The following is a 57,074-nucleotide window of genomic DNA, read 5'->3' on the forward strand; positions in this document are numbered from 1 at the left end:
CGGCCAGGACGTCGCGTGCATCATCGTCGAGCCGGTGGCCGGCAACATGAACTGCGTGCCGCCGGCGCCGGGTTTCCTCGAAGGCCTGCGCAGCCTGTGTGACAAGCACGGCGTGGTGCTGATTTTCGACGAAGTGATGACCGGTTTCCGTGTGGCCCTCGGCGGCGCCCAGGCTTACTACGGCGTGACTCCGGATCTGACCACTTTCGGCAAGATCATCGGCGGCGGCATGCCGGTCGGCTGTTTCGGCGGCAAGCGTTCGATCATGGAGCGCATCGCACCGCTGGGCCCGGTCTATCAGGCAGGCACCCTGTCGGGCAACCCGCTGGCGATGGCCGCCGGCCTGACTACCCTGCGCCTGATCAGCCGTCCGGATTTCCACGCCGAGTTGACCGACTACACCACTCGCCTGCTCGACGGCCTGCAGCAGCGCGCTGACGCGGCGGGAATTCCGTTCGTGACCACCCAGGCCGGCGGCATGTTCGGTCTGTACTTCAGCGGCGCTGACGACATTGTTACTTTCGAAGACGTGATGGCCAGCGATGCGGCGCTGTTCGGTCGTTTCTTCCACCTGATGCTCGAAGGTGGCGTGTACCTGGCACCGAGCGCGTTCGAAGCCGGTTTCACCTCGATCGCCCACGGCGAAGCCGAACTGAAACTGACCCTCGACGCCGCCGAGCGCGCGTTCGCCAAATTGAAGTAATGGCTTGATCGCTGACGTTGGCCATTGCCAGCGTCAGCTTTCACCTACATTCCAGCGTTTTCTCCGACGCTTCTGCCAAAAATCTCCCGCAAACCGGGTGATATATTCCCCACACAGCAGAAAATCGAGTAAAGACTTTGTAAGGTGGCCCCTGCTTATTTCATAATGCGCGCTTATTGGATCCCTCGACGGGTCCGCGCGCCCTTCAGAGGTAAGTCGATTCCCATGAACCGCACCGGCCGCACCCTTGCCTTGGGCTGCCTGTTGCTCCTTCAGCCGCTGCTCGCACATGCACAAGCAGGCGGCAACTCGTTGTTGATCCCGGCGATGGGTCGCTGCACCCTCAATACTCAGCCGCAAGATGTCACGCAGGCCCTCGCCGCCTGCCAAAAGGCAGCGGATGAAGGGGATGCGCAAGCGCAATACGAGTTGGGTGAGTTCTACTACGACGGCAAGAATGCGCCGCGCGACCTCAATCAAGCCCTGAGCTATTTCGAGAAGGCCTCGCTGCAAGGCCACGCCCAGGCGCAATTCAAGCTCGGCACCATGTTCTTCCACGGCGAGGGCGTGCAGGCCAACAACATTCAGGCCTACATCGTGCTGAAGATGGCCGCGGTCAACGGCGCCGAAGACGCGCTCGACACCGCCGACGAAGTCTCCGAAAAGATGTCCCGCGAAGACCTGGAAACCGCAACCCAGGTGCTCGGGCAAATTTTCCGTAAATACCTGATGGAACTGCAGAGCGCCGACGGGCGTACGCCGTTCTCGCCCCTGCCGTAGCTCCTGTCGTAGGTCCTTTTCCCGCCCCGCTTACTTCTCGGGCATCGGTACCGGGAACGGCATCACATTGCCAACACCGCCACGGGCTTCGCTGATTTTCGGCGTGCCGAGGCGTTCCACTTCGTCGATGCGCACGATCGAATGCATCGGCACAAAGCTGCGCACCACGCCTTCGAACTGTGCCTTGAGCTTCTCTTCGCTCGGGTCGACGACCACCTGGGTGCGCTCGCCAAAGACGAACTCTTCCACTTCCAGAAAGCCCCACAGATCACTTTGATAGATCTGCTTGGCGTACATTTCGAACACCTGGCCCTGGTTGAGGAAAATCACCTTGTAGATTGGAGCTTCGCGTTTGGTCATGGCGGGCGGACAACACATCGGGGTAAAAATGAGGGCGCGAACTATAGCATAGCCACTGGACGCGCAACGGTAGGAACCTGGGGACATGTTCCCTATAATGCGCGGTTCTTTGAACCACGTGACGACCCTATTCCATGGCCAAGAAGCTTTACATCGAAACCCACGGTTGCCAGATGAACGAGTACGACAGCTCGCGCATGGTCGATCTGCTGGGCGAACACCAGGCCCTGGAAGTCACCGCGCGGGCAGAAGACGCCGACGTGATCCTGCTCAACACCTGTTCGATCCGCGAACGCGCCCAGGACCGGGTGTATTCCCAGCTCGGCCGCTGGCGCGAACTGAAACTGGCCAACCCGGACATGGTGATCGCCGTCGGCGGTTGCGTGGCCAGCCAGGAAGGCGCGGCGATCCGTGATCGCGCCCCGTACGTTGACGTGGTGTTCGGTCCGCAGACCCTGCACCGCCTGCCGGAAATGATCGACGCCGCGCGCATCAGCAAGCTGCCGCAAGTGGACGTCTCGTTCCCGGAAATCGAAAAGTTCGACCACCTGCCGGAGCCGCGCATCGACGGCCCGAGCGCCTACGTGTCGGTGATGGAAGGCTGCAGCAAGTACTGCACGTTCTGCGTGGTGCCTTATACCCGTGGCGAAGAGGTCAGCCGGCCGTTCGACGACGTGATTGCCGAGATCATCCACCTGGCCGAGAACGGCGTGCGTGAAGTGACCCTGCTGGGGCAAAACGTAAACGGCTATCGCGGGCTGACCCACGACGGTCGCCTGGCGGATCTGGCCGAACTGATCCGCGTCGTCGCGGCGGTCGACGGCATCGACCGCATCCGCTACACCACGTCGCATCCGCTGGAATTCTCCGACAGCCTGATCCAGGCCCACGCCGAAGTGCCGGAACTGGTCAAGCATCTGCACTTGCCGGTGCAGTCGGGTTCGGACCGGATCCTGGCGGCGATGAAGCGCAACCACACGGCGCTGGAGTACAAATCCAAGCTGCGCAAACTGCGCGCTGCCGTACCGGGCATCTGCATCAGCTCGGACTTCATCGTCGGCTTCCCGGGCGAAACCGAGAAAGATTTCGAACAGACCATGAAGCTGATTGCCGATGTCGGTTTCGACTTTTCCTACTCGTTCGTCTACAGCCAGCGCCCGGGCACTCCGGCGGCCGATCTGGCCGACGACACCCCGGAAGAACTGAAGAAAGAACGTCTGAACGCCTTGCAGCACCGATTGAACCAGCAAGGGTTCGAGATCAGCCGACAAATGGTCGGTTCGGTCCAGCGGATTCTGGTGACCGACTATTCGAAGAAAGACCCGGGCGAGCTGCAAGGGCGCACCGAAAATAATCGTATCGTCAACTTCCGCTGCGATAATCCGACCCTGATCGGCCAGTTCGCCGACGTGCACATCGATGCGGCACAACCGCACTCGCTGCGCGGCTCGCTGATCCAGTAACACCGCAAGGAGACCGCGCCAGAGGGCTGAATCGGTGCCAGGCTTTTTAAGAGCTTTCGCACCCACGCCACTGGCGTTATCCTTGATTTCATCCCAATTGCCCCAGGGCGGCTAAATACGACCTTGAACGCACCCATAGAACCTCATCGTTTCATCCTCGAGCCTTTTGAGGCTCGCCGCTTCGCCAATCTGTGCGGGCAGTTCGACGAACACCTGCGCCTGATCGAACAGCGCCTGGCCATCGAGATCCGCAACCGCGGCAATCAGTTCGAGCTGATCGGCGAACCCAAGCACACCACTTCCGCGGAAAACCTGATTCGCCGCCTGTACCGGGAAACCAAGGGTTCAGAGCTGTCGCCGGATACGGTTCACCTGTTCCTCCAGGAATCGGCCGTCGAGCAACTGGACAACCACGCCCCCGCTGAAGCCTCCGTCGCCCTGCGCACCAAGAAAGGCATGATTCGCCCACGCGGCTTGAATCAGTTGCGCTACGTGAAGGAAATCCTCGGCAACGACATCAACTTCGGCATCGGCCCGGCCGGTACCGGCAAGACCTATCTGGCCGTGGCCTGCGCCGTGGATGCGCTGGAACGCGAGCAGATCCGCCGCATCCTGCTGGTGCGTCCGGCGGTCGAAGCGGGCGAGAAACTCGGCTTCCTGCCCGGCGACCTCTCGCAAAAGATCGACCCGTACCTGCGCCCGCTCTACGACGCACTCTATGAAATGCTCGGCTTCGAATACGTGGCCAAGCTGATCGAACGTCAGGTAATCGAAGTCGCACCGCTGGCCTACATGCGCGGTCGTACGCTGAACAACAGTTTCATCATTCTCGACGAAAGCCAGAACACCACCGTCGAGCAGATGAAGATGTTCCTGACCCGGATCGGTTTCGGCTCCACAGCCGTGATCACCGGCGACATCACGCAGGTCGACCTGCCGCGTGGCACCAAATCCGGACTTCATCATGTCATCGAAGTCCTGAAGGATGTGCCGGGTATCAGCTTCACTCACTTCCAGCCTAAAGACGTGGTGCGCCACCCGCTGGTGCAACGCATCGTCGAAGCCTACGAGCGCTTCGAAACGCGTTTGGCCGATGAAGCGCCAAAGGACACTCGCCACGATGCTTGAGCTTGACCTGCAAATCGCGACCGAAGCGTCTGCGCCGACCGAAGCCGAGTTCCGCCAATGGTGCGAACTGGCCCTGCGCCAGCGCACCGCCGATTCGGAAATGACCATTCGTCTGGTCGACGAGGACGAAGGCCGCGAACTGAATCACACCTGGCGCCACAAGGATTACGCGACCAACGTCCTGTCCTTTCCCGCCGAAGTGCCCGACGAGTTTCTCGACATCCCGCTGCTGGGCGATCTGGTGATCTGCGTGGCCGTGGTTGAGCGCGAAGCGGCCGAACAGGGCAAGGAACTGAAGGCCCACTGGGCACATCTGGTCATTCACGGCTGCTTGCATCTACTTGGTTACGACCATATAGATGACGAGGAAGCCGAGGAAATGGAAGCACTGGAACGCGACTTGCTTGCCGAATTGGGTTATCCCGATCCGTACTCGGACGACGAAACCGAAACATCCCCTATCGTTACAACAAAGGATTCAGAGTAATCGCTATGAGCGAAGATCGATCGAGCAACGGGCAGAAGTCCTGGCTGGGTAAACTGACCCAGGCTTTTGCCCACGAGCCGAAGAACCGCCAGGAGCTGCTGGAGCTGCTGCGCGATGCACATCAGAACAAACTGCTGGACAGCGAAGCGCTGGCCATCGTCGAAGGCGCCATCCAGGTGGCTGACCTGCAGGTTCGCGACATCATGGTGCCGCGCTCGCAGATGATCAGCATCAAGGCGACCCAGACACCCCGCGAATTTCTCCCTGCCGTGGTCGACTCGGCCCACTCGCGCTACCCGGTCATCGGCGAAAGCCATGACGACGTGATGGGCGTGCTGCTGGCCAAGGATCTGCTGCCGCTGATCCTCAAGGAGAACGGCGACAGCTTCAACATCAAGGACCTGCTGCGCCCGGCCACCTTCGTGCCGGAGTCCAAGCGTCTGAACGTGTTGCTGCGCGAGTTCCGCGCCAACCACAACCACATGGCCATCGTCATCGACGAATACGGCGGCGTGGCGGGTCTGGTGACCATCGAAGACGTGCTCGAGCAAATCGTCGGCGACATCGAAGACGAGCACGACGTCGAAGAAGACAGCTACATCAAGCCGCTGCCCAGCGGTGATTTCCTGATCAAGGCCCTGACGCCGATCGAAAACTTCAACGAGTTCTTCGACAGCGAATTCTCCGACGACGAGTTCGACACCGTCGGCGGGCTAGTGATGAGCGCGTTCGGGCACTTGCCAAAACGCAACGAAATCACTGAAATCGGCGCCTATCGTTTCCGCATCCTGAACGCCGACAGCCGTCGGATTCATCTGCTGCGACTCACGCCAATCGCCCGGTAAATTTAAGGACTGAAATGCGCTGGACAACCCGCCCCGGCTGGCCCGGTAACCTGCTGGCCGTGGCGGCCGGTGCAATCACCACCTTCGCGCTGGCACCGTTCGATCTCTGGCCGCTGGCCCTGCTGGCGGTCGGCCTGTTCTATGCCGGCCTGCGCGAGCTGAGCCCGCGCCAGGCCCTGGGTCGCGGCTGGTGCTTCGGTTTCGGCCTGTTCGGCGCCGGCACCAGCTGGATCTATTACAGCATCCACCATTTCGGCGGCGCTTCGGTGCTGCTGGCCGGGTTCCTGATGCTGATTTTCACCGCGGCCATTGCCTGGTTCTTCGCCCTGCCCGCGTGGCTGTGGGCGCGCTGGCTGCGCCGCAACGAAGCGCCACTGGCCGATGCCCTGGCCTTCGCGGCATTGTGGGTTGGCCAGGAAGCGTTTCGCGGCTGGTTCCTCACCGGTTTCCCGTGGCTGTATTCCGGTTACAGCCAGCTCGATGGCCCGCTGGCCGGGCTCGCGCCGGTGGGCGGCATGTGGCTGGTGTCGTTCGTCCTGGCGCTGACCGCCGCGCTGATCTACAACACACCACGCCTGTTGCAGACTGGCCGTAAAGGTTTTATCGCTGCCGGGCTGGTGTTGCTGGTTGGCCCATGGGCAGCAGGCATTGCCTTGAAAGGCCACGCCTGGACCAGCCCGTCCGGCGCACCGCTGACCGTTGCCGCCATTCAAGGCAACGTCGAGCAAAGCATGAAATGGGACCCGGCGCAGCTCAACGCGCAACTGGCGTTGTACCGTGACCTGAGTTTCCGCTCCAAGCCAGTGGACCTTTTGATCTGGCCGGAAACCGCCGTCCCGGTGCTCAAGGAGTCCGCCGAGGGCTACCTGAACATGATGGGCACCTTCGCCGCCGAGCGTAAATCGGCGCTGATCACGGGTGTGCCGATCCGCCAGACGGTGCGTCACGAAAAACGCTTCTTCAACGGCATCACAGTGGTCGGCGAAGGCGACGGCACGTATCTGAAACAGAAACTGGTGCCATTCGGCGAATACGTACCGTTGCAGGATCTGCTGCGCGGGCTGATCGCGTTCTTCGATCTGCCGATGTCCGACTTCGCCCGCGGTCCTGCGGATCAGCCGCTGTTGCAGGCCAAGGGTTATCAGATTGCGCCGTTCATCTGCTACGAAGTGGTGTACCCGGAGTTCGCAGCAAGTCTGGCCGCACACAGCGATCTGCTGCTGACCATCAGCAACGACACCTGGTTCGGCACCTCCATCGGCCCGCTGCAACACCTGCAGATGGCACAGATGCGCGCTCTTGAAGCCGGGCGCTGGATGATCCGCGCCACCAACAATGGCGTGACCGGCCTGATCAACCCGTTCGGGCAGATCACCGAACGCATTCCGCAGTTCGAACAAGGCGTGCTGTACGGCGAAGTGGTGCCGATGCACAACCTGACGCCGTATCTGCAGTGGCGCTCGTGGCCGCTGATCATCCTGTGCGTGGTGCTGTTTGGCTGGGCGCTGATGACCAACCGGATGTCCAAGACCCTCTGACCATTGAAGGGCTTCCGCGCCTTGCGCGGAAGCCCTCAGTCTCCGCTGTCGCCTGCTCGGTAGAACAACGAATAGCCGATCTGCCCCACCGCCTCGTTCAGCAACTGTCCGCTCTGCCAGATCGACTTGAACTCCGGCATCCAGCCGCCGAACGGCCGGGCATTGTCGGTGCCCAGGAAACCGACCGGTGCCGGCACCACTTCGAATCCAGCCTGTTGATAACTCCACACCGCCCTCGGCATGTGCCAGGCCTGGGTCACCAGCACGATGCGTTTGACGCCTTCCGGCAGCAGCATCTTGGCGCTGAAGGCAGCGTTTTCCCACGTGGTGCGGCTCTCCCCTTCCTGCCAGCGCACCGTCACACCGAAATCATCGCGCAACGAATCGGCCATCAACTTGGCTTCGGTCGGCGGCGTACCGTAATGCAGGCCACCGCTGGTCAGAATCGGCAACCCAGAGGCCTTGGCCAGACGCGCCGCATAACGCTGTCGCTCAAGCCCGACGCCCGTCGGTTGATCCTCACCCCAGGCCAGATCTCCGCGCTCGCGACCCGAGCCCAGCACCACAATCGCATCAGCGCGTTGCGCAAGGCTTGTCCATGAATCCCGGGCCAGCGGCGGCTCGCGCTCCAGGGCCTTGGCGCCCCATTGCACGACCACCGGCAGGCTCATCAGCAGGAAGCCGCCAAAACCCAGAACGAAGCACAGCCCGGCCAGTCGCGGCCGCGAACGTCGCAACCACCAGGCGACGAGCAACAGCAGCAAGAGAAGGCCGGGCGGCAACAGAAGTTGTTTAATGAAATAACGAAAAGGCATCGGGCATCTCCAGAGATGCCCGAAGCCTAAGTGGGTTGATACGACGCGACAACCAGTAGGGTCGGATCCCGTTGAAAAAGATCCGCTTTTTGACCTGCCATGCGTTTACTTGGCCTGCAGAGTGCGCACTTTTACGGTCTCTCTGCCCGGTGCCTTGTCCTTGAGCCAGATGACCTTGGCCGATTGGGCTGCATCGAGTTGCTTCACTGCCTGTGACAGGTATCCGTGGGTTTCACGCTCACTGCGATCCAGATAAGCCTTGACCAGATTGAACTCGGCGGGGCTCAAGCCACGCAATTCCAGCTCCAGGGGGCGCTCGTCGCGCAGCCGTCCAGCGGTTTTTGCCGCGTCCAGGGCCATTCCCAGACGATCGATCAACCGCTCGTACAACTCGGGTTTGGTTATGTTTCTTTGCTGTGACTCCACCATCCCTCACCTCATTGAAGATAAGACTCACTCCCCAGTTAGAGCTTAGCTTCGCTGCATAAACCGGCTGCACGCCGCGACCAACGGCCCTCGCCGCGATTTCAACGGGTCAAACGGCTGCAATCAGGGTTTCCCTAGGCCAAGCGCGGTCATGTATGCTACGGCGCTTCCTGTAACTCCACTTCCAGCCCGTCCGGCCCGCTCCGGATGTCGCATTGAAGAGGATTAGGCCACCCCTATCCAGTACAAAAGTAGCCATGCACGAACAATATCAGCCCCGTGAAATCGAAGCCGCCGCCCAGTCGTTCTGGGACGAGCAAAAGTCCTTTGAAGTCAGTGAACAGCCAGGCAAGGAGACTTACTACTGCCTGTCGATGTTCCCTTACCCCAGCGGCAAGCTACACATGGGGCACGTGCGCAACTACACCATCGGCGACGTGATCTCCCGCTACCAGCGCATGCTCGGCAAGAACGTCCTGCAACCGATGGGTTGGGACGCCTTCGGCATGCCGGCGGAAAACGCCGCGATGAAGAACAACGTGGCCCCGGCCAAGTGGACCTACGAAAACATCGCCTACATGAAATCCCAGCTGCGCAGCCTGGGCCTCGCGGTGGACTGGTCCCGCGAAGTCACCACCTGCAAGCCGGATTACTACCGCTGGGAGCAGTGGCTGTTCACCCGTCTGTTCGAAAAAGGCGTGATCTACCGCAAGAACGGTACCGTGAACTGGGACCCGATCGACCAGACCGTTCTGGCCAACGAACAGGTGATCGACGGTCGCGGCTGGCGCTCCGGCGCGCTGATCGAAAAGCGCGAAATCCCGATGTACTACTTCAAGATCACCGCCTACGCGGATGAGCTGCTGGAGAGTCTCGACGAACTGACCGGCTGGCCGGAACAGGTCAAGACCATGCAGCGCAACTGGATCGGCAAGTCCCGCGGGATGGAAGTGCAGTTCCCGTACAACGTCGATTCGATCGGCGAAAGCGGCACCCTGAAGGTCTTCACCACCCGTCCGGACACCCTGATGGGTGCAACCTATGTTGCGGTGGCCGCCGAACACCACCTGGCCGCTCTCGCCGCCAAGAACAACCCTGAGCTGCAAGCGTTCATCGCCGAATGCAAGGGCGGCAGCGTCGCCGAAGCCGACGTTGCCACTCAAGAGAAGAAAGGCCTGCCGACCGGCCTGTTCGTCGAGCACCCGCTGACCGGCGAAAAACTGCCGGTGTGGGTCGCCAACTACGTGTTGATGCACTACGGCGACGGCGCAGTGATGGCTGTGCCGGCTCACGACGAGCGCGATTTCGAGTTCGCCCACAAATACAACCTGCCAGTCAAATCCGTGGTTCGCACCAGTTCCGGTGAAACCAACCCGGCTCCGTGGCAGGACGCCTACGGCGAGCACGGCACGCTGATCAATTCCGGCGAGTTCGACGGCCTGGACTTCGCAGGCGCGTTCGACGCCATGGAAGTCGCCCTGATCAAGAAAGAGCTGGGCGCCTCGCGCACCCAGTTCCGCCTGCGCGACTGGGGCATCAGCCGTCAGCGCTACTGGGGCTGCCCGATCCCGATCATCCACTGCGATGCCTGCGGTGACGTGCCGGTGCCGGAAGACCAATTGCCGGTCGTACTGCCGGAAGACGTGGTGCCGGACGGCGCCGGTTCGCCGCTGGCGCGCATGCCCGAGTTCTACGAGTGCACCTGCCCGAAATGCGGCCAGCCTGCCAAGCGTGAAACCGACACCATGGACACCTTCGTCGAGTCGTCCTGGTACTACGCCCGTTACGCCTCGCCGCACTTCGAAGGCGGCCTGGTGGAAAAATCCGCAGCCGACCACTGGTTGCCGGTGGATCAATACATCGGCGGTATCGAACACGCCATTCTTCACCTGCTCTACGCGCGCTTCTTCCACAAGCTGATGCGCGACGAAGGCCTGGTGAGCTCCAACGAGCCGTTCAAGAACCTGCTGACCCAGGGCATGGTGGTCGCCGAGACCTACTATCGTCGTGAAGCCAACGGTGCCTACACCTGGTTCAACCCGGCGGACGTGGAACTCGAGCGCGACAACAAGGCCAAGGTCATCAGTGCCAAACTGAAATCCGACGGCCTGCCGGTGGAAATCGGCGGCACCGAGAAGATGGCCAAGTCGAAGAACAACGGCGTCGACCCGCAATCGATGATCGATCAGTTCGGCGCCGACACCTGCCGTCTGTTCATGATGTTCGCTTCGCCACCTGACATGAGTGCTGAGTGGTCCGACTCCGGCGTGGAAGGCTCGCATCGCTTCCTCAAGCGCGTCTGGCGTCTGGCTCAGGCCCACGTGACTCAGGGCCTGCCGGGCAAACTGGACATCGCCGGCCTGAATGACGAGCAGAAAGTCGTTCGTCGTGCGATCCACCAGGCGATCAAGCAGGCCAGCCATGACGTCGGCCAGAACCACAAATTCAACACCGCCATCGCCCAGGTGATGACGCTGATGAACGTGCTGGAAAAAGCCGCCCAGGCCACCGAGCAGGACCGTGCGCTGATCCACGAAGGCCTGGAAGCCGTGACCCTGCTGCTGGCCCCGATCACGCCGCACATCAGCCATGAACTGTGGAATCGCCTGGGACATGCTGATCCGGTGATCGACGCCGGCTGGCCGGTGCTGGACGAAAGCGCGCTGGTGCAGGACAGCCTGACCCTGGTCATCCAGGTCAACGGCAAACTGCGCGGCCAGATCGAAATGCCGGCTGCCGCGACCCGTGAAGAAGTCGAAGCCGCCGCCCGTGCCAACGAAAACGTGCTGCGCTTCGTCGATGGCCTGACTATTCGCAAAGTGATCGTAGTGCCCGGGAAACTGGTCAATATCGTCGCCGGCTAATTGGATCGGACGCCGGGTCTGCCTGGCGTCCAGTAAAACCTTTCGGGCCGCAGGGTCGGCCCACATGGTTTCAAGGGGAGCAACACAATGATCAAACGCAATCTGCTGGTGATGGGCCTCGCTGTCCTGTTGAGCGCCTGCGGTTTCCAGCTGCGCGGCACCGGCACCACCGAACTGACGATCAAGGAGCTCGATCTGAGCGCCCGTAACGCCTACGGCGAAACCGTGACGCAACTGCGTCAGGTGCTGGAGGCCAGCGGCGTCAAGATTGTCTCCGGCGCACCGTACAAGCTGTACCTGGCCGATGAGCAGGAAAACCAGCGCATCCTCAGCTACGCCGGTGCCGGTCGTACTGGCGAGTATCAAGTGACCACCGTGCTCAACTACGATATTCGTGGCGAAAAAGACCTGCTGCTCAAAAGCGACAAGCTTGAAGTGCAGAAAGTGTTCATTCACGACGGTAACAACCTTGTCGGCTCCGACCAGGAAGCCAACGATGCTCGCCGTGAAACCCGCCGCGAACTGGTCCAGCGCATGATGCTGCGCCTGCAGCAACTGACGCCGGCCCAACTGGATGCGCTGCAGCAGACCGCCAACGCCCGGGCCAAGGCTGAAGCCGATGCCCTGGAAGCGGCGCAGAAGGCTGAAGCGGAAACTCCGCGTCAGTCGCCGCTCGAACTGCCGCAGCAGTAAGACGTCCGGGGCGCTCAGGCGCCCCGTTCGCCCTCTCTTATGAAGCTCGCTCCCGCCCAACTTGGCAAACACCTGCAAGGCGCCCTTGCGCCGGTCTACATCATCAGCGGCGATGACCCGCTGCTGTGCCAGGAAGCTGCCGACGCCATTCGTTCCGCTGCCCGTCAGCAAGGTTTCGACGAACGTCAGGTCTTCGCTGCCGACGCCAATTTCGATTGGGGTACGCTGCTGCTGGCCGGCGCCAGCATGTCGCTGTTCGCTGAAAAGCGCCTGCTGGAACTGCGCCTGCCGTCCGGCAAGCCCGGTGACAAGGGTGCTACCGCGCTGATCGAATACTGCTCACGCCCCGCCGAAGACACGGTGTTGCTGATCAGCCTGCCCAAGCTGGACGGCAGCGCGCAGAAGACCAAATGGGGCAAGGCGCTGGTCGAAGGTCAGCAAACCCAGTTCGTGCAGATCTGGCCGGTGGATGCCAATCAGTTGCCGAGCTGGATTCGTCAGCGACTGTCTCAGGCCGGCCTTTCGGCCAGTCAGGACGCGGTGGAACTGATTGCCGCGCGGGTCGAAGGCAACCTGCTTGCCGCCGCGCAGGAGATCGAGAAGCTCAAGCTGATGGCCGAAGGCGGACAGATCACTGTCGAAACCGTGCAGGCGGCCGTGGCCGACAGTGCGCGCTTTGACGTGTTCGGCCTGACCGACGCAGTCCTCAACGGCGAACCGGCTCACGCGCTGCGCATGCTCGAAGGCCTGCGCGGTGAGGGCGTCGAGCCGCCGGTGATCCTCTGGGCCCTGGCTCGGGAACTGCGTCTGCTGGCCAATATCTCGCTGCAGTACAGCCAGGGGACGCCGCTGGACAAGTGTTTCAGTCAGGCGAAACCGCCGGTCTGGGACAAGCGCAAACCGCTGATGAGCAAGGCCCTGCAACGCTACTCGGCGCAACGCTGGGCGCAATTGTTGCTCGAAGCCCAGCGCATCGATGCGCAGATCAAGGGCCAGGCAGCCGGTTCCCCGTGGATGAGCCTAAGCCGTCTGGCGCTGTTGATGGCCGGTCAGCGTCTGACGTTACCTGCCGAATGAAATCCGGGATCGCACACTGCGATCCCGTTTTTTTTGCGCAGACCATTTCCTACAGAACATCCCGCCTTCAGTCCTATAGACAGACCCCTGACATCGGCAGATCATTTGCCGCGCAAAACCCACTCACTCGAGAGAACCCTCATGAGCAAAAAGCCATCGAAACATGGCCACAACAAGGCCAAATCCATCGTCGCCCAACCCCTGTTCCGCAGCCGCCAGGAACGACCCACCAAGGGTAAAGGCAGCTACCGCCGCGAAGCCTTCCAGTCTGACAGCTGGGAGGCTTCTTACTTTCTGGCCGCTTGAAGCGCAGCACCCCTTCCTCATGTTAAGGTCTGCACCTGATTCGTATCCCCTGGACCTGTGCATGCCCCTCAGTCTTTCCCGTCGTTGGCCCGTTCGCCAACTGATCGCTGCCACAAGTTTCATACTGCTTGTCGCCTGCGCGGAGAAACCCACCGCCGCCGACGCGCAACCGCTTCAGACTGCTCCCGTTGCCACGGCCCCTGCGGTCATCCCGCCGGTAGTGCCGTCCGGTGACGACCTCGATCTGCAACCGACCCAGACTTTCGCCGAGTGGCAGGCAGGTTTCCGCAAGGACGCCCTGGCCGCCGGTATCCGCCCCGACGTGTTCGACCGCGCCTTTGCCAACGTGAGCTTCGATGCCAGCGTGATCCGCGCCGACCGTAGCCAGCCCGAGTTTGCCCGCCCGGTGTGGGAGTACCTGGACGGCGCCCTGTCGCCGCTGCGAGTACGTAAAGGCCAGGCCCTGATCAACCAGTACGCCGATATCCTGCAACGCATCGAGCAACGTTATGGCGTCGATCGCCAGGCGCTGGTATCGGTGTGGGGGATGGAGAGCAATTTCGGTCAGTTCCAGGGCACCAAATCGGTGATCAACTCTCTGGCAACCCTGGCCTATGAAGGTCGCCGCCCGGCCTTTGCTCACGCGCAACTGATCGCGGCGCTGCAGATCCTGCAACAGGGCGACATCACGCCGGAGAAAATGCTCGGTTCCTGGGCCGGCGCCATGGGCCAGACCCAGTTCATCCCGACCACCTACAACACCCACGCCGTGGATTTCGACGGTGACGGTCGCCGTGACATCTGGGGCAGCCCGGCTGACGCCTTGGCCTCGACTGCGCATTACCTGCAAAGCTCCGGCTGGCAGCGTGGTCAGCCATGGGGCTTCGAGGTGCAGCTGCCGAGCGGTTTCAATTACACCCTGGCGGATGGCGCGATTCGCAAGAGTGTCGCCGAATGGCGACAACTGGGTGTGATCCTGCCCAACGGTGGCCAGGCACCGGCTGGCTCCGAGCAATTGTCGGCTGCCCTGCTGTTGCCGGCCGGCTATCGTGGCCCGGCGTTCCTGATCCTCGACAACTTCCGGGCGATCCTCAAGTACAACAACTCGTCGTCCTATGCCCTGGCGGTAAGCCTGTTGTCCGAGCGCTTCAACGGCGCAGGCCTGATCAACGGCACCTGGCCGAAGGATGATCTACCGCTGAGCCGTACCGAGCGTATCGAGTTGCAAAACCTGCTGACCGCGCGCAACTACGACGCGGGCACCGCAGACGGCATCATCGGTGCCAATACGCGCAAGGCGATCCGCAGTGCGCAGCAGTCCTTTGGCTGGCCGGCGGATGGCTATCCGACGCACAAGCTGCTGGAAAGCTTGCGTAGCCAGTAAAAACAAAACCGCCGCCTCTTCAGGCGGCGGTTTTTTGTGGCTCGTTTAACGAATTACCACATCCTGCTCCAGCATCAATTCCTTCTTCCCCGCATCCAGCCGCACCAGCGCGCCCAGCGGCAAGGTCAGGTTCGGATCGCAATGCCCACTGCGCCAGCCCGACAGCACCGGGATCCGCAGCGGCTCGAAGGTCTGCTTGAGCAGGCGATTCAGCGCATCGACATCCACTCCCGCGATATCCCCGACCAACACGCCACGCAATCGGGCCAGCTTGCCGGCAAGACGCATCTGGGTCAGCAATCGGTCGATCCGATACAGCGGCTCGTTGACGTCCTCGATGAGCAGGATCACCCCTTCGACGTCGATTTCGTAGGGCGTACCCAGGGTTGCGGCGATCATCGCCAGATTGCCGCCCAGCAAACGCCCGTGAGCGATGCCGGGCTCAACCGTGGTCAATGGATAAGCCACCGGATGACTCATCACACTGCCGGCCTTCAATTGACCGCGCAACATGGCGAAGAACGACGTCACCGTCGGCGGCTCCTTGTCCCCCAGCAGGTCGGCGTTCAACAGTGGCCCGTGAAAGGTCACGAACCCGGCGTATCGACTGATGGCCAGATGAAGCGCGGTGATGTCGCTGTAACCGACAAAGGGCTTGGCATGGCGCGCCAGCAGATCGTAGTCGATTTGATCCAGCAGGCGCGGCGTGCCGTAACCGCCACGCAGACAGATGATTGCGTCAACCTCGGGATCAGTGAACGCCGCGTGCAGATCATTGAGCCGCACCTTGTCGCTGCCGGCCAGATAACCATCCTTCTCGTAGACGCCAGGAAACACCCGCAAACCGTAACCCCGGGCGCGCATCCACTGGATGGCCTTTTCGGTATCCAGCGCGCCGGGACCGGCGGGCGCAATAACGCCTATCAGCCCTTCCGACGGCAGCGCCGGCACAGGCTTGTGCGGAAAAAGGGTGTGGGTCGGTCGAACGGTCATCCATGGATCTCCCTGTGTAAAGTCATGCACACACAGTAGTCAGGAACGGCGACAAACAGAAGAGGCTCGGCTGCGCCGCTGATTGCAGGAAAAGTCGATAACGAGCGTAGGCCGGACAAAAAAATGCCCGCCGGGCGATAAAACCCGGCGGGCATTTTTTCATTCAGCGCTGAATCAGGAACCGAGCAGCTCGGCCTTGACCAGTTTCGCCTGCTCGTCGGCGTGGTACGACGAACGCACCAACGGGCCGGACGCGACGTTCTTGAAGCCCATCTTGTAACCTTCCTCGGCGAACCAGGCGAAGGTGTCCGGGTGCACGAAACGCTGCACCGGCAAGTGGCTGCGGGACGGTTGCAGGTACTGGCCCAGGGTCAGCATGTCGATGTCGTGTTCGCGCATACGCTTCATGACTTCGATGACTTCGTCGTCGGTCTCGCCCAGACCCAGCATCAGGCCGGATTTGGTCGGAATGTGCGGCATCATCTGCTTGAAACGCTGCAGCAGGGTCAGCGACCACTGGTAGTCCGAACCCGGACGCGCAGCCTTGTACAGGCGCGGTACGGTTTCCAGGTTGTGGTTGAACACATCCGGTGGCTCGGCCGCGGTGATTTCCAGGGCGATGTCCATGCGGCCACGGTAGTCCGGGACCAAGGTCTCGAGCTGCACGTTCGGCGACAGTTTGCGGATTTCACGAATGCAGTCGGCAAAGTGCTGGGCACCGCCGTCGCGCAGATCGTCGCGGTCCACCGAAGTGATCACCACGTACTTGAGTTTCAGGTCGGCGATGGCGATGGCCAGGCTTTCCGGCTCGTTGACGTCCAGTGGTTTCGGACGACCGTGGCCGACGTCGCAGAACGGGCAGCGACGGGTGCAGATGTCACCCATGATCATGAAGGTCGCGGTGCCGCCGGAGAAGCACTCGCCCAGGTTCGGGCAGGAGGCCTCTTCGCAGACGCTGTGCAGCTTGTGTTTGCGCAGCAGGCTCTTGATGCGCTCGACTTCCGGCGAAACCGGGATGCGCACGCGGATCCAGTCGGGTTTCTTCGGCAGTTCGGTGGTCGGAATGATCTTTACCGGGATGCGTGCAACCTTCTCGGCGCCGCGCAGCTTGACGCCGGCTTCAACCTTGGGACGCGGGGCCGGGCGCTCGGTCACGTCGAGCGTCGGGATCATGGTTTGCACTGCATCAGTAGTCATATCAGTCGATTCCGCCCGTCAGGGTCGTCTGCTCAGCATAGTCGAGGTGTTTGACGAGCTGCGCGCGCAGCCGGGCACTTACCTCGGCAAATTCAATCGATCCTGCGTGATCGCTCAGCTGGGTCATCGCCAGCCCGGCATAGCCGCAGGGATTAATCCGTCGAAACGGTTCCAGGTTCATATCCACGTTCAGGGCCAGGCCATGAAAGGAACAACCGTGGCGAATCCGCAAACCCAGAGAAGCGATTTTCGCTCCGTCGACATAGACGCCGGGAGCATCCGGCTTGGCCACGGCGGTCACACCATAGCTGGCCAGCAGTTCGATCAGGCAGCGCTCCATGCGCGTGACCAGGTCGCGTACGCCAAAACCCAGTTTGCGTACATCCAGCAACAGGTACGCCACCAGTTGGCCGGGGCCATGGTAAGTCACCTGCCCGCCGCGGTCGACCTGAACCACCGGGATATCTCCCGGCAGCAACAGATGTTCGGCCTTGCCGGCCTGACCCTGAGTGAACACCGGCGGGTGTTCGACGAGCCAGATTTCGTCGGCGGCATCACTGCCGCGTTCGTTGGTAAAGCGTTGCATGGCATGCCAGACCGGCTCGTAAGCCATCTGGCCAAGTTCGCGAAAGCCCAGCGTGCCCGGCATCACAACACCATGTGTACGAAGCCGGTCGCCCGCAGTTCGCTGTTGATGTTGTACAGCTGATCCTGGTCGGTCGCGACGATGTGCAACTGGATGGTGGTGTACTTGCCGTTGCTGCTTTGACGTTCGTCGACACGCTCATCGTTGATCTTTGCGTGTTTCTTGACGATGTCGATGATCTTGTCTTTGTTGCCGACGCCCGTATCGCTGATCACCTTAACCGGATAATCAACCTGCGGAAATTCGATCTTTGGCGCCTTTACTTCGGTATCGGTCATGGCGTAACGGCCTCGTAAGCGTAAGCCCGGTAACGAACAAGGCCCCGCTCCGGAGGGGAACGGGGCCATGCAGGTCAACTCGAATCAGTTGAACAAGCCGTAGAAGAATAGACGGATGCTATCCCACATGCGGCGGAAGATACCACCCTCCTCGACAGCGTCCAGGGCGATCAGGTCGGCGCTGTGCACCACCTTGTCGTCCAGTTTCACTTCGACTTTACCGATCACGTCGCCCTTGGCGATTGGCGCGGTCAGTTGCGGGTTCATGGTCATGCTGGCAGCGAGCTTCTTCAGCTGGCCTTTCGGCAGGGTCATGGTCAGGTCTTCAGCCAGACCGGCCTTGACCTGGCTGGTGGTGCCTTTCCACACCGGGGCCTGGGCCAGTTCGGTGCCCTTCTGATAGAAGGTCTGGGTTTCGAAGAAGCGGAAACCGTAGGTCAGCAGCTTCTGGGTCTCGGCGGCGCGAGCCACTTCGCTGTTGGTGCCGAACACTACGGCGATCAGGCGCATGCCGTCACGTACGGCCGAGGACACCATGCAGTAGCCGGCTTCGTCGGTGTGACCGGTTTTCAGACCGTCGACGGTCTTGTCGCGCCACAGCAGCAGGTTGCGGTTAGGCTGCTTGATGCCGTTCCAGAAGAACTCTTTCTGCGAGTAGATCGCGTAGTGAGCCGGGTCTTCGTGGATGATCGCGCGCGCCAGGATCGCCATGTCGTGAGCCGACGAGTAATGCTCAGGGTTTGGCAGGCCAGTCGGGTTCATGAAGTGGGTATTGGTCATGCCCAGATCGGCGACAGTCTTGTTCATCAGGTCGGCGAAAGCGTCTTCGCTGCCGGCGATGTGCTCGGCCACCGCGACGCTGGCGTCGTTGCCGGACTGGATGATGATGCCGTGCAGCAGGTCGCTGACGGTCACCTGCGAGCCGACCTTGATGAACATCCGCGAACCGCCGGTGCGCCAGGCGTTTTCGCTGACGGTCACCGGATCGTTTTCACCGATCTGGCCACGACGGATTTCCAGCGTTGCAATGTACGCGGTCATCAGTTTGGTCAGGCTGGCCGGTGGCAGACGCTGGTCACCGTTGTTCTCCACCAGCACGTTGCCGCTGCTGGCGTCCATGAGCACGTAGGCTTTTGCGGCCAGTTGAGGTGGCGACGGCATCATCTCGGCCGCGAAGGCGGCTGGCGAGAGGAGCAGCGGGACTAGCAGACACAGGCGTTTGGCAAAGGTGGTGATGTTCATCCGTCTCTCGAAATCGCTAATGGAAACTGCCCTTGCGGGCAAAATTAATCAGATGACTTTCTAACGAGTCATCGCGTGTTCAGTTGCTCACTCCAGTCACCCTTTGCCGGGCTTTTGTTCTTCGACGAGCCAACAACCTGATTCACCCCCCAATCGCTGGTGAACCGTCAATCAAGTGCTACGTATTACTTACTCGGTGACCACACTTGGCGAACCAAGGTTGGCCAGGCGCACGCTGTTCTGCACCTGGGCAATTTCACCCGGCGAACCGATCGGTCCCAGGCGTACCCGGTGCAGGGTCTGCTGATTGCGCACGATCGAGCTGATGAACACCGGAGCGCTCACCATCCCGCTGAGCTTCGACCTCAGGAGTTCTGCAGCGTCCGGGTTGGCGAACGCGCCCACCTGCAGATACTGGCCAGACGCTGGTGCAGAAGCGTTTTTTTTTGCGCCGATCTGTACAGGTACAGTGTCGGAAGCGTGTTGTTGCGGCGGCGGAGTCCACTGCTCGATGGTACCGGCCGAAGCCGTGATCACCGGCGCAGTATTCTGCGCGACTTGCGGCTCGTTGAGCATCAAAGGCGCCGGACGGCCCTTGGCAGCCCACCACTGTTGCGGGTCGATACCCTCGACCTTGACCCGCGCGGTGCCGATTTCGGCATAACCGAGCTTTTTGGCTGCGGCGTAGGACAGGTCGATGATCCGGTCGGAATAGAACGGCCCGCGGTCGTTGACCCGCAGGATCACGCTCTTGTTGTTGTCCAGGTTGGTCACCCGAACGTAACTTGGCAGCGGTAAGGTCTTGTGGGCGGCACTCATGCCGTACAGGTCATAGACTTCGCCGTTGGCGGTGTTCTGACCGTGGAACTTGGTGCCGTACCAGGACGCGGTGCCCGAGGCCACGTAGGTCTTGGATTCCTGCAAAGGGAAGTAGGTCTTGCCCAGCACGGTGTACGGGTTGGCCTTGTACGGGCCGGTGTGCAGGGTCGGCGTGGCGTCCGGAATGCGCGACACATCGACGTCCCACCATGGCGCGCCGTCCTTGTGGGCCCGGTTGATGTCCAGACCCGGTTGGGCACGAACGGTGTTGGAGGCGTATTTCTGGGTCGGCGCCCGGCTGGTCGAGCAACTGGCGACCAGCACCGCCAACGCAGCGAATGCCACCAGCTTCAGGGGTTTGTTGATAGGCAATGCCTGCATTACTTGACGCCCCGTGCTTTTACCAGCTCTTCAGACAGTTGATGTACAGCCATGGCGTACATCACGCTGCGGTTATAACGCGTGATCGCGTAGAAATTCTTCAGGCCCATCCAGTATTCCGGGCCATTGTCGCCTTCCAGGCGAAATGCAGTAACCGGCATATCATCGCGCAGCGCATCATGACTTGACCAGCCCAGCGCTCGCAACTCCCCGACGGTTTTCGTCGGTTCGATGCCGGTGGTCAGGCCTTCATCCACCTGCTCGCCGCGCACATCCGCACGACTGACCACCGGTTCGCCGGCCACCCAGCCGTGCCGCTTGAAGTAGCTGGCAACGCTGCCGATCGCATCATCCGGGTTGTTCCAGATATTGATGTGGCCATCGCCGTCGAAATCCACCGCATAGGCGCGAAAACTGCTCGGCATGAACTGCGGCAGGCCCATCGCCCCGGCGTAGGAACCCTTGAGGGTCAGCGGGTCGACCTGTTCTTCGCGAGCCAAGAGCAGGAACTCACGCAGTTCCTTGCGGAAAAATTCGGCACGGGGAGGATAGTCGAAACCCAGCGTGGACAAGGCATCGATCACCCGGTAATTACCGGTATTACGTCCGAAAAAGGTCTCGACGCCGATGATCGACACGATCACCTGAGCCGGAACGCCGTATTCCTGCTCGGCGCGGGCCAGTACCGCCTCGTGCTGGCGCCAGAAGTCCACACCACGGGCGATGCGCGCGTCGGTGATGAACATCGGCCGGTATTCTTTCCACTGCTTGACCCGTTCGGCGGGTTTGGAAATCGCGTCGAGAATCGCCTGCTTGCGCTGGGCCTCGCGGAAAACCGCCATCAGTTGCTCGCCGGCGAAACCGTAGTCGCGGGTCATTTCACCGACGAATTCGGCCACCTGGGGCGAGCCTTCGTAATCGCCGGCCAGCGCTTCCTGCGCGCTGCCAAGGATGCCTACCAGGCCGAGCCACGGTGCGTATCGTGTCGCCCAGTCACGCATTACTTGCATTGAACTCTTCACCTTATTCAAACCTGTGCGATCCACTTGCGATGCGTATGGATCGACATCAAAACCCCAAACGCTGACAGCAGCGTCACCAGCGAAGTTCCGCCGTAGCTAATGAACGGCAACGGCACCCCCACCACCGGCAACAGGCCACTGACCATACCGATGTTGACGAAAACATAAACAAAAAACGTCATGGTCAAGGCGCCGGCGAGCAATTTGCCGAACAGGGTCTGCGCCTGGGCGGTAATCACCAGGCCGCGACCGATCAGCAGCAGATAGATCAGCAACAGCGCGCAAATGCCCACCAGCCCGAACTCTTCGCCCAGCACCGCAATAATGAAGTCGGTATGGCTTTCCGGCAGGAAGTCCAGGTGCGACTGGGTACCCAGCAGCCAGCCCTTGCCAAACACGCCACCGGAACCGATGGCGGCCTTCGACTGAATGATGTTCCAGCCGGTGCCCAGCGGATCGCTTTCCGGGTCGAGGAAGGTCAGGATCCGCTGCTTCTGATAGTCGTGCATGATGAAGAACCACATGGCGATTGCCACGGGTACGGCGGCGGCCAGCACGCTGAGGATCCAGCGCCAGCGCAATCCGCCCATGAACAGCACGAACGCGCCACCGGCCAGAATCAGCAGCGACGTGCCCAGATCCGGCTGACGCACGATCAGAATGAACGGGACGCCGATCAACATCAGACTGATCCCGACATGCTTGAGCTGCGGCGGCAGCGTGCGCTTGGACAGGTACCAGGCGATGGTCGCCGGCATCAGGATCTTCATGAACTCCGATGGCTGGAAGCGGATCACCCCGGGAATGTTGATCCAGCGGGTCGCGCCCATGGCGTTGTGGCCCATGATGTCCACCACCATCAGCAGCACCACCCCGACCACATAACCGAGCGGTACCCAACGGGCCATGAACCGTGGTTCGAACTGGGCGATGACGATCATCGACACCAGGCCGATGCCGAACGACGTGGCCTGCTTGGCCAGAAGGTCCCAGCTCTTGCCGCTGGCCGAATACAGCACGAACAGGCTGCCGGCGGCGAGGATCAGCAGCAGGACCAGCAAGGGTCCGTCGATATGCAGGCGTTGCAGCAGCGTCGCGCGGCGACGCATCACATCCTCACTGGAGAGCATGCGATCGAAATTATTCTTCACGGGCCGTAGCCTCCGCACTGATTGGGCTGGCGTATTCGGCCTTCAAGCGTCCGTCCTGATCCAGCAGCCAGGCGTCCATCACCTGACGCACCACCGGCGCCGCGACGCCGGAACCGGACTCACCGTTCTCGACCATCACCGACACCACGATTTTCGGGTTGTCGGCCGGTGCAAAGCCGACGAACAGGGCGTGGTCGCGGTGGCGCTCCTGCACTTTGGAGCGGTCGTATTTCTCGCCTTGTTTGATCGCGACCACCTGGGCCGTACCCGACTTGCCGGCGATCCGGTATTGCGCGCCGATCGACGCCTTGCGCGCGGTACCCCGGGCACCGTGCATCACCTGCTGCATGCCGTGGTTGACCTTGGTCCAGTCCGACGGATCGCGCAGGACGATGTCCGGCATCGGGTTCTCATCCTTGGGTTTCTCGCCCTCGATGGTCTTGGCCAGGTGCGGACGGTTCCACACGCCCTTGTTGGCCACCAGCGCGGTGGCCTGGGCCAGTTGCAGCGGCGTCGATTGCATGTAGCCCTGGCCGATCCCGAGAATCAGGGTCTCGCCCGGGAACCACGCCTGTTTGCGGGTGGCACGCTTCCATTCGCGGGACGGCATCAGGCCGGGGGATTCTTCGAACATGTCCAGCGAGACCTTCTGGCCGATGCCGAACTTGTTCATGTACGCCGACAGCCGGTCGATGCCGAGCTTGTGCGCCAGGTCATAGAAGTAGGTGTCGTTGGACCGCATGATCGCCGTGTCGAGGTCGACGAAGCCGTCGCCGGTGCGGTTCCAGTTGCGGTATTTGTGATCGTAGTTGGGCAGCATGTAGTAACCGGGGTCGAACACCCGGCTCGACGCCGTCACCACGCCCGCGTCCAGACCGGCAATCGCCACCGCCGGCTTGATCGTCGAGCCCGGCGGATACAGACCGCGCAGTACGCGGTTGAACAGCGGCCGGTCAATGGAATCACGCAATTCGGCGTAAGCCTTGAAGCTGATGCCGGTGACGAACAGGTTCGGGTCGAAGCTCGGCTGGCTGACCATCGCCAGCACTTCACCGGTGTTCGGGTCCAGCGCCACCACTGCGCCGCGTCGCCCGCCCAGTGCGGCTTCGGCGGCTTCCTGCAATTTGATGTCGAGGCTCAGGACGATGTCCTTGCCCGGCACAGGATCGGTACGCTTGAGCACCCGCAGTACGCGGCCCCGGGCGTTGGTCTCGACCTCTTCGTAACCTACCTGGCCGTGCAGCTCGGCTTCGTAGAAGCGCTCGATGCCGGTCTTGCCGATGTGGTGGGTGCCGCTGTAGTTGACCGGGTCGAGGGTCTTCAGCTCTTTCTCGTTGATCCGCCCCATGTACCCCACCGAGTGCGCAAAATGCGCGCCCTGCGGGTAGTGACGCACCAGCTGCGCGACCACTTCCACGCCCGGCAGACGGAACTGGTTCACCGCGATCCGGGCGATCTGCTCTTCGGTCAGCTCGAACAGGATCGGCACCGGCTCGAACGGCCGGCGCCCCTGACGCATGCGCTTTTCGAAGATCACCCGGTCTTCCGGCGTCAGCTCCAGCACTTCGACGATCACGTCGAGCACCTGCTGCCAGTCGCCGGAGCGCTCGCGGGTCATGCTCAGGCTGAAGCTCGGACGGTTATCCGCCACCACCACGCCGTTGCGGTCGTAAATCAGGCCACGGGTCGGCGGAATCGGCTGGACATGGACGCGGTTGTTTTCCGAGAGGGTCGAGTGATACTCGTACTGGATCACCTGCAAGAAATAGAGCCTTGCAATCAGCACACAGATCAGCAGCACCACCGCAATGGCCCCGAACACGACGCGGCTACGCACCAGGCGGGCGTCTTTTTCGTGGTCCTTGATGCGGATCGGCTGGGACATGAGGGCAGGATTACTTGTGGTATGGGTGGCCGGACAACACGGTCCAGGCACGATACAACTGCTCGCCGATGAGGATGCGCACCAACGGGTGCGGCAGCGTCAATGGCGACAACGACCAGCGCTGGTCGGCGCGGGCACAGACTTCCGGCGCCAGCCCTTCCGGGCCACCGACCATGAAATTGACCGTGCGCGAGTCCAGCCGCCAACGGTCGAGTTCGACCGCCAGTTGCTCGGTGCTCCAGGGCTTGCCGTGCACTTCGAGGGTGACGATCCGCTCGTTGTGCCCGACCTTGGCCAGCATGGCTTCGCCTTCCTGACGGATGAAGCGGGCCACGTCGGCATTCTTGCCACGGGTATTGAGCGGAATTTCCACCAGTTCCAGCGCCAGCTCGGACGGAAGACGCTTGGCATATTCATGCCAGCCTTCTTCCACCCATTTGGGCATGCGTGAACCGACGGCGATCAGTCGCAGTCGCACAGCGCTTCCCTTACAGCTGGTCTTTGTTGAGCTTGGTGAAGTGCTCGTGGGTGTTTTCCGGGCTGTGGTGCTTGGCGTCTGCCGCACGGCTTTGCTCGGCACCGGCCCACAGGCGCTCCAGGTCGTAGAACTGACGGGCCGAGGCGGTCATCATGTGCACGATCACCAGGTCCAGGTCCAGCAGCACCCAGTCGCTGTCGCCCTTGCCTTCCTCGCCCAGCGGCTTGGCGCCCTGCTTTTTCACTTCTTCGCGAACCTTGTCCAGCATCGCGTTGATCTGACGGTTGGACGTACCGGTGGCGATGATCATGTAGTCAGTGATGCTCTGCTTGTCGCGCACATCGATGATCTGGATGTCCTGGGCCTTGACGTCTTCCAGGGCGGCCACGGCCACCTTGACCAGCTCGTCGCCTTTCAGCGGTTCGTTGGTGTTGGCGACTTCCGGCAGCGGAGCGCTCTTGAACGTGCCTTTGCGCTTTACTTTGGTTTGGTCTTTGTCAGTCATATAAAACTCGTTTTGCTCATGTATTCGGCGGCCCGTTCCACGATGATCGTGTTACTCGAGCACGCCTTGTTCAGTTCGACGCACGGTACAGACCGTGCGCATCGATGTAGGCCAGGACCGCGTCGGGCACCAGGAAACGTACCGACTTACCGCTGGCCAGCAGTTGACGGATCTGGGTGGCGGAGACCGCGAGCGGTGTCTGCCAGACGAATGCAATCTGTCCGCTCGGCCCTTTCAGGGCCAGCGGGTCGCTCACCGAACGCGCTGCCAGCAGGTTGCGCAAGGCATCCGGCGGTTCGCTGTCGGCGTCCGGGCGCTGTAGCACCAGGATGTGGCAATGCTGGAGCAACTCCTCCCAGCGGTGCCAAGTGGGCAGGCCGCAAAATGCGTCCCAGCCCAAAAGCAGAAAAACCTGGGTCTCGGCGGCCAGCTCAGCGCGCAGCGACTCCAGGGTATCGATGGTCCAGGACGGTTTGTCCCGCTGCAACTCGCGGGCGTCCACCACCAGCGGCGGCACACCGGCCACCGCATACTCGACCATTGCCAGCCGATCCTGCGCCGACACCTGCGGGGTATCGCGATGGGGCGGCCGGGCACTGGGCATCATGCGCAGCTCATCGAGCGCCAACGCATCGGCGACTTCCAGCGCGCCGCGCAAATGGCCGACATGCACCGGATCGAAGGTTCCGCCCAGGACGCCGATGCGTCTGGGGCGAGACTTCCTGCCGGATTTCGGCGCTTTCGGGTCGAGGTCGGACAAGTCAGACCGTCGCCTGGCCGCGCAACTGGCCATCACCGACCACGACGTATTTCTCGCAGGTCAGTCCTTCGAGGCCCACCGGGCCACGGGCGTGCAGCTTATCAGTAGAAATGCCGATCTCGGCACCCAATCCGTATTCGAATCCATCGGCGAAGCAGGTCGGGGTGTTGATCATCACTGATGCCGAGTCGACTTCGGCCACGAACTGCCGGGTGTCGGCGAGGTTTTCGCTGACGATCGAATCGGTGTGGTGAGAGCCGAAATGGTTGATGTGCTCGATGGCCTGTTCCAGGCCGTCGACCACGCGGATCGACAGAATCGGCGCCAGATACTCGGTGCCCCAGTCTTCTTCAGTCGCCGCTACCGCCTCGATGATCGCCCGGGTGCGCTCGCAACCACGCAGCTCGACGCCTTTTTCGCGGAACTGTCTGGCCATCGACGGCAGGAAATCCTTCGCAACACTTTGATCGACCAGCAGGGTCTCCATCGCACCGCAGATGCCATAACGATAGGTCTTGGCATTGAAGGCGATGCGCTGGGCTTTCGGCAGGTCGGCGTGTTCGCTGACATAGACGTGACAGATGCCATCCAGATGCTTGATCACCGGCACCCGGGCGTCACGGCTGATGCGCTCGATCAGGCCACGACCACCGCGCGGTACGATCACATCGACGTACTCGGGCATGGTGATCAGCGCGCCAACGGCGGCGCGGTCGGTGGTTTCCACCACTTGCACCACGGCGGCCGGCAGTTCGGCTTCAGCCAGACCACGCTGGATGCAGGCGGCAATCGCGCGGTTGGAATGAATCGCCTCGGAACCGCCACGCAGGATGGTCGCGTTGCCGGACTTCAGGCACAGGCTGGCGGCATCGATGGTCACGTTCGGACGGGATTCGTAGATGATCCCGATCACGCCCAGCGGCACGCGCATCTTGCCGACCTGAATGCCCGACGGACGGAAGCTCATGTCGCGGATCGCGCCAACCGGATCCGGCAAGGCTGCCACCTGACGCAGACCGACAATCATTCCGTCGATGCGGGCCGGGGTCAGTTCCAGACGCTCCAGCAGTGCAGGCTCCAGACCGTTGGCGCGGCCGGCGGCCAGGTCCTGTTCATTGGCTGCCGCAAGCTCGGCGCGGGCGGCGTCCAGCGCATTGGCGGCAGCCAGCAGGGCGCGGTTTTTCTGCGCGGTGCTGGCACGGCCGATGACCCGGGAAGCTTCGCGGGCGGCGCGACCCAATCGGGTCATGTAGTCAAGAACGGACTCAGTCATGGTCTGCTGGGGTCTTGGCAAAGAGGAAAGCGGCAGATTATAGCTGTCGCGTCCCGGGACTAACAGCGGTGACGGGCGGATGGTCGAAATGGACGGCGATTTGCCGATGTTCAGCCGTAATTAAGGCTCGGATTGTTATCATCACGACCTCTTTCGCCTGGATAAACACCGTTTGCCATGTCCAACCTGACCGTTCGCGCCCGTGCCGAGGCCCTGCCGCTGGGCCTTCCGGACGCTTTTTTCGACCGGGACGCCCAAGTCCTGGCTCGCGATCTGCTGGGCAAAGTCATCCGTCACCGGGTCGGCGACCTGTGGCTCAGCGCCCGGATCATCGAAACCGAAGCGTATTACTGCGAAGAAAAAGGCAGTCACGCCTCCCTCGGCTACACGGAAAAGCGTAAGGCTTTGTTTCTGGATGGCGGCCACATCTATATGTACTACGCCCGTGGCGGCGATTCGCTGAACTTCAGCGCGCAGGGTCCTGGCAATGCGGTACTGATCAAATCGGCCTATCCGTGGGTCGACGAGATCAGCGGCCCGGCCAGTCTGGCGCAGATGCTGCTGAACAATCCCGATGCTCAGGGCCGCCCGCGCCCCTCGCAAAAGCTTTGCGCCGGGCAAACCCTGCTGTGCAAGGCACTGGGACTGAAGGTGCCGGTGTGGGACGCCAAGCGTTTTGACCACGAAATCCTGCTGGTGGAAGACACCGGCCCCGCGCCGGGCCACATCATCCAGACCACCCGCCTGGGCATCCCCCATGGGCGCGACGAGCACTTGATGTATCGCTTCGTCGATGCGGCCTACGCCCCGTGGTGCACCCGGAACCCGCTGCGCCGGGGCCAGGTCGAAGGACGCGATTATTTTCTGCTGTGAACTTCCCCTCTGCGCTACGCCGACCAGGGACATCAATGAAATGGAGTGTGTTGTATGGGCCCATGGCTCGATAGCGTGACCGGGTGGCTGGCTGCCAATCCGCAGTGGCTGGCTGCTGCGGTGTTCGTCGTGGCCTTCGTCGAGTGTCTGGCGATTGCCGGGATCATCGTTCCCGGCACGGTGTTGCTGTTCGCCGTGGCGGCACTTGCCGGCAGCGGCGCGTTGTCACTCAGCGAGACCCTGCTACTGGGCTTTCTCGGCGGGATTCTCGGCGACCTGGTGTCGTATTTCCTCGGGCGCCACTTCCACCAGAACATCCGCCGCCTGCCGGGCCTGCGCCATCACCCGGAGTGGATGGCCGGCGCGGAGACCTACTTCCAGCGTTACGGTATCGCCAGTCTGCTGGTCGGGCGTTTCATCGGTCCGCTAAGACCGATGCTGCCAATGGTCGCCGGAATGTGCGACATGCCCTTCCCGCGCTTCGTTGCCGTCAGCCTGCTGGCGGCGGCTGGCTGGAGCATCGCCTACCTGCTGCCCGGCTGGGCCACCGGGGCGGCGATTCGTCTGCCACTGCCGGAAGGCTTCTGGCTGCAGGCCGGCATTGTCGCCGGCAGTATTGCGGTGATGGTCGGCCTGAGCGCCAACAGCAGCCTGCGCCGTCATCGCCGGGCGACGATCTGGATCAGCAGCATGAGCCTGTTGATCCTGATCGCGCTGTTCATCGGTTATCCGTATCTGACCGCGCTCGACCAGGGCGTCATGACCCTCGTGCAGGAACACCGCAGCGCCGTGCTCGACGAGGTCGCAGTGGTCTTCACCCTGATCGGCGAATTCCGCAACATGCTGGTGTTCAGCATTTTGCTGACCGGCCTGTTACTGGTGTGCCGCCAGTGGCGTCAGGCGATCTTCGCCGGCATTACCCTGCTCGTCACCGCGCTGGCCAACACCGGGACCAAACTGTTTTTCGCCCGGGTGCGCCCGGAGGTGCTGACCGACCCGATCACCAGTTACAGCATGCCCAGCGGCCATGCGTCCGGATCGTTCGCACTGTTCCTGACCCTCGCCGTGCTGGCCGGACGTGGACAACCACCAAGACTGCGCCTGACCTGGCTGTTGATCGGCTGCATTCCGGCGCTGGCGATTGCGCTGTCGCGGGTGTATCTGGGGGCACACTGGCCGACGGATGTCCTGGCCGGCGCCATGCTCGCCGCCTGTGTCTGCGCAGCGAGCCTGTGGCTGATTCAGCGCCAGTCCCCTCTTGAAGCGATGCCGCAGAAAGTCTGGTGGCTGGTGCTGCCGGCACTGGTCGCCTTGTTCGGTTTCTTTGTACTGCGGCATCTGCCACACACCTTGTTGCGATATGCCTACTGAGCCCACGCTCAACACTCATCGGGGCACCCGGCGCCGGTGAGCGTCATCAAACATCTGGCAAAGCAAATGCTCATGAACAAGTCCGTGCCCCATGCCACATTCCGGCAGCAGCACCACAAACGGACTTGTGAGAAGAGCAATGACTTTGATGAATCAACCGAACGATCTTTCCTGGACTGACCGAGCGTCAGCCCCAATCAAAATATCCGACCTGAACATCCCCCCGGAGCCGCCGCTCAAGCCCTCGGGTGAAAAACCCGGGCTTGCGGATCTCGACGCCCTGTTCGGCCCTCTGCGCATCGGAGAATTCAGCGTCAGTCGCCAGACGCTTCAAGCCTTGGGTGGCCAAATCGGCGGGGCCCCCATCGCGGCGGCCAACACCTACTTTCCCCAGCCTGACCAGTCGTTCATCGACGGACTGGAATTCGACACGGCCCAGATCGAGCAGCGCTTGAGATCCATTCCATCAAAGGAAAACGCTCAGGTTGCGCCCCTGCTGTACGAAATCGCCACCCAGCGCTCCCCTGACGCGCCACCGCTTATGCGTGAGATGCCCACCGGTGAGTTCGCAGAGGCCATGAACAAGATCAACCAGTTGCTGAATGCCACCCAACGCCTCGACATTCGTCGAAACCCGATGCCTGAGCATCTACCGGGCTGGGTCGACAAGGCCAAAAGCAGCTCAATGACCACCATGGGCGTCGGATTGCAGGCATACGGGCTCTACAGTGCTTACGTCGGCGCCATCGACGCCTTGAAAAAAGGCGATCTGGGTGAAGCGCTGATCAACGTAGGCGGAGGGCTCGCGGAAATCACCTCATTGGGTGTCGAGTACGCATTGGGCAAGACCGGAGAGCACATGATCCGCCAGGGATCCATGGCCTTCGAACAATTCGGCAAGACCTCCATGGGCAAGTGGCTGTGTCGCGGAGCCGGATTGATCGCCAGCGTGCTGACGTTGCCCTTTGATATCTACACCGCCATCAAATCCTTCAACGATGCAGCCAAGACTCAGGGCAAGGCGGCCCAGGATCTGTATGTCACCGGCGGGTTGAGCGTATTCAGTGGCGTGCTGTCGCTGGCCCTTGGCTGCGCGGCACTGGCGGGGTTCCAGGCGGCAGGTCCGGTGGGTATCGCCGCCGCCGCGATCATGATTGCCGGGGCGAGAATCTATGGTGCAGTGCGGGCAGTCGACGATATCGATGACTACATCGAACTGACCGTGAACGAACGCTGGCGTGCCGGCTGGTTTGCGTTCACGGGTCAGGATAATGACAAGGCGCTGATGGATCGCTACCTGATTGCCAAGACCACCGTCGACTATGCCAAAGCCTTGAAAACCCGCAGCCTCGCCTGGCTTGACAATGAACTCAAGGATAGCGTCGACGCGATTGTCAACGGCCGGTTCGAGGTCAAGCTGCGGCCCACTCGCATCTATCACTACGAGTGGAAAAAGGGCGAGTCGCCATACAAGATCGAAAACCTGCCGGCCATCGTCGACACCGATGACACTTACGATGCGAGAGAGGGCCTGCCGACATCGGACTCCGTTCATTCCAAGGCAAAAAGCGATCCGGCCAAAGGCGTGTTCTGGAGTCTCGGTGGCGGCCATGACACCGTGCAGGGCCTGCGGAGCAAAGCCAATTTCTTCAGTTATGGCACCGGCCGCAAAGTGCTGCATGGAGGCGACAAGGATGACTCCTTTATCTTTCAGTCGGCCTCCGAAATTCTTTCGAATGATCCGGTCAAGACCAGCGAACTGTCGGGCGGGGACGGCGTCGACCTGCTGTGGCTGCAGGGCGCGCACAGGCATCTGGATCATATCCCCGACCCGCCGCGCCACCGGGGCTATGACATCGACTTGAAAAACGGCAGGCTTTCGCTGTGGCCCGTCGACCCGACCCGGCCACCCGTGTTGCTCTCGACCCTCAAGTCCATCGAAAAGGTCGAGACACTGGCCGGCGCAACCAACCGCGTGACCGGCTCCGTTCAGGCGGACATCATCGCCGCCAACGGCAATGACCGTGTCGAAGCCGGTGCCGGGGATGACCAGATTTCCGTGCGCGGCCTGCATGTCATGGTCGATGGCGGAAGCGGCAGCGACACCTACCATCTCGACCCGAGCAGCCACAAGGTTTCCATCACTGAAGACGGCCAGGAACCCAGTCGGGTCTATCTGGGCGTTTCGCTGGAGGCCATCCAGAGCTGGACAGTCCGCAACGAAGCTCTGGTCATCGAATCAATCCGCGACGACGATGTGCGCTCGCCAAGACGGAAACTGACCCTCGAAGCGGTGTACCGGACGGTTGGCGATAAACGTTTGTTGCGCAATGACAAATGGACATTCGTCACCCAGGACGGTTATCACCTGCAACCGCTATGGCCGGGCGAAATCACGGACCTGGACGACTGCTCCCTGAGTATCAGCGTACTGACTGCCGGCATCACCAAGCCTTCACCGGCGCCGGTCAATGATCGTCCTTACAAACTGTCAGACAAGGCACACTCTTACTATTTCGTTTCCCGCGATATCTATCACACGATCCTGGTGGCAGGGCAAAAGGACTCGCCCACCCGCAGCACCCTTTATGTCGATCGTGACAGCACGGAAATCAACGAAGTCCGGGCCATCTATACCGTTACAGGAGCAGAAGCCAATACGTTCACCTTTCTCCACTACTCGAACGTTTACTTCACCCTCACGTTCAAGAGTGGAGGGTTGCTTTCACTGCATGGCGTAGTCAGAGAGCATCCAGGCAAAAAAAGCGACATGGGCGCCGGGATCATGGCCTCCGGCTGGCAAATGATTCATCCCGTGACGCTAATCATGCGAGACGGCGTTTCCTATCAGCTCGACGTCCCTCGCAATTCATATTTCGAGGACGCAAAGCGCGATGGTTACACCGTTATCCAGAGCCCTGCTTCGTTGCGCGAGCGGGCCGGCAAATACGTTTTCGTCCGGCCATCCGTCGAAAAGCGCACCTTGAAGGCAACGCCACAACGCATCGACTTTCAGGCCGCCGAACATCAGGCGACCTACTGGCTGGAAGGACGCTCCTCGACTTATGAGCTGTTTCCCGCCAGTCACACCTCCGTCCGCCTATCCACCGCCGAAGCAGACACCCCTATTTCAGGCTCCTCCACCTGGCACATTCACACACGGCATCTGCAGGAAAGGGTCGCCTCGCGCGACCTCTCCATCAAGGACAACCTGCTGAAGGTCGGCAGCATCCGGATTCATCTGCCGGACAGCAACGACCCGGCGTTGCCACTGGAAACCGTCGAGGTGGTGGTCACATCGGGGAACCGTTACAGGATCAACGCCCTGTTCGAGGTGATCGGTCTCTACGCCGTGGATGCCCGCACCTATTCATCGGTTCAGGCAATCATCCAGGACATCGCTGATCATCAACAACGTGACGAACTCGAGACCCGCCACGTGCAGGTTCGCAACATTCGTCTGCGCGACGGGACTCCCGCCAGCATCTTCTACAACACCGACACCCATGTCTGGAGCTCGGAAAGTGCTCCCTCCCGCTCGATACCGATCGAGCACCTGATCATCGTCAAGGAATGACACCATGCGACCCAAACCACCCGCGCCGACCAGCCCTCACAGACCAAACACGCCTGTCGACCCGCTCGCTCAACCACCCCGGTTACGGCCACTGCTTCCACAGCCGCCGCAACATCAATCACCCGATCCGTTCACTTCACGTGGGCAAAACCCGGGGCATACCCCGCCACCCGCCGGCACATCCGAACCACCTCGTGTACAGATATCGGACTTGCCAGCGGGCTCCCGGCAAACACCCACGAGCTTGAACGGCTACCTGTTGAACCCCGGACTGTTGCGCAACATGCAACCGGCCAACGAAGAAGGCCTGCGTTACATCGTCGGGCGCCGGTTCGTCGATGTGAAAGAGGTCGGCACGGTATACGTGGAGTTCGATAACAGCCTGGGCACTTACCGGGCAATGGATCTTTACAAGAAGCTCGCGCCCGGTCCGGCCCTCTACCGAAATACCGGTGAGACAACGTGGAGCCTGTCCAGGCCGCTGAAACGACCACATCCGACGGACTCGGACGGCGCAGCGCCTGTGTCGAGCAAGCAACCTTCGCCCGAACCGCTACCGATACAATTGAAAGCCGCCACCACCGAGTTGTTGAACGAACACTTCAAGCGGCTGTATCCACAAATGACTCACGGTGAACGCGTCGTACTGTTGCGCTCCTACAATCTCTCCCCCCGCCAGCACGTTCAACTGCGTGACGACCTGATCGCCAATCCGTTGATGCTTCCCCGCTGGGCGGACAGCCACAAGCTTCGCTCAATGGACGTAAACGATCCGACCCGCTTCGATGCGCTCCACCAGGAAATCGAACCGCTGCTCCTGCCATTGCGCAACGGCAAGCTGCTGCACCACGGTCTTGGCGACTTCGATGAAAGTGTCAGCGGAGCGTTTCTGGAGGCCTTTCTTGCGAAGCTGGGTTATTTGCGCAACAGCAGCGATTGTCTGTACCGCACCGACATTCCCGCTCTGTTCAGGGGCGATGAGCGCACGCCTTTCGAGTTCTATAACGACAGCCGGATGCTACCGCGCCTGAAGCATCCCCGTGGCGCGACAACGGAGAAGCCGATCAGCGCCACGGTCAGCCTTGAACTCGTCAGGGGATACGCCGGCCGTGGTACCAGGCCCCCCGATCCGGAATACCTGCGCTACAACAACCAGAAAAACAAATTCCCCGGCAGAAAGCCCGGCGAGCCCGATGTCGAGTCGGGCGAATCGGACAACGACTGGTCTGATGTATCCGACGTGGAACTGGACTCCGAGCGCAACTACGAAACGATCCGCCACAATCAGCAGTTTGTATTTGCCTACGTCATCGACACGCGAAAGCTGGAAGTGGTCCCCAGGGAGGAGAACCACTTCCTCAATGACGCAGCCACCCGCAAAGGTGCGTGGTTTCCCGACGATGAACTCGAAGCACTGATATCGACCTCGAAGCGGGGCATCGAGTCGCAGCGCCTGTGGTTGCTCGACTCAACCTTCACTCGGGCCGCGAAGGTCGATGACATTGGCGAGCAGGTTCAATACGGCGATTCCATTGAAGAGCGCACCCACAGTGGTGCATTCAACCGACATGAGTATGACGCCCTGATCGACAAGGTTGCCCTGGCAGGCAAGCCGATCCTGACACTGGACAGGGGCAAGGAGTGGTTCGCCAACGATATCGTCTGGCCCGAATAAGCCGCTCTAGGCGAACAACTCGCCCTGCAACTCGTCGAGCAGCGCCTGGATCGCATCCAGGCGCTGCTGCGGGTCGTCGAGTTGCAGCAGGTCGATCTTGTCCTCCTCGGCGAACGGCAACAGGTACGCCAGTTGATTGGCCAGCGACTGCTGCCCTGCCGCCTCGATGCCCATGTTCAGCGCCTCGACCATCGGGTGCTCGGCGAGGGCCTTGAGCAAGGCCACCAGGTCGGCGTCTTCATCCTGCAAGGGTTGCTCGGGTTCTTCGTCCAGCCACTCGACCTCGGCCAAGATCAGTTGATCACGCTGCACTTCGGTTCGTTGCACCAGAAAGCGGCGCCCGCCCTGCACCCGAATGCCCAGCAGCCCGTTGTCCTGCTGCTGGAAATCAGTGATCCGCGCTTCGCAACCGACCATGGCGAAACCTTCAGGGGCAGCGCCGACTTCATGGCCTTCGAGGATGCACACCACACCGAACCCGCCGCCCTGCTTCATGCAGCGGCCGATCATATCCAGGTAGCGCGCCTCGAAGATCTGCAAATCCAGATTGCAGCCGGGAAACAGCACCGTGTTCAGCGGAAAAAGCGGCAGACTCATAGACATTTCCTTACACCACCATCGACACCGCCAACGGCAGGAACACCGCCGTGGCTACGCCCATCAGACTCATCGCCAGTGCCGCGAAGGCGCCACACTCGTCACTTTCCTGCAACGCCACCGACGTACCGACCGCATGCGCCGTCATGCCCAGCGCCATGCCGCGCGCCTCCGGGCTGTGCACGCCGAGGCGGGTCAGCAGGGCCGGACCGAAGATCGCGCCGATCACCCCGGTGATCAACACGAACACCGCGGCCAGCGCCGCGACGCCACCGATCTGCTCGGCCACCAGCATGGCGATCGGCGAGGTCACCGATTTGGGCGCCATGGTCATCAGGATCATGTGATCGGCACCGAACCACCAGCCCAGCGCCACGCCCATGCCCGTGGCGACCACCCCGCCTATCACCAGCGTAGTAAAAATCGGCCAGAACAATTGGCGGATGCGCCGCAGGTTCAGATACAGCGGCACCGCCAGCGCGACGGTCGCCGGGCCCAGCAGAATGCTGAGGATCTCGGTGCTCTTGCGGTACTCGACGTAAGTCAGGCCGCAACCGACCAGCACACCGATCACCAGCAGCATGGAAACCAGCACCGGTTGCAGGAAGATCCAGCGGGTTTTCTCGAACGCCGCCAGTACCAGTTGATAGGCACCCAGGGTGATACCGATGCCGAACAGCGGATGGTGAATCACCGACGCCCAGGCACCTTGCCAGTCGAACAGCATCAGGACTCCTCCGAATGCGGCGCGTGACGCTTGACCAGCCGTTGCATCAGCACCCCCGCGAAAGCCATGGACAGAATCAGCGAGACCACCAGCGCACCGACGATGGCCCAGAAATCCGCGGCAATCGCCGTGGCGTAAACCATCACACCCACCGCCGGCGGCACCAGCAACAACGGCAGATAGCGCAACAGACTGCCGGCGGCAAGGTTCAGCGGCTCGCCGACTTCACCGCGCACGATCAGGAATACCAGCAACAGCAAAAGGCCGATGATCGGCCCCGGCAGCACCGGCAACAGCAAATGATTGAGGGCCGTGCCGAGCAATTGAAACAGCACCAGCATGGTCAGGCCGCGTAGCAACATCCGTCATCTCCGTCCGACATCCCGCCAAGCACGGGCCCGGCATTATAAGCACGCCTGCGCTATGGATCGGCATTCGCCAAAAGCATGGTCGGTTGACCTGAGCAAATCGCCATGATGATCTACAGTGGTTCGCAGGGCGGTCAAATCCCCCACCTGAAAAACTATAAAACCGATGAACCCAAGGAGAGTCTCAATGCCCTATGTTCCAGTTGCAGAGCTCAAAGATTATGTCGGCAAGGAACTCGGACGTTCCGAATGGCTCACCATCGATCAGGAGCGCATCAACCTGTTCGCCGAAGCCACCGGGGATTATCAGTTCATCCATGTCGACCCGGTCAAAGCCGCGCAAACGCCATTTGGCAGCACCATTGCACACGGTTTCCTGTCGTTGTCGCTGATCCCCAAACTGATGGAAGACATCCTGATCCTGCCGCAAGGCGTGAAGATGGTGGTCAACTACGGTCTGGACAGCGTGCGTTTCATCCAGCCGGTCAAGGTCAATTCCAAGGTCCGGCTCAAGGTCGACCTCGGTGAAGTGACCGAGAAGAAACCCGGCCAGTGGCTGCTCAAGGCCACCGCCACCCTGGAGATCGAAGGCTCGGACAAACCGGCCTACATCGCCGAACCACTGTCACTCTGCTTCGTCTGAGTGCCAGGATGCGAAACGGCTCACGCGGTTTCGCATCCACTCCTCCCTGCCGGCTGTATAAGGTCACATAGCTACGGCATACTCGGTCGCCTAATTGCCCGGATCCCGCTATGCGCCAACTTGCTGCTCTTGCACCGCTTGCCCTGACCCTGATGCTCACCGCTTGCGGCGACGGCGAATCGCTGTTGCCCCCGGACGCACGCCTGCCCGACGGCGGACGCTATCGCGGCGAACTGGTCAACGGCCTGCTGCAAGGCCAGGGCCGGGTCGACTACCCGAACGGCAGCTGGTACGCGGGCACGTTCGACAAGGGTCAGTGGCACGGCCAGGGCGAATGGCACGGCAGCAATGGCGAGGTCTATCGCGGCAACTTCCAGCAAGGCCTGTTCGACGGCCAGGGCACGCTGACCACTCACGGCGGCAGCTACACCGGCGGTTTCAAGCTCGGCCGGCGCGAGGGCGAAGGCACCCTCAAGGAAAACGCGATGACCTATCGCGGCGAATTCAAGGACGACCAGTATTCCGGCCTCGGTCGTCTGGAACTCGACGACGGCAGTTCCTATCAGGGTCAGTTCGCCCACGGCAAACCCAACGGTGAAGGCCAGCGCGGCGACGCCAGCGGCAATCAGTTCAGCGGCCATTTCATCAACGGTCAGCTAGAAGGCAACGGCACCTTCAACAGCGCCGACGGTGACATCTATGTCGGCGGCTTCAAGAACAATCAACTGCACGGCAAGGGCCGCTACGAAAATGCAGACGGCGACGTCTGGCTCGGCCAGTTCAAGGAAGGCGCACTGACCGGCAAAGGCGAACTGATCGGCGCCGACGGCAGCCATTACATCGGCTACTTCAACGATTGGCGCTTCAGTGGCCAGGGCCGCTTGAACCTGTCCGACGGCAGTTTCTACATCGGCGGCTTCGACAGCGACAGCTACGCGGGCCGGGGCACTCTGGTGCTGACCGACGGCAGCGTACTCAGCGGCACCTGGATCAACGGTCAGCGCGTGCGCGATGCCGATGGGAAGTTGCTGCCCGACACCCTCGAACTCGGCCTGCTGGCCCAGGGCCGTCTGCTCGACGAGGCGCTGGCCAATGTGCCGGCCTCGACCCCGGCGGTGGAGTTGTACACCCTGACTCTCGGCGGCGACGGCAAGCAAAGTGTGTTCCTGCGCGAATCCGATTACGTGGCCAACATGCTCGCCAGCCGATTCGGCGCCTTTGGCCAGATCCGCCTGGTCAACCATCGCGACCATCTCGGCGACAGGCCGATGGCCACCCGCGAAAACCTGCGCCGCGCCGCCCTGACCCTGGCCGAACGCACTGGCCCGGAAGACCTGGTGTTCATCTATCTGACCAGCCACGGCACCGCCGAACACGAACTGGTCCTCGACCAGCCGCGCATGGAACTGGCCGACCTGCCCGCCGACGAACTGGCCGCCGTGCTCGCGCCGCTGAAGAACCGCGACAAGATCATTGTCATCTCCTCGTGCTATTCCGGTGGTTTCATTCCGGCACTTAAAGACGAACGCACGCTGATCATGACCGCTTCGCGCGCCGACCGCGTATCGTTCGGCTGCTCAGAAGAGGCCAACTTCACCTATTTCGGCGATGCCCTGTTTGCCCAGGCGCTGAACCAGACCGACGATCTGGAGCAAGCCTTCAAACTGGCCAAAGCCACCGTTGCCGAGCGCGAGCTGGCGGACAACTTCGAAGCCTCGGAACCGCAGATCTGGGCACCGAAAACAGTACTCGCGCACTGGCAACTGCTGCGCAAACAACAAGCGAGAAAAGCGTTGCAAAGTGCTGCGTTGAACGACGGAGCGACAAACAGCAACTAAGCTGAACAGTATCAAGGGAGAGACACTATGTACTTGACGCCTCAGCATGTCTTGCTTGCCGGCGCCACCGGGTTGACCGGTGAGCACCTGCTCGACCGTTTGCTCAACGAGCCGACGATCACCCGTGTCCTGGCCCCTTCACGCCGGCCGCTGGCCGAACATCCGCATCTGGAAAACCCGGTCGGCGATCCACAGACGTTCCTGCCGCAACTGGCCGGCCGGGTCGACATTGCCTACTGCTGCCTCGGCACCACCATCAAACAGGCCGGCTCCGAAGAGGCGTTTCGTGCCGTGGATCTGGACATGGTGGTGGCATTCGCCAAACGCGCCCGGGAAATGGGTGCGCGGCACCTGATCGTGATCAGTGCCCTGGGGGCCGACCGCCGATCCTCGATTTTCTACAACCGCGTCAAAGGCGAGATGGAACACGCACTGCGCGCGCAGGACTGGCCGCAGCTCACCATTTGCCGGCCTTCATTGCTGCTGGGTGATCGCAGCGAGCCACGATTGGGCGAGCAGCTTGCCGCACCATTTTCGAAATTGATTCCCGGCAAGTACCGCGGCATCGAAGCCTGCCAGCTGGCCCGGGCCATGTGGCGGCTGGCGCTGGAGGAGCAGGACGGGGTGCGGATCGTCGAGTCGGATGAACTGAGAAAACTCGGTAAATAAGCTCACTTGTCACAGTGGTTCAACGCGGGTCCGGGCAGTCACCTTCCGATGACGCTCGAGGATCTTGTGTTGAACTGCTGGCCCTTTGAAACAGGCCGAATCGATTCGGCAACCGTGCCCTAACTATCTACCACACCTCCCTTCCCTTTCATGGATAACGTGCGCCCCCGCACGCCTGCGTCTGCCATCCCGTCATCGAATGGCAATCCCCGACTTCAGGCAATCAATGAAAGGACGCCCTGATGAGACCCAAAAATCCATCACCGAAAAATACCGGTGCACCTCACAGCACCCTTGAGACGTCACCGCTTTTATCCACACCGCGCCTTGAACTTCCGGGAGGGCTTCGACCCGACGCACCGCGCGCCCATCAGCCCGAGCCACGGTTGCCGACACTACCGCCGTCAAGCGACACGCTGCCTTCGGTACGGGTTCAGGACCTGATCCCCACGCCTGGGGAAGGTGAGCACATTCCATCCAGCAATCCGCGCCCGAGCGACTCAATCCGCCACTACGAACTGTCGCCACAGACGCGAACGCTTTTGCCCGACGCCAATACCGAAGGGTTGCGCGTCCACAGGGGGCGCATTTATGCCGAAGTGCAATACACCACGACCACCACGGTCATGGTGGACTGGGACGAAGGCGCCGGCACCTATCGGGCCAAGCTTCCACAGGAAATGCATCCCTCTGGTCCTGCCCTGCGGTTCGACCCGCAAAGCAATACCTGGCGAGTCGGCGAGCCTCCATACACCGGAGATATGATCGGGCCCGTGGTACACCGACAAGCAGAAAACCCGGACGACATCCCGGCACAGGGACTTGCGCCCCGGACGCAATCGGACATGACAGCGGTTTACATCGACACCCTGAACTACGTCTGGAATAACGACATAACCAATCACCATGGCTATGTGGTCATGCACCGGAAAATGCGACGGGGCGACTCTGTCGGCCCCCCGTCGCATCATGCTTTCATGGACGAAAACGGATCGTATGTCATTGTTGAGGCCCCCACTCACCCCATCGATCGGCCAGCAGAATTGCTGCCCGCATGGACTGACCGCGACATCTGGGATCTCTATGGCCTGCAGGGCGCCGATATCTCCCGTTTTCGCACCGAAGCCGAGCGCACCGGCAAGAAACCTCAGTGGGCCAGGGTCCGGGCCCAGCGGATGGAAAACACCCATCTGTTTGACGAACTGCACCGCTGGTCAGGTCGGGAGATGGACCGCGACATGTTCAATCGCCTCCTGGATCTTCAGAAGCGCACTCCCGCCGAGTGGGTGAAATACCTTGATTCGGTCACCTTGCATCGCAGCACGCCGGCCCCGCAATCCTCATTGCCACGCGTGCCGACACCCGAAACACCCGCCCTGCAAACGCCTTCGCCTCGCCCGCCCACACCCGACACTCCCGAGACGACGGAAGCCACGCCGGGTTTTGGCCATCAGAGTCACTACACCTGGGACATCGACAGCCAGAACTTTCATGGCTATGTAGAAATGCAACGCAAGCCTGGGCTGGACGACAGCCATGGCCCTCTTACCCAAGTGGCGTTTCCTGAAGGCAGCGGACTGACCATCGTCAGCCCCATCAGGTATTCCGCCAGTCAACGAGCGTTTCGCCCCTACTGGCGGGACATCGATATCTGGAACCTGTACCGGATCGAAGGCGCAGATATCCTGCGCTTTCGTCAGGACGTCGCGCTGAACCTGAAACAGCCGGCCTGGGTCAAGCAGCGGGAGCTCTCGTCCCGGCGTGAAGAGTTGCTCGAATACCTGCGGCTTTGGACCAACCCTGACTCTCCGCTCAAATCAAGGGAGCAGGTCATTGCCCGGTTCCAGCCCTACAATCTGTCCACGCAGCAACTCGCGCGACTTTGCAAAGAATTATCGCCAACAGGACAATTCAACAAACTGATCAATGACGAGCTGCCCGGGTGGGTCCAAACCCATCAGGCCCGAACGCTGGTCGTAACCAACCCGAAACAGTTCGCCCCGTTTTTGCCGGAGCTTCATGCCGAAATCATCAGGTTGAGGAATCAGGGAGAAGGCACCAGCCTCCTGAAAGACAGCCTCACCCCACCCTTCTTTCGCGAGCTGTTGCTGCACGGTGGTTTTAAACGCAACAGGCATAATTACCTGTACAGACTCGACATTCCAGCCGTGTTCAAGGTGGACAACCGGACGCCCTTCGAAATCGCCCGTCCCGGGGCCATGGCTGCACCAACACTTTCGATCGAGGGCTCTACAAGCGAGACAGCCGTCAGTGCGATGTTCAGTCTCAGGGCTGCCATGAAATACGCAAACGAGTCCAATGACGCAACGGGCTCCCTCGATACCCGGACGGACAGTCCATTGACTGGCAGCGAACCCCGTCAGACTAATGAAGCCGCTTCGCTGTCTCGCTCCCGTCGCATGACGTTTTGCTACCTGCTCGATACCCGCAATGTGGAGATCGTCTCGGGGCAAGACAATCGCGCCTATAACCCGACACGGATCGACAAAAGACCGGCAGACGACCAGACACGCTTCCCGAGCATGAAAATGGAGGGCCATGTTTCCATGTCCTCCATCGGGTTCACGTCGAGACGTGTGTGGCTGGTCAACTCAGACATGACCCGCGCGGCCACCGTGGACGATGTACACACGCAGGCGCTTGAACGCGCCACGGGATCGGGTCAGAGCCATGCAGAGGTCATAGAGGCCAGGACACAGGCAGGAGAATTGAACCGGGGCGAATATGACGCGCTGATCGATGAGGCGGCGAAGGCCGGCAAACGAACTATCGAAATGCCGGCAGGACAGGATGTATTCTCCACCGACATCATTTTCCCGCCCGAGCTGATCAGCCTGCTTTAAGCGATATCATCGGCTCGAGCTTGCCTGATCGAGCCGGTGTTTTTCATATTCCCCCGCTCGCCTGGAACCCGACGCCCAGTACCGTCAGCACCGACAGCGGCAACAACAGGGTATCGAGCAATGCACTGGCCGGCAGATCCATGCCGGGATAGCTCGGCGCCTCGGCACCGAACCGGTCCATCGCGCAACAGCCACCGTTCATGGCGTACAAATCCAGCCGCGTGCCGGCGTACACCACCGGCGCGCCGGGTTTGGCAGCATCGAGTGTGCGTGCCGTGGCGCAACCGGTCAGTTGCAGCGCCAGCACTATCACCAGCAGTTTATTCATCGCTGCTCAGGTGATGCTCGCCCCAGCGCGGCAGCATGTCCTGGGGAATGCCCAGCAGATTGAGAATCCGTGCCACCACGAAATCGATCAGGTCATCGATGGTTTGCGGCTGGTGATAGAAGCCCGGCGAGGCTGGCAGGATGGTCACGCCCATGTTCGACAGCTTGAGCATGTGCTCCAGGTGAATGCTCGAATACGGCGCTTCGCGCGGCACCAGAATCAACTGGCGACGTTCCTTCAACGTCACGTCTGCCGCCCGTTCGATCAGGTTGTTGCAGGCGCCGGTGGCGATGGCCGAGAGCGTGCCCGTCGAGCACGGCACCACGACCATCGCCGCCGGTGCCCCGGAGCCCGAGGCCACCGGCGACATCCAGTCTTCCTTGCCATACACGCGGATCTGCCCGGCCGCCGCGCCGGTGTATTCGGTGAGGAACGCCTGCATCAACTGCGGCTTGGCCGGCAGCGACACATCGGTCTCGGTGGCCATCACCAGTTGCGCGGCCTTGGAGATCAGGAAGTGCACTTCACGATCCTCGCGCACCAGGCAATCCAGCAGGCGCAAGCCGTACTGGGCGCCGGACGCGCCGGTCATCGCCAGTGTGATGCGTTCCGGGCCGCCGTCCTGAAAGCGAGTGTTCATTTCAGCGCCTCGGCGAGTTTGCCGTGCAGGCCGCCGAAACCGCCGTTGCTCATGATCACCACATGGGTTCCGGGCTGAGCCTGGCTCTTCACGCGTTCGATGATACCTTCCAGCGAATCGCTGACGATCGACGGCACGGTGCACAGCGCGGCAGTGCCCGCCAGATCCCAACCGAGGTTGGCCGGGGCGTACCAGATCACCTGATCGGCATCGACCACGCTGTCCGGCAGACCGTCACGGTGGGCGCCGAGCTTCATCGAGTTGGAGCGCGGCTCGATGATCGCGATCAGCGGCGCATCGCCGATGCGTTTGCGCAGACCGTCGAGGGTTGTGGCGATCGCAGTCGGATGGTGGGCGAAATCGTCGTAGATGGTGATGCCGCGTACTTCCGCGACTTTCTCCATCCGGCGTTTGACGCTCTTGAATGCGCTCAACCCGGCAATGCCCATCGACGGCACGACACCGACGTGACGTGCTGCGGCCAGAGTGGCCAAGGCGTTGGCGACGTTGTGCTGCCCCGTCAATTCCCACTCGACCACGCCCTGGGAGACGCCTTCGAACATCACTTCGAACGCCGAGCCGTCATCCTTCAGCAATTTGACCTGCCACTGACCGCCGGCACCGGTGGTTTGCACCGGGGTCCAGCAGCCCATCTCGATCACGCGCTGCAAGGCCGGTTCGGTGGTCGGATGGATCACCAGGCCTTCGCTCGGAATAGTCCGCACCAAGTGGTGGAACTGCCGCTCGATGGCCGGCAGATCAGGGAAGATGTCCGCATGATCGAACTCGAGATTGTTGAGGATCGCGGTGCGCGGACGGTAGTGGACGAACTTCGAACGCTTGTCGAAGAACGCGCTGTCGTACTCGTCGGCCTCAATCACGAAGAACGGCGTGCCGCCCAGACGCGCCGACACCGAGAAGTTCTGCGGCACCCCGCCGATCAGGAAACCCGGGCTCATGCCGGCATGTTCCAGCACCCAGGCGAGCATGCTGCTGGTGGTGGTCTTGCCGTGTGTACCGGCAACCGCCAGCACCCAGCGACCTTGCAGCACGTGGTCGGCCAGCCACTGCGGGCCGGACACGTAGGGCAGGCCTTTGTTCAGCACATATTCCACTGCCGGATTGCCGCGGGACATGGCGTTGCCGATCACCACCAGATCCGGTGCCGGATCGAGCTGCGCCGGGTCGTAACCCTGGGTCAGCTGAATGCCCTGGGCTTCGAGCTGAGTGCTCATCGGCGGATAGACGTTGGCATCGGAGCCGGTCACGTGATGGCCCAGCTCTTTGGCCAGAACCGCCATCGAGCCCATGAAAGTCCCGCAGATACCCAGAATATGAATGTGCATAGTCGACCTCGTAAAACATGGCCGCAGGGTAGCCCAGGCAGGGGAAAACCGCATCCTCGTTTTCAGGGGGTCAGGCGCTGCGGGCGATCCCGTGTTTGCGCAGCTTTCTATAAAGGGTGTTGCGACTGACGCCAAGCTGCTCGGCCGTATGGGTCATGTGCCAGCGCGTGTGTTCCAGCGCATTGAGCAACGCCAGCCGTTCGGCATCCTCCAGCGGCTGTCCGGACGACACTTCGTCGGCTTTGACCAGCAGCGGCTGCACCTGCCGGAACATCGCCGGCAAGTCATCCAGCCCGATCCGCCCCTCATCGCACAACGCCGCCAGCGTGCGCAGTACATTGCGCATCTGCCGCACATTGCCCGGCCAGTTGAACCCCAGCAACGCCCGGCGCGCCGGGTCTTCGATCAGGATCGCTTCCCCGCCCGCCTCTTCGGCCAGCAGGAAATCCAGCAATTGGGATTTGTCACTGCGCTCGCGCAATGGCGGCAGCGCCACTTCCAGTCCGTTGAGCCGGTAGTAAAGGTCTTCACGGAAGCTGCCGCCCGTCACTCGCTCCAGCAGATTGCGATGCGTGGCACTGATGATCCGCACGTTGACCGCTTCCGGCTCGCCGCCGATCGGCACCACTTGCCGGTCTTCCAGCACTCGCAGCAACCGGGTCTGCAAGGCCAACGGCATGTCGCCGATTTCATCGAGGAACAGCGTGCCGCCGTCGGCCTGCTGCAGTTTGCCGCGCATGCCGTCCTTGCGCGCGCCGGTGAAGCTGCCGCCGCGATAGCCGAACAGTTCGCTCTCGATCAGGCTTTCGGGAATTGCCGCGCAGTTGAGGGCGACGAAAGCATTGCTCGCGCGTTGACTGGCCTGATGCACAGCCTTGGCGAACGCTTCCTTGCCGGAGCCGGTTTCGCCGTTGATCAACAGCGGCACGTCACGCTCGAATACCCGCAGGGCCTTGCGGAAATCCGCTTGCAGCCCGGCATCGCCCAGGCAAATGCCAGCCAGGCGTGGCGCCTCGAGAACTGCCGGTTTCGGCAGGGCGGGAGACGGCTTGCGCGCTTCTCCGCGCAAAACCGCAAACAGATGCCGCCCGTCACGGGTACGCAGCGGCCAGCTCGCGCTGGCGTGGGCACTGGCGCGCCCGAGCAACTCATCCAGCGAACAATCGAAAAACGCCTCCACCGGTTTGCCGAGCAGGCCGCCACGAATGTGCCCGAGCAGGTTCAATGCGCTTTGATTTACCGCACTGATCCGCCCTTCCCCGTCGAACGCCAGCAACCCTTCGCTGAACAGCCCGACGGATTCGGCCTGGAGATGGAAACGCAGCAACCATTGATTATCGAAGCAGCGCAGGAAATAGCAGCTCTCGATCATCTTCGCCGACAGATTGACCAGCGCCATGGTGTGGAACTGGCTCTGCCGCGAAACGTCCGGACGCGCCGAGGACACGTCGAGTACCGCCAGCAGTTCGCCATGGGGGTCGAACACCGGGCTCGCCGAGCAAGTCAGCCCGGTGTGGCGGCCGCGAAAGTGTTCGTCCTGATGAATGGTCAGGGCCTGCCGTTCCACCAGGCAGGTGCCGATGCCGTTGGTGCCTTCGCAGGCTTCGCTCCAGTCGGAACCCAACCACAGTCCGGCGCGTTCGAAAATCTTGCGCTCGGAAGGTGCAGTGACGCAGTTGAGGATCACCCCGCGGGCGTCGGTCAGCAGCACCGCGTGGCCGGCGCCGGAGAGTTGTTGATGCAGGCTGCTCATTTCATTGCCGGCAATCTGCAACACCTGCTGCAGCCGCTCGCGGCTTTCGAGGACACGACCGTGTTCGAGCACGGTCGGCGCCATGGTCAGGGCCGGGTCGAGGTGATAGTCCTCAAGACAACGCAGCCACGAGCGGGCAATCGACGGGTCGGCACCGGGGCCATGCAGGTGCGGCTTGCCTTGGGTGACGGTGAGAACCTGCTGGGCATGGCGACTCAAATGGTTGTCGTGCATTTCTTATTATTCTCCCCGAGGCTCATCGGCCCATGCGTGAAGTGGTGCCCAGCATCCTCCAGCCAACCGGTCTTTGCAATGCTGGCAAGACTGCCCGGTCACGGGTTGTGCCAGAAGCGGTACAAACTGTCACCCAAGCTGTACCGATACCGTCACAGACGCTTGCCATTTGTCCGACACAAAACACGCAAGGCCTTGATTTGCCTGAGCTGCACGGCAGTGGCCCGACCTTTGCTCTACGCTTATAGCAAGCGCACATGCGCGTTTCTCTAATAAGTACAAAGCCAAGGAGAACATCATCATGCGTTACGCTCACCCCGGTACTGAAGGCGCCAAGGTCTCGTTCAAGAGCAAGTACGGTAACTACATCGGCGGCGAGTTCGTCGCGCCTGTCAAAGGTCAGTACTTCACCAATACCTCGCCAGTGAATGGCCAGCCGATCGCCGAATTCCCGCGTTCCACTGCCGAAGACATCGAAAAGGCCCTGGACGCCGCCCACGCCGCCGCCGATGCCTGGGGCTCGACCTCCGCCCAGGCCCGCTCGCTGATCCTGCTGAAAATCGCCGATCGCATCGAACAGAACCTCGAAACCCTGGCGATCACCGAAACCTGGGACAACGGCAAAGCCATCCGCGAAACCCTCAACGCCGACATCCCGCTGGCCGCCGACCACTTCCGCTATTTCGCCGGGTGCCTGCGCGCCCAGGAAGGCAGCGCCGCCGAGATCGATGGCAACACAGTCGCCTATCACATCCATGAACCGCTGGGCGTGGTCGGCCAGATCATCCCGTGGAACTTCCCGATCCTGATGGCCGCGTGGAAACTCGCCCCGGCCCTGGCCGCCGGCAACTGCGTGGTGCTAAAACCTGCCGAACAAACCCCGCTGGGCATCAGCGTGCTGCTGGAACTGATCGGCGACCTGCTGCCACCGGGCGTACTCAACGTGGTGCAAGGATTCGGCAAAGAAGCCGGCGAAGCCCTGGCCACCAGCAAGCGCATCGCCAAGATCGCGTTCACCGGCTCGACCCCGGTCGGCTCGCACATCATGAAATGCGCCGCCGAAAACATCATCCCGTCCACCGTGGAGCTGGGCGGCAAGTCGCCGAACATCTTCTTCGAAGACATCATGCAGGCCGAGCCAAGCTTCATTGAAAAGGCTGCCGAAGGTCTGGTGCTGGCGTTCTTCAACCAGGGCGAAGTCTGCACCTGCCCGTCCCGCGCGCTGGTTCAGGAGTCGATCTACGACGAATTCATGCAGGCGGTGATGAAGAAAGTCAGCCAGATCAAACGCGGCGACCCGCTCGACACCGACACCATGGTCGGCGCCCAGGCGTCCGAGCAGCAATTCGACAAGATCCTTTCGTACCTGGAAATCGCCAAGGGCGAAGGTGCCGAACTGCTGACCGGTGGCAAGGTGGAAAAACTCGAAGGCAACCTGGCCTCCGGTTATTACATCCAGCCGACCCTGCTCAAGGGCACCAACAAGATGCGGGTGTTCCAGGAAGAAATCTTCGGCCCGGTGGTGAGCATCACCACCTTCAAGGACGAAGCCGAAGCCCTGGCGATTGCCAACGACACCGAGTTCGGCCTTGGCGCCGGCCTCTGGACCCGCGACATCAACCGCGCCTATCGCATGGGCCGCGCCATCAAGGCCGGTCGTGTGTGGACCAACTGCTACCACCTGTACCCGGCGCACGCCGCGTTCGGCGGGTACAAGAAGTCCGGCGTCGGCCGTGAAACCCACAAGATGATGCTCGACCACTACCAGCAGACCAAAAACCTGCTGGTGAGCTACGACATCAACCCGCTGGGCTTCTTCTAAAAAACCGGGCGGCACCGAACTATCGGTGTCGCCCCTTTCATCCCGATGACAAACCCTGGCCTGGCCGCTCTGGCACGGGCCTTGCGTACCCGTCATTCAGGATTTGTGTGAACACCGCCGCTGCGTGAACAGCATCCATTCACTCAACCGCTGCACCCGAAAGTCCAACAGATCGAACAATAAAAAAGACAGAGAGGACTTATGACTTCCACCACACAGCTCAAACCCACACTCGGCACCCTGCACCTCTGGGGCATTGCCGTCGGCCTGGTGATTTCCGGCGAATACTTCGGCTGGAGTTACGGCTGGGGCACCGCAGGAACCCTGGGTTTTCTGGTCACGGCCCTGATGGTCGCGACCATGTACACCTGCTTCATCTTCAGTTTCACCGAACTGACTACCGCGATTCCCCATGCGGGCGGGCCGTTTGCCTACAGCCGTCGGGCGTTTGGCGAGAAAGGCGGACTGATCGCCGGGATCGCCACCCTGATCGAATTCGTGTTCGCCCCGCCAGCCATCGCCATGGCCATCGGCGCCTACCTCAACGTGCAATATCCGGAGCTTGATCCGAAAGTCGCGGCGGTCGGCGCGTATTTCGTGTTCATGACCCTGAACATCCTCGGCGTCAGCATCGCCGCGACCTTCGAACTGGTGGTCACCGTACTGGCGGTTGCCGAACTGCTGGTGTTCATGGGCGTGGTCGCGCCGGGCTTCAGCTTCAGCAACTTCGTGCTCAATGGCTGGTCGGGCTCCAGTGAATTCAGCCTCGGCTCGATTCCCGGGATCTTCGCCGCCATTCCGTTCGCGATCTGGTTTTTCCTCGCCATCGAGGGCGCGGCCATGGCGGCCGAGGAAGCCAAGGACCCGAAACGCACGATTCCCAAGGCCTATGTCAGCGGAATACTGACCCTGGTGTTTCTGGCCATCGGCGTGATGGTGATGGCTGGCGGCGTCGGCGACTGGCGCCAACTGGCGAACATCAACGACCCGCTGCCCCAAGCGATGAAAGCCGTGGTCGGCAACAATTCGACGTGGATGCACATGCTGGTGTGGATCGGCCTGTTCGGGCTGGTGGCGAGTTTCCACGGGATCATTCTCGGCTACTCGCGGCAGTTCTTTGCCCTGGCCCGGGCCGGTTATCTGCCGAAAAGCCTGGCCAAGCTCTCGCGTTTCCAGACCCCACACCGGGCGATCCTGGCCGGCGGCGTGATCGGCATCGCCGCAATCTACAGCGACGGCCTGGTCAATCTGCAAGGCATGAGCCTCACCGCTGCGATGATCACCATGTCGGTGTTCGGCGCCATCGTGATGTACATCATCAGCATGCTCAGCCTATTCAAACTGCGTAAAACCGAGCCGAACCTTGAGCGCACCTTCCGTGCTCCGGGCTATCCGATCGTGCCGGGGATCGCGCTGTTTCTGGCAGTGGTGTGCCTGGTGGCAATGGCCTGGTTCAACACCCTGATCGGTGGCGTGTTCCTCGGGTTCATGGCTGCCGGTTACCTGTATTTCCAGCTGACCGCCAAGCAACGCTCCGAAGCACCGGCAGACGCTATGCTCGAAGGTATCTAGAAGTTGCACCGGCACCGGGCCTCAGGCTCGGTGTCTGCACTAAAAGCATTCATTCAGGAGGACCGCGCCCCATGGCCGCATTTGCCCATACCGTCGGCGCCCAGACCTACCGCTTCGACAGCCTCAAGGACGTGATGGCCAAGGCCAGTCCGGCGCGCTCCGGGGACTTCCTGGCCGGCGTCGCCGCGCTCAACGATGGCGAGCGGGTGGCCGCGCAAATGGCACTGGCTGACATCCCGCTGAGCCATTTTCTGCAGGAAGCGCTGATTCCGTACGAAGCCGATGAAGTCACCCGACTGATCATCGACAGCCATGACAAACAGGCCTTTGCGGTCGTCAGCCATCTCACCGTTGGCGGCTTTCGCGACTGGCTTTTGAGCGAAGCGGCCGACGAGTCCAGCCTCCGTGCCCTCGCCCCCGGCCTGACACCGGAAATGGTCGCCGCCGTGTCGAAGATCATGCGCGTGCAGGATCTGGTGCTGGTGGCGCAGAAGATCCGCGTCGTGACGAAATTCCGTGGCACCCTCGGCCTGCGTGGACGGTTATCCACAAGGCTGCAACCCAATCACCCGACCGACGAACCGTCCGGCATCGCCGCGAGCATTCTCGACGGTCTGCTGTACGGCAACGGCGACGCGATGATCGGCATCAACCCGGCCACCGACAGCATCGCCTCGATCTGCGCGATGCTGGAAATGCTCGACGCGATCATCCAGCGCTACGACATTCCGACCCAGGCCTGCGTGCTGACTCATGTCACCACTTCTATAGAGGCGATCAACCGTGGCGTGCCGCTGGATCTGGTGTTCCAGTCGATTGCCGGCACCGAAGCGGCTAACGCCAGTTTCGGCATCAATCTGAACGTGTTGCAGGAAGGTTATGAAGCGGGCCTGAGCCTCAATCGCGGCACTCTCGGGCAGAACCTGATGTATTTCGAGACTGGCCAGGGCAGCGCGCTGTCGGCCAACGCCCACCACGGTGTCGACCAGCAGACCTGCGAGACCCGGGCCTACGCCGTGGCACGACATTTCAAGCCGTTTCTGGTGAACACCGTCGTAGGCTTCATCGGCCCGGAATACCTCTACAACGGCAAACAGATCATCCGCGCCGGCCTCGAAGACCACTTCTGCGGCAAGTTGCTTGGTGTGCCGATGGGCTGCGACATCTGCTACACCAATCACGCCGAAGCCGACCAGGATGACATGGACACCCTGCTAACCCTGCTGGGCGTGGCCGGGATCAACTTCATCATGGGCATCCCCGGCTCCGACGACATCATGCTCAACTACCAGACCACTTCGTTCCACGACGCCCTCTATGCGCGCCAGACCCTGGGCCTGAAACCGGCGCCGGAGTTCGAGCAGTGGCTGGCGAACATGGGCATCTTCACCCAGGCGGACGGCAAGGTCCGCTTCGGCAACAACCTGCCGCCGGCGTTTCGCCAGGCCTTGGCGCAACTGGGATGAGTCAGATGGAAAAGCCGCCCGTCGATCCACAGAACCCCTGGCTTGAGCTGCGTCGCCTGACCCCGGCGCGGATCGCCCTCGGCCGTACCGGCACCAGCCTGCCGACCCGCGCACAACTGGATTTCCAGTACGCCCACGCGCAGGCCCGGGATGCCGTGCATCTACCGTTCGATCACGCCGGGCTCAGCGCCCAACTGGCCGAACGCCAGCGCGACAGCCTGCTGCTGCACAGCGCGGCGACGGATCGCAACAGCTACCTGCAACGCCCGGATCTGGGGCGCAAGTTGAGCGATCAATCGGCACAAGCCCTGCGCGAATACGCGCTGGCACATCCGGGCGGGGTGGATCTGGTCATAGTCGTGGCTGATGGCCTCTCGGCGCTGGCGGTGCATCGCCACACCTTGCCGTTCATCTCCCGACTGGAAGAACAGATGACCGCCGACGAATGGTCAATCGCGCCGGTGGTGCTGGTTGAGCAAGGTCGGGTGGCGGTTGGCGATGAAATCGGCCAGTTGCTGGGCGCCAAAATGGTCGTGATGCTGATCGGAGAGCGCCCCGGACTCAGTTCGCCGGACAGCCTCGGTTTATATTTCACCTACAATCCAAAGGTCGGCCTCACCGATGCCTACCGCAATTGCATCTCCAATGTGCGGCTTGAAGGCTTGAGCTACGGCATGGCGGCCCACCGCCTGCTGTATCTGATGCGCGAAGCCTGTCGGCGGCAGCTGTCGGGGGTCAATCTGAAGGACGAAGCGCAGGTTCAGACGCTGGAATCGGAAGCCGGTGCAGACATGAAGAGTAATTTCCTACTCGATCCGCCCCCCGCCTGAACCGTTTCCGCATTGCCTTACTGCGCCGGTTTCAGGCAGGATCGATGCACGGCCGCCCGGGTTTCCCATCGCCGTCAGAGCAGTTGAAGACAGCCACTTGAAGACGAGACCTATCATGCGGATTATTCAAGCGACCCTCGAACACCTGGACCTGCTGGCCCCGCTGTTCGTCAAATATCGTGAGTTCTACGGCGCACTGCCTTATCCGGACTCGTCCCGGGCCTTCCTCGAAAAGCGTCTGCGGCGCAAGGAATCGGTCATTTATCTGGCCCTGGCCGATGACGACGACAAAAAGCTCATGGGCTTCTGCCAGCTCTACCCGAGCTTTTCCTCGCTGTCGCTCAAGCGCGTGTGGATCCTCAACGACATCTATGTCGCCGAAGATGCCCGCCGCCAGCTGGTCGCCGACAACCTGATCCGCACCGCCAAGCGCATGGCCAAGGAAACCCAGGCCGTGCGCATGCGTGTATCCACCAGCAGCGACAACGAAGTGGCGCAGAAAACCTACGAATCCATCGGATTCAAGGAAGACACCGAGTTCAAGAACTACATTTTGCCGATCAGCGACGAACTCTGATTTTTTCTAACAGTGCGGATGCAGGCCCTTGTGGCGAAGGTACGAACTCCCTCGCCACAAAGGCCTGCACCTCGTTCCCCCCTCGAAATGCCCCGCTACAAAACCAACGCGCTTTTCACCTATCAGATCGTATAATCCTGTGCTTTCCGGCTTGTAAGAAAAACTACACCCGCTTGTAGGCTTACACCGAATCATCCGCACAGGCCTGCCGAGTCGGGCCATCACCACAGGTGCCCACATGGATTTCAACCCGATCGACATCATTCTGCATCTCGACGTCTACCTCGATATGCTGGTGAACAACTATGGGACCTGGATCTACGCCATCCTGTTTCTGGTCATCTTTTGCGAAACCGGCCTGGTGGTCACGCCGTTCCTGCCGGGTGATTCGCTGCTGTTCATCGCCGGCGCAGTGGCTGCAGGCGGCGGTATGGACCCGGTGCTGCTGGCCGGTCTTTTGATGCTGGCGGCAATTCTCGGCGACAGCACCAACTACGTGATCGGACGAACGGCCGGCGAGAAGCTGTTCAGCAATCCGAACTCGAAGATTTTCCGTCGCGATTATCTGCAACAGACCCACGACTTCTACGACAAGCACGGCGGCAAGACCGTGACCCTGGCGCGCTTCCTGCCGATCATCCGCACGTTTGCGCCGTTCGTCGCCGGTGTCGCCAAAATGCCTTACCCGCGTTTCTTCGGCTTCAGCGTATTCGGCACCATCCTGTGGGTCGGCGGCCTGGTGACCCTGGGCTATTTCTTCGGCAACGTACCGTTCATCAAGAAGAACCTGTCGCTGCTGGTGGTGGGCATCATCCTGCTGTCGCTGGTGCCGATGATCATCGGCATGCTGCGCAGCCGCCTCGGCGGCGCTGGTTCCAAAGCCGAATCGCGCTGAACCGATGTGGTCACTGAGCGCCTGGCGACGCCGGCGCACTCTGGCGAAGCACCCGATTGCCGATGATATGTGGCAGCGGGTGCGTCACCACTTGAGCTTCCTCGACGGCATCAGCACCACGGAAGATCAGTGGCTGCGCGAAGCCAGCGTCCTGTTCCTCGAAGACAAGCACCTGACCGCCCTGCCCGGCGTCGAACTGCACCAGGAACAACGCCTGCTGCTCGCCGCCCAGGCGCAATTGCCACTTTTGCACCTTGGCGATCTGAACTGGTATCAGGGCTTCCACGAAATCATTCTGTACCCCGACGACTTTCTCAGCCCCCAGCGCCACCGCGATGCCAGTGGCGTCGAGCATGAGTGGGACGGCGAACACAGCGGCGAAGCCTGGCAACAGGGGCCGGTCATTCTTGCCTGGCCCGGAGTGATGGCCAGTGGTGGCTGGGAAGGCTACAACCTGGTGATCCACGAGCTGGCGCACAAACTCGACATGCTCAACGGCACCGCCAACGGCCTGCCACCGCTGCACGCCGACATGCGCGTCAGCGACTGGGCCGAGGTCATGCAAAAAGCTTATGACGACCTCAACCGCCAGCTCGACCGCCATCCGGACGCCGAAACCGCCATCGACCCGTATGCCGCCGAGAACCCGGCCGAGTTCTTCGCCGTCACCAGCGAGTACTTTTTCAGCGCCCCGGATCTGCTGCACGAGGCTTATCCACAGGTGTATGCGCAGCTGCAGCTTTTCTACCGACAGGATCCGCTGGCACGACTGAAGCAACTTCAGGCCACGGACCCGGTCTATCAGGCACACGAGTAAGGCCTGGACGACCTTCGGTGCATGGCATCGCGGGTGGAATATGCCTATAATCGCCGCCACTTTTTGGTCAATCCGGCCAAGTGTTTTGGTCTACTAACGGGGGCAACGCCCAATGAGCTACAGCAAGATTCCGGCTGGCAAAGACCTGCCGAACGACATCTACGTCGCGATCGAGATCCCGGCCAACCACGCGCCGATCAAATACGAAATCGACAAAGACAGCGATTGCCTGTTCGTTGACCGTTTCATGGCCACCCCGATGTTCTACCCGGCCAACTACGGTTACATCCCGAACACCCTGGCTGACGACGGTGATCCCCTGGACGTGCTGGTCGTAACCCCTTACCCGGTTGCTCCAGGTTCGGTGATCCGCGCGCGTCCGGTCGGCATCCTGAACATGACCGACGACGGCGGCGGCGATGCCAAAGTCATCGCAGTCCCACACGACAAGCTGTCCCAGCTGTACGTGGACGTGAAGGAATACACCGACCTGCCAGCTCTGCTGATCCAGCAGATCGAGCACTTCTTCGCGAACTACAAAGATCTCGAAAAAGGCAAATGGGTGAAAATCGAAGGCTGGGACGGCGCTGACGCTGCCCGCGCCGCGATCACCAAGTCGGTTGCTGCCTACAAAGGCTAAGCCTTGCGACCTGCGACACGCTTGAAGAAAACCCCGGTTGATCCGGGGTTTTTTGTGCCTGGTCGAAAGGTGCTTAAACGGCTTGTTTATAGCGACCTACAGAAAAGTTTTGCTGTGTGTAATTTCCCACAAGTACGTCTTACATCCCGTCGCAAAATTTGCCTCGATTTTGAACGCATGGTTTATTCAAACCGCTCTAGGCCGGCCGTAGACTCGTGTTTATGAGAAAGAACACTAGCGGTCCAAGATTCAAGGCACTCCTGGAAGCTGCGAACATCACCACCACGGGATTCGCAAAGTTCTGGGGCACGGAAGCCCAAAACGTTCATAACTGGTACACCCGGGGCGTACCCGCGTACCGCATGGAAGAAGTCGCGCGCCTGCTGTCCGTCAACAGCCAGTGGCTGAAGACCGGCGAAGGGCCGAAAGAAGCACCGCACCTCTACACCGCCGGCGACACGCTGGATGCCCAGGCGATTCAGGGCGTCTATACGGTGCTCGAAACCAACGACATCGAGCTGCCGCTCTACAAGGAAGCCCCGACTGCCCCTGGCTCCGACAAGACCCACGTCATCAAGGACCCGGAGCAGACTATCCGTCTGCCCCGCAGCCACCTCGAGGCCCTGGAAATCCGCCACACCGACGCCATCTGCACCCACATGATCGGCAACAGCATGGCCGAGAAAATCGAAGACGGCTCCACCCTCGCCATCGACCGCGGCCTCACCCAGGTGGTGGACGGGGAAATCTACGCCATCGAACACGACGGTATGCTGCGCATCAAATACCTGCACCGCATGCCCGGCAACGCCCTGCGTCTGCGCAGCCATAACAGCGCCGAATATCCGGACGAAATCTTCCGCGCCGCGCAGATCGAGGAGCAGAGGATTCATGTACTGGGGTGGGTGTTCTGGTGGTCGACACTGGGCAAGCGGCGGCCGGTGGTGCCGTTTCTCTGAATCACCCGGTGTGGTGGGAGCCAGCCTGCTGGCGATGAGGCCCGGAAAGTCGGTACAAATCCTGGATTTCTCCAGTTTGATCGCTCTAAACCGCACTTCAAGCTGGGAATCAGAAGCAAAACTCAGTATCCTGCGCCCCACATTCGCGCATCGACCCGCCCAGCGGCCCAGATGACGCCTGACGCGGCAGACCACTGTCTGACCAAGTCCCACAGCCGGACGCAAGATCCGGGTGTACGTTTTGAAGGCTGGCGCGGTTTACCAAAAATAAACCAAGCCAGTCCCCGAGAAGCCGGCCACAAGCCGGCTTTTTAATGCCTGTCGGAAAAGTGGTTTTCGAGAGCCGTTCAGCTAATTGCTGATCAACACACAAATTGTGCAGGCACTACTTGCACAATTGTTCAGCAAAAAAGCTCTTGGCAATTTCGATGCTTAAAGCACTACAAGGACGTTCTAGATTGCTCCCGTTTGCCCTGAGTTCACGCCTGAAATAC

At 61.3% G+C, this 57,074-nt stretch carries 52 protein-coding genes (1 of these 52 cut by a window edge); 29 read left to right on the forward strand and 23 right to left on the reverse strand.

Translation table 11 applies throughout. The annotated features are described in order from the left end of the window. On the forward strand, positions 1–703 hold the 3' portion of the coding sequence (gene hemL, locus M5B44_RS22145; RefSeq protein WP_248740501.1) for a glutamate-1-semialdehyde 2,1-aminomutase. It extends 581 nt beyond the left edge of the window; the window shows 703 of its 1,284 coding nt (coding positions 582–1,284); the start codon falls outside the window, past its left edge; the stop codon is at positions 701–703. A 225-nt stretch (positions 704–928) separates the two neighbouring features. Next, positions 929–1,483 carry a tetratricopeptide repeat protein gene (locus M5B44_RS22150; RefSeq protein WP_003228518.1) on the forward strand — a complete coding sequence of 185 codons (555 nt, stop codon included), beginning with the start codon at positions 929–931 and terminating at the stop codon, positions 1,481–1,483. Positions 1,484–1,513: 30 nt separating this feature from the next. On the opposite strand, the gene M5B44_RS22155 is transcribed toward M5B44_RS22150, so the two are convergent. Continuing rightward, positions 1,514–1,843, reverse strand: coding sequence for a DUF1820 family protein (locus tag M5B44_RS22155; RefSeq protein ID WP_007958692.1), 330 nt, complete (start codon positions 1,841–1,843; stop codon positions 1,514–1,516). Positions 1,844–1,977: 134 nt separating this feature from the next. Between M5B44_RS22155 and miaB the strand changes: the two genes are divergently transcribed. From miaB to lnt, 5 genes are all read left to right on the forward strand, one after another. Continuing rightward, on the forward strand, positions 1,978–3,306 hold the full coding sequence (gene miaB / locus M5B44_RS22160; RefSeq protein WP_011336083.1) for a tRNA (N6-isopentenyl adenosine(37)-C2)-methylthiotransferase MiaB: 1,329 nt from the start codon (positions 1,978–1,980) through the stop codon (positions 3,304–3,306). A gap of 123 nt (positions 3,307–3,429) precedes the next feature. After that, positions 3,430–4,434, forward strand: a complete 1,005-nt coding sequence (locus tag M5B44_RS22165) for a PhoH family protein (protein WP_011336084.1) — start codon at positions 3,430–3,432, stop codon at positions 4,432–4,434. Then, the gene (ybeY, locus tag M5B44_RS22170; protein ID WP_248740502.1) at positions 4,427–4,921 is read left to right on the forward strand and encodes an rRNA maturation RNase YbeY; all 495 of its coding nucleotides are present in this window, start codon (positions 4,427–4,429) and stop codon (positions 4,919–4,921) included. Before M5B44_RS22165 ends, ybeY begins: the two co-directional genes overlap by 8 nt. Before the next feature lie 5 nt (positions 4,922–4,926). After that, positions 4,927–5,766 (forward strand): HlyC/CorC family transporter, encoded by an 840-nt coding sequence (locus M5B44_RS22175; protein ID WP_007909641.1) that lies wholly within the window; start codon positions 4,927–4,929, stop codon positions 5,764–5,766. Positions 5,767–5,780: 14 nt separating this feature from the next. Then, positions 5,781–7,304: an apolipoprotein N-acyltransferase gene (gene lnt / locus M5B44_RS22180; protein WP_248740503.1), complete on the forward strand. Its 1,524-nt coding sequence runs from the start codon at positions 5,781–5,783 to the stop codon at positions 7,302–7,304. 35 nt (positions 7,305–7,339) lie between these two features. Here lnt and M5B44_RS22185 read toward each other — a convergent pair whose 3' ends face one another. Both M5B44_RS22185 and M5B44_RS22190 read right to left on the reverse strand, forming a co-directional pair. Continuing rightward, entirely contained in the window at positions 7,340–8,119 is a 780-nt protein-coding gene (locus tag M5B44_RS22185; RefSeq protein ID WP_248740504.1) for a YdcF family protein, read from the reverse strand. Between the two features lie 105 nt (positions 8,120–8,224). Further along, complete coding sequence (locus M5B44_RS22190) at positions 8,225–8,548, reverse strand: hypothetical protein (RefSeq protein ID WP_248740505.1); 324 nt, start codon at positions 8,546–8,548, stop codon at positions 8,225–8,227. Between the two features lie 254 nt (positions 8,549–8,802). Here M5B44_RS22190 and leuS point away from each other — a divergent pair, with 254 nt between their 5' ends. The 5 genes from leuS to M5B44_RS22215 all read left to right on the forward strand — a co-directional run bounded on the left by leuS (position 8,803) and on the right by M5B44_RS22215 (position 14,869). Then, a complete protein-coding gene (leuS, locus tag M5B44_RS22195) occupies positions 8,803–11,409 on the forward strand; it encodes a leucine--tRNA ligase (RefSeq protein WP_248740506.1) in 2,607 nt (868 codons plus the stop codon). A gap of 87 nt (positions 11,410–11,496) precedes the next feature. Continuing rightward, positions 11,497–12,102 carry an LPS assembly lipoprotein LptE gene (gene lptE, locus M5B44_RS22200; RefSeq protein ID WP_134828212.1) on the forward strand — a complete coding sequence of 202 codons (606 nt, stop codon included), beginning with the start codon at positions 11,497–11,499 and terminating at the stop codon, positions 12,100–12,102. Between the two features lie 39 nt (positions 12,103–12,141). After that, positions 12,142–13,179, forward strand: coding sequence for a DNA polymerase III subunit delta (holA, locus tag M5B44_RS22205; RefSeq protein WP_248740507.1), 1,038 nt, complete (start codon positions 12,142–12,144; stop codon positions 13,177–13,179). A 141-nt stretch (positions 13,180–13,320) separates the two neighbouring features. Next, a complete protein-coding gene (gene arfA / locus M5B44_RS22210) occupies positions 13,321–13,485 on the forward strand; it encodes an alternative ribosome rescue factor ArfA (RefSeq protein WP_007958672.1) in 165 nt (54 codons plus the stop codon). A 61-nt stretch (positions 13,486–13,546) separates the two neighbouring features. Beyond that, on the forward strand, positions 13,547–14,869 hold the full coding sequence (locus M5B44_RS22215; protein ID WP_248740508.1) for a lytic murein transglycosylase: 1,323 nt from the start codon (positions 13,547–13,549) through the stop codon (positions 14,867–14,869). 45 nt (positions 14,870–14,914) lie between these two features. Here the strand turns inward: M5B44_RS22215 and M5B44_RS22220 are convergent, their stop codons facing one another. The 13 genes from M5B44_RS22220 to M5B44_RS22280 form a co-directional block, all read right to left on the reverse strand. Then, positions 14,915–15,862, reverse strand: a complete 948-nt coding sequence (locus M5B44_RS22220; RefSeq protein ID WP_248740509.1) for a S66 peptidase family protein — start codon at positions 15,860–15,862, stop codon at positions 14,915–14,917. 174 nt (positions 15,863–16,036) lie between these two features. Continuing rightward, positions 16,037–17,035, reverse strand: coding sequence for a lipoyl synthase (gene lipA / locus M5B44_RS22225; RefSeq protein ID WP_162803535.1), 999 nt, complete (start codon positions 17,033–17,035; stop codon positions 16,037–16,039). A 25-nt stretch (positions 17,036–17,060) separates the two neighbouring features. Then, positions 17,061–17,708 (reverse strand): lipoyl(octanoyl) transferase LipB, encoded by a 648-nt coding sequence (lipB, locus tag M5B44_RS22230; protein WP_085712280.1) that lies wholly within the window; start codon positions 17,706–17,708, stop codon positions 17,061–17,063. Next, positions 17,708–17,983, reverse strand: a complete 276-nt coding sequence (locus M5B44_RS22235; protein ID WP_007958664.1) for a DUF493 domain-containing protein — start codon at positions 17,981–17,983, stop codon at positions 17,708–17,710. The genes lipB and M5B44_RS22235 overlap by 1 nt, the downstream gene beginning before the upstream one ends. A gap of 84 nt (positions 17,984–18,067) precedes the next feature. After that, the gene (locus tag M5B44_RS22240; RefSeq protein WP_065259591.1) at positions 18,068–19,225 is read right to left on the reverse strand and encodes a D-alanyl-D-alanine carboxypeptidase family protein; all 1,158 of its coding nucleotides are present in this window, start codon (positions 19,223–19,225) and stop codon (positions 18,068–18,070) included. Between the two features lie 189 nt (positions 19,226–19,414). After that, complete coding sequence (locus M5B44_RS22245; protein WP_085732950.1) at positions 19,415–20,425, reverse strand: septal ring lytic transglycosylase RlpA family protein; 1,011 nt, start codon at positions 20,423–20,425, stop codon at positions 19,415–19,417. Next, positions 20,425–21,435 carry a lytic murein transglycosylase B gene (gene mltB, locus M5B44_RS22250; protein ID WP_085712282.1) on the reverse strand — a complete coding sequence of 337 codons (1,011 nt, stop codon included), beginning with the start codon at positions 21,433–21,435 and terminating at the stop codon, positions 20,425–20,427. Before mltB ends, M5B44_RS22245 begins: the two co-directional genes overlap by 1 nt. Before the next feature lie 17 nt (positions 21,436–21,452). Beyond that, positions 21,453–22,556: a rod shape-determining protein RodA gene (rodA, locus tag M5B44_RS22255; protein ID WP_085712360.1), complete on the reverse strand. Its 1,104-nt coding sequence runs from the start codon at positions 22,554–22,556 to the stop codon at positions 21,453–21,455. A 31-nt stretch (positions 22,557–22,587) separates the two neighbouring features. Beyond that, positions 22,588–24,483, reverse strand: coding sequence for a penicillin-binding protein 2 (gene mrdA / locus M5B44_RS22260; protein ID WP_085712283.1), 1,896 nt, complete (start codon positions 24,481–24,483; stop codon positions 22,588–22,590). 10 nt (positions 24,484–24,493) lie between these two features. Continuing rightward, positions 24,494–24,961, reverse strand: a complete 468-nt coding sequence (gene rlmH / locus M5B44_RS22265; RefSeq protein WP_011063671.1) for a 23S rRNA (pseudouridine(1915)-N(3))-methyltransferase RlmH — start codon at positions 24,959–24,961, stop codon at positions 24,494–24,496. Between the two features lie 10 nt (positions 24,962–24,971). After that, positions 24,972–25,466, reverse strand: coding sequence for a ribosome silencing factor (gene rsfS / locus M5B44_RS22270; RefSeq protein WP_085712284.1), 495 nt, complete (start codon positions 25,464–25,466; stop codon positions 24,972–24,974). Positions 25,467–25,536: 70 nt separating this feature from the next. Further along, a complete protein-coding gene (nadD, locus tag M5B44_RS22275) occupies positions 25,537–26,259 on the reverse strand; it encodes a nicotinate-nucleotide adenylyltransferase (RefSeq protein ID WP_248740510.1) in 723 nt (240 codons plus the stop codon). Next, a complete protein-coding gene (locus M5B44_RS22280) occupies positions 26,228–27,499 on the reverse strand; it encodes a glutamate-5-semialdehyde dehydrogenase (protein WP_248740511.1) in 1,272 nt (423 codons plus the stop codon). The genes nadD and M5B44_RS22280 overlap by 32 nt, the downstream gene beginning before the upstream one ends. Positions 27,500–27,676: 177 nt before the next feature. On the opposite strand from M5B44_RS22280, the gene M5B44_RS22285 reads away from it, so the two are divergent. The 4 genes from M5B44_RS22285 (at position 27,677) to M5B44_RS22300 (ending at position 34,995) form a co-directional block, all read left to right on the forward strand. Next, positions 27,677–28,372: a DNA-3-methyladenine glycosylase gene (locus M5B44_RS22285; protein WP_248740512.1), complete on the forward strand. Its 696-nt coding sequence runs from the start codon at positions 27,677–27,679 to the stop codon at positions 28,370–28,372. A gap of 54 nt (positions 28,373–28,426) precedes the next feature. After that, complete coding sequence (locus M5B44_RS22290; protein ID WP_248740513.1) at positions 28,427–29,743, forward strand: bifunctional DedA family/phosphatase PAP2 family protein; 1,317 nt, start codon at positions 28,427–28,429, stop codon at positions 29,741–29,743. Between the two features lie 91 nt (positions 29,744–29,834). Beyond that, positions 29,835–33,320, forward strand: a complete 3,486-nt coding sequence (locus tag M5B44_RS22295; RefSeq protein ID WP_248740514.1) for a TcdA/TcdB pore-forming domain-containing protein — start codon at positions 29,835–29,837, stop codon at positions 33,318–33,320. 244 nt (positions 33,321–33,564) lie between these two features. Then, positions 33,565–34,995: a hypothetical protein gene (locus M5B44_RS22300; protein ID WP_248740515.1), complete on the forward strand. Its 1,431-nt coding sequence runs from the start codon at positions 33,565–33,567 to the stop codon at positions 34,993–34,995. 6 nt (positions 34,996–35,001) lie between these two features. On the opposite strand, the gene M5B44_RS22305 is transcribed toward M5B44_RS22300, so the two are convergent. The 3 genes from M5B44_RS22305 to M5B44_RS22315 are packed head-to-tail and all read right to left on the reverse strand — an operon-like array spanning position 35,002 to position 36,681. Next, positions 35,002–35,592, reverse strand: coding sequence for an LON peptidase substrate-binding domain-containing protein (locus tag M5B44_RS22305; protein WP_134828221.1), 591 nt, complete (start codon positions 35,590–35,592; stop codon positions 35,002–35,004). A gap of 10 nt (positions 35,593–35,602) precedes the next feature. Continuing rightward, on the reverse strand, positions 35,603–36,319 hold the full coding sequence (locus M5B44_RS22310) for an LrgB family protein (RefSeq protein WP_096820777.1): 717 nt from the start codon (positions 36,317–36,319) through the stop codon (positions 35,603–35,605). After that, the gene (locus M5B44_RS22315; protein ID WP_007958636.1) at positions 36,319–36,681 is read right to left on the reverse strand and encodes a CidA/LrgA family protein; all 363 of its coding nucleotides are present in this window, start codon (positions 36,679–36,681) and stop codon (positions 36,319–36,321) included. The genes M5B44_RS22310 and M5B44_RS22315 overlap by 1 nt, the downstream gene beginning before the upstream one ends. Positions 36,682–36,874: 193 nt before the next feature. Between M5B44_RS22315 and M5B44_RS22320 the strand changes: the two genes are divergently transcribed. The 4 genes from M5B44_RS22320 (at position 36,875) to M5B44_RS22335 (ending at position 42,701) form a co-directional block, all read left to right on the forward strand. Continuing rightward, entirely contained in the window at positions 36,875–37,330 is a 456-nt protein-coding gene (locus tag M5B44_RS22320; protein WP_007909575.1) for a MaoC family dehydratase, read from the forward strand. 110 nt (positions 37,331–37,440) lie between these two features. Beyond that, entirely contained in the window at positions 37,441–39,168 is a 1,728-nt protein-coding gene (locus M5B44_RS22325; protein WP_248740516.1) for a C13 family peptidase, read from the forward strand. Positions 39,169–39,195: 27 nt separating this feature from the next. Further along, entirely contained in the window at positions 39,196–39,837 is a 642-nt protein-coding gene (locus M5B44_RS22330; RefSeq protein WP_085712294.1) for an oxidoreductase, read from the forward strand. 242 nt (positions 39,838–40,079) lie between these two features. Continuing rightward, positions 40,080–42,701: a hypothetical protein gene (locus tag M5B44_RS22335; RefSeq protein ID WP_248740517.1), complete on the forward strand. Its 2,622-nt coding sequence runs from the start codon at positions 40,080–40,082 to the stop codon at positions 42,699–42,701. Positions 42,702–42,744: 43 nt separating this feature from the next. On the opposite strand, the gene M5B44_RS22340 is transcribed toward M5B44_RS22335, so the two are convergent. The 4 genes from M5B44_RS22340 to M5B44_RS22355 form a co-directional block, all read right to left on the reverse strand. Beyond that, on the reverse strand, positions 42,745–43,029 hold the full coding sequence (locus M5B44_RS22340) for a YceK/YidQ family lipoprotein (protein WP_248740518.1): 285 nt from the start codon (positions 43,027–43,029) through the stop codon (positions 42,745–42,747). Then, entirely contained in the window at positions 43,022–43,669 is a 648-nt protein-coding gene (ubiX, locus tag M5B44_RS22345) for a flavin prenyltransferase UbiX (RefSeq protein WP_085712297.1), read from the reverse strand. Before ubiX ends, M5B44_RS22340 begins: the two co-directional genes overlap by 8 nt. Further along, positions 43,666–45,015 (reverse strand): UDP-N-acetylmuramate:L-alanyl-gamma-D-glutamyl-meso-diaminopimelate ligase, encoded by a 1,350-nt coding sequence (gene mpl / locus M5B44_RS22350; protein WP_007958628.1) that lies wholly within the window; start codon positions 45,013–45,015, stop codon positions 43,666–43,668. Before mpl ends, ubiX begins: the two co-directional genes overlap by 4 nt. 70 nt (positions 45,016–45,085) lie before the next feature. Further along, a complete protein-coding gene (locus M5B44_RS22355; RefSeq protein WP_248740519.1) occupies positions 45,086–47,002 on the reverse strand; it encodes a sigma-54-dependent Fis family transcriptional regulator in 1,917 nt (638 codons plus the stop codon). Between the two features lie 301 nt (positions 47,003–47,303). Here M5B44_RS22355 and M5B44_RS22360 point away from each other — a divergent pair, with 301 nt between their 5' ends. From M5B44_RS22360 to M5B44_RS22400, 9 genes are all read left to right on the forward strand, one after another. Next, on the forward strand, positions 47,304–48,824 hold the full coding sequence (locus M5B44_RS22360; RefSeq protein WP_085712299.1) for an aldehyde dehydrogenase family protein: 1,521 nt from the start codon (positions 47,304–47,306) through the stop codon (positions 48,822–48,824). Positions 48,825–49,025: 201 nt separating this feature from the next. Beyond that, entirely contained in the window at positions 49,026–50,396 is a 1,371-nt protein-coding gene (gene eat / locus M5B44_RS22365) for an ethanolamine permease (RefSeq protein ID WP_119428909.1), read from the forward strand. 71 nt (positions 50,397–50,467) lie between these two features. Next, positions 50,468–51,862 carry an ethanolamine ammonia-lyase subunit EutB gene (locus M5B44_RS22370; protein WP_248740520.1) on the forward strand — a complete coding sequence of 465 codons (1,395 nt, stop codon included), beginning with the start codon at positions 50,468–50,470 and terminating at the stop codon, positions 51,860–51,862. Then, the gene (gene eutC, locus M5B44_RS22375; protein WP_371320987.1) at positions 51,859–52,692 is read left to right on the forward strand and encodes an ethanolamine ammonia-lyase subunit EutC; all 834 of its coding nucleotides are present in this window, start codon (positions 51,859–51,861) and stop codon (positions 52,690–52,692) included. The genes M5B44_RS22370 and eutC overlap by 4 nt, the downstream gene beginning before the upstream one ends. 115 nt (positions 52,693–52,807) lie before the next feature. Then, on the forward strand, positions 52,808–53,269 hold the full coding sequence (locus M5B44_RS22380) for a GNAT family N-acetyltransferase (RefSeq protein ID WP_085712303.1): 462 nt from the start codon (positions 52,808–52,810) through the stop codon (positions 53,267–53,269). A 238-nt stretch (positions 53,270–53,507) separates the two neighbouring features. After that, positions 53,508–54,164 (forward strand): DedA family protein, encoded by a 657-nt coding sequence (locus tag M5B44_RS22385; RefSeq protein ID WP_085712304.1) that lies wholly within the window; start codon positions 53,508–53,510, stop codon positions 54,162–54,164. Between the two features lie 4 nt (positions 54,165–54,168). Next, positions 54,169–54,981 carry a zinc-dependent peptidase gene (locus M5B44_RS22390; protein ID WP_248740522.1) on the forward strand — a complete coding sequence of 271 codons (813 nt, stop codon included), beginning with the start codon at positions 54,169–54,171 and terminating at the stop codon, positions 54,979–54,981. Positions 54,982–55,093: 112 nt separating this feature from the next. After that, positions 55,094–55,621: an inorganic diphosphatase gene (gene ppa, locus M5B44_RS22395; RefSeq protein ID WP_007933577.1), complete on the forward strand. Its 528-nt coding sequence runs from the start codon at positions 55,094–55,096 to the stop codon at positions 55,619–55,621. A gap of 221 nt (positions 55,622–55,842) precedes the next feature. Next, on the forward strand, positions 55,843–56,580 hold the full coding sequence (locus M5B44_RS22400) for a helix-turn-helix transcriptional regulator (RefSeq protein ID WP_114885775.1): 738 nt from the start codon (positions 55,843–55,845) through the stop codon (positions 56,578–56,580). Positions 56,581–57,074: the final 494 nt, after the last annotated feature.

This window comes from Pseudomonas sp. MWU12-2029, assembly GCF_023242425.1.
Taxonomy (GTDB): Bacteria; Pseudomonadota; Gammaproteobacteria; order Pseudomonadales; family Pseudomonadaceae; genus Aquipseudomonas; species Aquipseudomonas kribbensis.

Bases quoted from the DNA above. Each gene is read 5' to 3' on its own strand.
- M5B44_RS22220 (WP_248740509.1), bottom strand. From the start codon at position 15,862: ATGACCGTTCGACCGACCCACACCCTTTTTCCGCACAAGCCTGTGCCG.
- miaB (WP_011336083.1), top strand. From the start codon at position 1,978: ATGGCCAAGAAGCTTTACATCGAAACCCACGGTTGCCAGATGAACGAG.
- M5B44_RS22310 (WP_096820777.1), bottom strand. From the start codon at position 36,319: ATGCTGTTCGACTGGCAAGGTGCCTGGGCGTCGGTGATTCACCATCCG.
- M5B44_RS22320 (WP_007909575.1), top strand. From the start codon at position 36,875: ATGCCCTATGTTCCAGTTGCAGAGCTCAAAGATTATGTCGGCAAGGAA.
- M5B44_RS22360 (WP_085712299.1), top strand. From the start codon at position 47,304: ATGCGTTACGCTCACCCCGGTACTGAAGGCGCCAAGGTCTCGTTCAAG.
- M5B44_RS22245 (WP_085732950.1), bottom strand. From the start codon at position 20,425: ATGCAGGCATTGCCTATCAACAAACCCCTGAAGCTGGTGGCATTCGCT.
- M5B44_RS22390 (WP_248740522.1), top strand. From the start codon at position 54,169: ATGTGGTCACTGAGCGCCTGGCGACGCCGGCGCACTCTGGCGAAGCAC.
- M5B44_RS22290 (WP_248740513.1), top strand. From the start codon at position 28,427: ATGGGCCCATGGCTCGATAGCGTGACCGGGTGGCTGGCTGCCAATCCG.
- M5B44_RS22380 (WP_085712303.1), top strand. From the start codon at position 52,808: ATGCGGATTATTCAAGCGACCCTCGAACACCTGGACCTGCTGGCCCCG.
- M5B44_RS22370 (WP_248740520.1), top strand. From the start codon at position 50,468: ATGGCCGCATTTGCCCATACCGTCGGCGCCCAGACCTACCGCTTCGAC.
- arfA (WP_007958672.1), top strand. From the start codon at position 13,321: ATGAGCAAAAAGCCATCGAAACATGGCCACAACAAGGCCAAATCCATC.
- M5B44_RS22305 (WP_134828221.1), bottom strand. From the start codon at position 35,592: ATGAGTCTGCCGCTTTTTCCGCTGAACACGGTGCTGTTTCCCGGCTGC.
- M5B44_RS22235 (WP_007958664.1), bottom strand. From the start codon at position 17,983: ATGACCGATACCGAAGTAAAGGCGCCAAAGATCGAATTTCCGCAGGTT.
- rsfS (WP_085712284.1), bottom strand. From the start codon at position 25,466: ATGACTGACAAAGACCAAACCAAAGTAAAGCGCAAAGGCACGTTCAAG.
- mrdA (WP_085712283.1), bottom strand. From the start codon at position 24,483: ATGTCCCAGCCGATCCGCATCAAGGACCACGAAAAAGACGCCCGCCTG.
- lnt (WP_248740503.1), top strand. From the start codon at position 5,781: ATGCGCTGGACAACCCGCCCCGGCTGGCCCGGTAACCTGCTGGCCGTG.
- M5B44_RS22185 (WP_248740504.1), bottom strand. From the start codon at position 8,119: ATGCCTTTTCGTTATTTCATTAAACAACTTCTGTTGCCGCCCGGCCTT.
- M5B44_RS22330 (WP_085712294.1), top strand. From the start codon at position 39,196: ATGTACTTGACGCCTCAGCATGTCTTGCTTGCCGGCGCCACCGGGTTG.
- lipB (WP_085712280.1), bottom strand. From the start codon at position 17,708: ATGCCGGGCACGCTGGGCTTTCGCGAACTTGGCCAGATGGCTTACGAG.
- M5B44_RS22150 (WP_003228518.1), top strand. From the start codon at position 929: ATGAACCGCACCGGCCGCACCCTTGCCTTGGGCTGCCTGTTGCTCCTT.
- nadD (WP_248740510.1), bottom strand. From the start codon at position 26,259: ATGGCCAGTTGCGCGGCCAGGCGACGGTCTGACTTGTCCGACCTCGAC.
- lipA (WP_162803535.1), bottom strand. From the start codon at position 17,035: ATGATCCCGACGCTCGACGTGACCGAGCGCCCGGCCCCGCGTCCCAAG.
- M5B44_RS22355 (WP_248740519.1), bottom strand. From the start codon at position 47,002: ATGCACGACAACCATTTGAGTCGCCATGCCCAGCAGGTTCTCACCGTC.
- eat (WP_119428909.1), top strand. From the start codon at position 49,026: ATGACTTCCACCACACAGCTCAAACCCACACTCGGCACCCTGCACCTC.
- M5B44_RS22335 (WP_248740517.1), top strand. From the start codon at position 40,080: ATGAGACCCAAAAATCCATCACCGAAAAATACCGGTGCACCTCACAGC.
- M5B44_RS22240 (WP_065259591.1), bottom strand. From the start codon at position 19,225: ATGAACATCACCACCTTTGCCAAACGCCTGTGTCTGCTAGTCCCGCTG.
- M5B44_RS22285 (WP_248740512.1), top strand. From the start codon at position 27,677: ATGTCCAACCTGACCGTTCGCGCCCGTGCCGAGGCCCTGCCGCTGGGC.
- M5B44_RS22215 (WP_248740508.1), top strand. From the start codon at position 13,547: ATGCCCCTCAGTCTTTCCCGTCGTTGGCCCGTTCGCCAACTGATCGCT.
- ppa (WP_007933577.1), top strand. From the start codon at position 55,094: ATGAGCTACAGCAAGATTCCGGCTGGCAAAGACCTGCCGAACGACATC.
- M5B44_RS22155 (WP_007958692.1), bottom strand. From the start codon at position 1,843: ATGACCAAACGCGAAGCTCCAATCTACAAGGTGATTTTCCTCAACCAG.
- holA (WP_248740507.1), top strand. From the start codon at position 12,142: ATGAAGCTCGCTCCCGCCCAACTTGGCAAACACCTGCAAGGCGCCCTT.
- M5B44_RS22325 (WP_248740516.1), top strand. From the start codon at position 37,441: ATGCGCCAACTTGCTGCTCTTGCACCGCTTGCCCTGACCCTGATGCTC.
- ybeY (WP_248740502.1), top strand. From the start codon at position 4,427: ATGCTTGAGCTTGACCTGCAAATCGCGACCGAAGCGTCTGCGCCGACC.
- lptE (WP_134828212.1), top strand. From the start codon at position 11,497: ATGATCAAACGCAATCTGCTGGTGATGGGCCTCGCTGTCCTGTTGAGC.
- M5B44_RS22190 (WP_248740505.1), bottom strand. From the start codon at position 8,548: ATGGTGGAGTCACAGCAAAGAAACATAACCAAACCCGAGTTGTACGAG.
- mltB (WP_085712282.1), bottom strand. From the start codon at position 21,435: ATGCAAGTAATGCGTGACTGGGCGACACGATACGCACCGTGGCTCGGC.
- M5B44_RS22295 (WP_248740514.1), top strand. From the start codon at position 29,835: ATGCCACATTCCGGCAGCAGCACCACAAACGGACTTGTGAGAAGAGCA.
- rodA (WP_085712360.1), bottom strand. From the start codon at position 22,556: ATGCGTCGCCGCGCGACGCTGCTGCAACGCCTGCATATCGACGGACCC.
- ubiX (WP_085712297.1), bottom strand. From the start codon at position 43,669: ATGAACACTCGCTTTCAGGACGGCGGCCCGGAACGCATCACACTGGCG.
- eutC (WP_371320987.1), top strand. From the start codon at position 51,859: ATGAGTCAGATGGAAAAGCCGCCCGTCGATCCACAGAACCCCTGGCTT.
- M5B44_RS22175 (WP_007909641.1), top strand. From the start codon at position 4,927: ATGAGCGAAGATCGATCGAGCAACGGGCAGAAGTCCTGGCTGGGTAAA.
- M5B44_RS22385 (WP_085712304.1), top strand. From the start codon at position 53,508: ATGGATTTCAACCCGATCGACATCATTCTGCATCTCGACGTCTACCTC.
- mpl (WP_007958628.1), bottom strand. From the start codon at position 45,015: ATGCACATTCATATTCTGGGTATCTGCGGGACTTTCATGGGCTCGATG.
- M5B44_RS22400 (WP_114885775.1), top strand. From the start codon at position 55,843: ATGAGAAAGAACACTAGCGGTCCAAGATTCAAGGCACTCCTGGAAGCT.
- M5B44_RS22340 (WP_248740518.1), bottom strand. From the start codon at position 43,029: ATGAATAAACTGCTGGTGATAGTGCTGGCGCTGCAACTGACCGGTTGC.
- M5B44_RS22315 (WP_007958636.1), bottom strand. From the start codon at position 36,681: ATGTTGCTACGCGGCCTGACCATGCTGGTGCTGTTTCAATTGCTCGGC.
- leuS (WP_248740506.1), top strand. From the start codon at position 8,803: ATGCACGAACAATATCAGCCCCGTGAAATCGAAGCCGCCGCCCAGTCG.
- M5B44_RS22280 (WP_248740511.1), bottom strand. From the start codon at position 27,499: ATGACTGAGTCCGTTCTTGACTACATGACCCGATTGGGTCGCGCCGCC.